The sequence below is a fragment of the Parabacteroides faecalis genome, from assembly GCF_022809355.1.
Classification (GTDB): domain Bacteria; phylum Bacteroidota; class Bacteroidia; order Bacteroidales; family Tannerellaceae; genus Parabacteroides; species Parabacteroides faecalis.
This window is the reverse complement of sequence record NZ_JAKZMM010000021.1, coordinates 1-57,671: the sequence shown is the minus strand read 5'-3', so window position 1 is coordinate 57,671 and position 57,671 is coordinate 1. Positions and strand designations below refer to the sequence as shown.

Annotated in this window: 47 protein-coding genes and 3 pseudogenes (1 of these 50 running past the window's edge); 31 read left to right on the top strand and 19 right to left on the bottom strand. The window is 43.8% G+C overall.

The window, feature by feature from the left end; genetic code table 11:
• On the bottom strand, positions 1-247 hold the beginning of the coding sequence (locus MUN53_RS09590; RefSeq protein ID WP_243325109.1) for a site-specific integrase. 1,115 nt of this gene lie to the left of the window's left edge; the window shows 247 of its 1,362 coding nt (coding positions 1-247); the start codon lies at positions 245-247; its stop codon lies off the left edge, out of view.
• Positions 248-250: 3 nt separating this feature from the next.
• The gene (locus tag MUN53_RS09585; protein WP_243325131.1) at positions 251-1,582 is read right to left on the bottom strand and encodes a site-specific integrase; all 1,332 of its coding nucleotides are present in this window, start codon (positions 1,580-1,582) and stop codon (positions 251-253) included.
• 333 nt (positions 1,583-1,915) lie between these two features.
• On the opposite strand from MUN53_RS09585, the pseudogene MUN53_RS09580 reads away from it, so the two are divergent.
• The 4 genes and pseudogenes from MUN53_RS09580 to MUN53_RS09565 all read left to right on the top strand — a co-directional run.
• Positions 1,916-2,395: pseudogene (locus MUN53_RS09580) on the top strand (site-specific integrase); the annotation flags it as partial.
• A complete protein-coding gene (locus MUN53_RS09575) occupies positions 2,385-2,867 on the top strand; it encodes a hypothetical protein (RefSeq protein WP_117816615.1) in 483 nt (160 codons plus the stop codon). The pseudogene MUN53_RS09580 and the gene MUN53_RS09575, both read left to right, overlap by 11 nt.
• 33 nt (positions 2,868-2,900) lie before the next feature.
• Complete coding sequence (locus MUN53_RS09570; protein WP_007853006.1) at positions 2,901-3,068, top strand: hypothetical protein; 168 nt, start codon at positions 2,901-2,903, stop codon at positions 3,066-3,068.
• A 5-nt stretch (positions 3,069-3,073) separates the two neighbouring features.
• On the top strand, positions 3,074-3,673 hold the full coding sequence (locus tag MUN53_RS09565; protein ID WP_038605937.1) for a GNAT family N-acetyltransferase: 600 nt from the start codon (positions 3,074-3,076) through the stop codon (positions 3,671-3,673).
• Positions 3,674-4,113: 440 nt separating this feature from the next.
• Here the strand turns inward: MUN53_RS09565 and MUN53_RS09560 are convergent, their stop codons facing one another.
• Positions 4,114-4,302, bottom strand: a complete 189-nt coding sequence (locus tag MUN53_RS09560) for a hypothetical protein (protein ID WP_243325107.1) — start codon at positions 4,300-4,302, stop codon at positions 4,114-4,116.
• A gap of 320 nt (positions 4,303-4,622) precedes the next feature.
• On the opposite strand from MUN53_RS09560, the gene MUN53_RS09555 reads away from it, so the two are divergent.
• From MUN53_RS09555 to MUN53_RS09545, 3 genes are read left to right on the top strand one after another with little or no spacing between them, the layout of a single operon-like run.
• Positions 4,623-5,183 carry a sigma-70 RNA polymerase sigma factor region 4 domain-containing protein gene (locus MUN53_RS09555; RefSeq protein ID WP_117816635.1) on the top strand — a complete coding sequence of 187 codons (561 nt, stop codon included), beginning with the start codon at positions 4,623-4,625 and terminating at the stop codon, positions 5,181-5,183.
• 40 nt (positions 5,184-5,223) lie between these two features.
• A complete protein-coding gene (locus MUN53_RS09550) occupies positions 5,224-5,616 on the top strand; it encodes a hypothetical protein (RefSeq protein WP_004295310.1) in 393 nt (130 codons plus the stop codon).
• Positions 5,617-5,620: 4 nt separating this feature from the next.
• A complete protein-coding gene (locus tag MUN53_RS09545; RefSeq protein WP_005641974.1) occupies positions 5,621-5,800 on the top strand; it encodes a hypothetical protein in 180 nt (59 codons plus the stop codon).
• Between the two features lie 338 nt (positions 5,801-6,138).
• Here the strand turns inward: MUN53_RS09545 and MUN53_RS09540 are convergent, their stop codons facing one another.
• The 3 genes from MUN53_RS09540 to MUN53_RS09530 are packed head-to-tail and all read right to left on the bottom strand — an operon-like array spanning position 6,139 to position 7,104.
• Complete coding sequence (locus MUN53_RS09540) at positions 6,139-6,462, bottom strand: helix-turn-helix domain-containing protein (protein ID WP_004295308.1); 324 nt, start codon at positions 6,460-6,462, stop codon at positions 6,139-6,141.
• 36 nt (positions 6,463-6,498) lie between these two features.
• Positions 6,499-6,786 (bottom strand): hypothetical protein, encoded by a 288-nt coding sequence (locus tag MUN53_RS09535; RefSeq protein WP_009275867.1) that lies wholly within the window; start codon positions 6,784-6,786, stop codon positions 6,499-6,501.
• A 6-nt stretch (positions 6,787-6,792) separates the two neighbouring features.
• The gene (locus MUN53_RS09530) at positions 6,793-7,104 is read right to left on the bottom strand and encodes a helix-turn-helix domain-containing protein (protein ID WP_075965486.1); all 312 of its coding nucleotides are present in this window, start codon (positions 7,102-7,104) and stop codon (positions 6,793-6,795) included.
• A 560-nt stretch (positions 7,105-7,664) separates the two neighbouring features.
• On the opposite strand from MUN53_RS09530, the gene MUN53_RS09525 reads away from it, so the two are divergent.
• The 6 genes and pseudogenes from MUN53_RS09525 to MUN53_RS09500 all read left to right on the top strand — a co-directional run bounded on the left by MUN53_RS09525 (position 7,665) and on the right by MUN53_RS09500 (position 13,242).
• A complete protein-coding gene (locus tag MUN53_RS09525; RefSeq protein WP_075965485.1) occupies positions 7,665-8,159 on the top strand; it encodes a DUF3408 domain-containing protein in 495 nt (164 codons plus the stop codon).
• 226 nt (positions 8,160-8,385) lie between these two features.
• Positions 8,386-8,760 (top strand): plasmid mobilization protein, encoded by a 375-nt coding sequence (locus MUN53_RS09520; protein WP_243325104.1) that lies wholly within the window; start codon positions 8,386-8,388, stop codon positions 8,758-8,760.
• 4 nt (positions 8,761-8,764) lie between these two features.
• Entirely contained in the window at positions 8,765-9,685 is a 921-nt protein-coding gene (locus MUN53_RS09515) for a relaxase/mobilization nuclease domain-containing protein (RefSeq protein WP_243325130.1), read from the top strand.
• A gap of 30 nt (positions 9,686-9,715) precedes the next feature.
• A complete protein-coding gene (locus MUN53_RS09510) occupies positions 9,716-10,483 on the top strand; it encodes a hypothetical protein (protein ID WP_170078800.1) in 768 nt (255 codons plus the stop codon).
• 329 nt (positions 10,484-10,812) lie between these two features.
• Positions 10,813-11,517, top strand: coding sequence for an IS1595 family transposase (locus MUN53_RS09505; RefSeq protein ID WP_240957613.1), 705 nt, complete (start codon positions 10,813-10,815; stop codon positions 11,515-11,517).
• 161 nt (positions 11,518-11,678) lie between these two features.
• Positions 11,679-13,242, top strand: a pseudogene (locus MUN53_RS09500) (ATP-binding protein).
• A gap of 175 nt (positions 13,243-13,417) precedes the next feature.
• Here the strand turns inward: MUN53_RS09500 and MUN53_RS09495 are convergent.
• From MUN53_RS09495 to MUN53_RS09485, 3 genes are read right to left on the bottom strand one after another with little or no spacing between them, the layout of a single operon-like run.
• Entirely contained in the window at positions 13,418-15,064 is a 1,647-nt protein-coding gene (locus tag MUN53_RS09495) for a hypothetical protein (RefSeq protein ID WP_122114888.1), read from the bottom strand.
• Positions 15,065-15,103: 39 nt separating this feature from the next.
• Positions 15,104-16,753, bottom strand: a complete 1,650-nt coding sequence (locus MUN53_RS09490; RefSeq protein WP_122114889.1) for a hypothetical protein — start codon at positions 16,751-16,753, stop codon at positions 15,104-15,106.
• A gap of 44 nt (positions 16,754-16,797) precedes the next feature.
• Complete coding sequence (locus tag MUN53_RS09485) at positions 16,798-18,882, bottom strand: MAC/perforin domain-containing protein (protein ID WP_243325102.1); 2,085 nt, start codon at positions 18,880-18,882, stop codon at positions 16,798-16,800.
• 261 nt (positions 18,883-19,143) lie between these two features.
• Here MUN53_RS09485 and MUN53_RS09480 point away from each other — a divergent pair.
• Positions 19,144-20,359, top strand: a pseudogene (locus MUN53_RS09480) (transposase).
• A gap of 242 nt (positions 20,360-20,601) precedes the next feature.
• Here MUN53_RS09480 and MUN53_RS09475 read toward each other — a convergent pair.
• Positions 20,602-21,738, bottom strand: a complete 1,137-nt coding sequence (locus MUN53_RS09475) for a hypothetical protein (protein ID WP_147378476.1) — start codon at positions 21,736-21,738, stop codon at positions 20,602-20,604.
• 734 nt (positions 21,739-22,472) lie between these two features.
• Between MUN53_RS09475 and MUN53_RS09470 the strand changes: the two genes are divergently transcribed.
• From MUN53_RS09470 to MUN53_RS09445, 6 genes are all read left to right on the top strand, one after another.
• The gene (locus tag MUN53_RS09470; RefSeq protein ID WP_243325090.1) at positions 22,473-23,690 is read left to right on the top strand and encodes a transposase; all 1,218 of its coding nucleotides are present in this window, start codon (positions 22,473-22,475) and stop codon (positions 23,688-23,690) included.
• A 27-nt stretch (positions 23,691-23,717) separates the two neighbouring features.
• Positions 23,718-25,343: an Hsp70 family protein gene (locus MUN53_RS09465; protein ID WP_122115120.1), complete on the top strand. Its 1,626-nt coding sequence runs from the start codon at positions 23,718-23,720 to the stop codon at positions 25,341-25,343.
• A 1-nt stretch (position 25,344) separates the two neighbouring features.
• Complete coding sequence (locus MUN53_RS09460; RefSeq protein ID WP_240957619.1) at positions 25,345-28,080, top strand: ATP-binding protein; 2,736 nt, start codon at positions 25,345-25,347, stop codon at positions 28,078-28,080.
• Between the two features lie 3 nt (positions 28,081-28,083).
• A complete protein-coding gene (locus MUN53_RS09455; RefSeq protein ID WP_243325084.1) occupies positions 28,084-29,247 on the top strand; it encodes an HNH endonuclease in 1,164 nt (387 codons plus the stop codon).
• A 757-nt stretch (positions 29,248-30,004) separates the two neighbouring features.
• On the top strand, positions 30,005-32,212 hold the full coding sequence (locus MUN53_RS09450; protein ID WP_243325083.1) for an alpha-galactosidase: 2,208 nt from the start codon (positions 30,005-30,007) through the stop codon (positions 32,210-32,212).
• Positions 32,213-32,459: 247 nt separating this feature from the next.
• Positions 32,460-34,718: an inorganic phosphate transporter gene (locus MUN53_RS09445; protein WP_243325082.1), complete on the top strand. Its 2,259-nt coding sequence runs from the start codon at positions 32,460-32,462 to the stop codon at positions 34,716-34,718.
• Between the two features lie 140 nt (positions 34,719-34,858).
• Here MUN53_RS09445 and MUN53_RS09440 read toward each other — a convergent pair whose 3' ends face one another.
• The 5 genes from MUN53_RS09440 to dapB form a co-directional block, all read right to left on the bottom strand.
• Positions 34,859-36,250 carry a Gfo/Idh/MocA family oxidoreductase gene (locus MUN53_RS09440; protein ID WP_394803066.1) on the bottom strand — a complete coding sequence of 464 codons (1,392 nt, stop codon included), beginning with the start codon at positions 36,248-36,250 and terminating at the stop codon, positions 34,859-34,861.
• Positions 36,251-36,614: 364 nt separating this feature from the next.
• On the bottom strand, positions 36,615-37,244 hold the full coding sequence (locus MUN53_RS09435; RefSeq protein ID WP_243325079.1) for a WbqC family protein: 630 nt from the start codon (positions 37,242-37,244) through the stop codon (positions 36,615-36,617).
• Between the two features lie 38 nt (positions 37,245-37,282).
• Positions 37,283-38,146 carry a signal peptidase I gene (lepB, locus tag MUN53_RS09430; RefSeq protein ID WP_243325077.1) on the bottom strand — a complete coding sequence of 288 codons (864 nt, stop codon included), beginning with the start codon at positions 38,144-38,146 and terminating at the stop codon, positions 37,283-37,285.
• A gap of 22 nt (positions 38,147-38,168) precedes the next feature.
• On the bottom strand, positions 38,169-39,575 hold the full coding sequence (gene lepB, locus MUN53_RS09425; RefSeq protein WP_243325075.1) for a signal peptidase I: 1,407 nt from the start codon (positions 39,573-39,575) through the stop codon (positions 38,169-38,171).
• Positions 39,576-39,604: 29 nt separating this feature from the next.
• Entirely contained in the window at positions 39,605-40,321 is a 717-nt protein-coding gene (gene dapB / locus MUN53_RS09420) for a 4-hydroxy-tetrahydrodipicolinate reductase (RefSeq protein ID WP_243325074.1), read from the bottom strand.
• A gap of 227 nt (positions 40,322-40,548) precedes the next feature.
• Here dapB and MUN53_RS09415 point away from each other — a divergent pair, with 227 nt between their 5' ends.
• The 11 genes from MUN53_RS09415 to MUN53_RS09365 all read left to right on the top strand — a co-directional run bounded on the left by MUN53_RS09415 (position 40,549) and on the right by MUN53_RS09365 (position 52,337).
• On the top strand, positions 40,549-41,862 hold the full coding sequence (locus MUN53_RS09415; RefSeq protein WP_243325072.1) for a UDP-glucose dehydrogenase family protein: 1,314 nt from the start codon (positions 40,549-40,551) through the stop codon (positions 41,860-41,862).
• Positions 41,863-41,882: 20 nt separating this feature from the next.
• Entirely contained in the window at positions 41,883-43,325 is a 1,443-nt protein-coding gene (locus MUN53_RS09410) for a lipopolysaccharide biosynthesis protein (RefSeq protein WP_243325070.1), read from the top strand.
• A 24-nt stretch (positions 43,326-43,349) separates the two neighbouring features.
• On the top strand, positions 43,350-44,159 hold the full coding sequence (locus MUN53_RS09405) for a LicD family protein (RefSeq protein WP_243325067.1): 810 nt from the start codon (positions 43,350-43,352) through the stop codon (positions 44,157-44,159).
• Positions 44,160-44,170: 11 nt separating this feature from the next.
• Entirely contained in the window at positions 44,171-45,187 is a 1,017-nt protein-coding gene (locus MUN53_RS09400; RefSeq protein ID WP_243325066.1) for a hemolysin activation protein, read from the top strand.
• A gap of 309 nt (positions 45,188-45,496) precedes the next feature.
• On the top strand, positions 45,497-45,967 hold the full coding sequence (locus MUN53_RS09395) for a helix-turn-helix domain-containing protein (protein ID WP_243325065.1): 471 nt from the start codon (positions 45,497-45,499) through the stop codon (positions 45,965-45,967).
• Between the two features lie 50 nt (positions 45,968-46,017).
• Positions 46,018-47,082 carry a glycosyltransferase family 4 protein gene (locus tag MUN53_RS09390; RefSeq protein ID WP_243325063.1) on the top strand — a complete coding sequence of 355 codons (1,065 nt, stop codon included), beginning with the start codon at positions 46,018-46,020 and terminating at the stop codon, positions 47,080-47,082.
• 7 nt (positions 47,083-47,089) lie between these two features.
• The gene (locus tag MUN53_RS09385; RefSeq protein WP_243325061.1) at positions 47,090-48,349 is read left to right on the top strand and encodes a glycosyltransferase family 4 protein; all 1,260 of its coding nucleotides are present in this window, start codon (positions 47,090-47,092) and stop codon (positions 48,347-48,349) included.
• A gap of 18 nt (positions 48,350-48,367) precedes the next feature.
• Positions 48,368-48,643, top strand: a complete 276-nt coding sequence (locus MUN53_RS09380; protein WP_243325059.1) for a hypothetical protein — start codon at positions 48,368-48,370, stop codon at positions 48,641-48,643.
• Positions 48,634-48,954, top strand: a complete 321-nt coding sequence (locus MUN53_RS09375) for a type II toxin-antitoxin system RelE/ParE family toxin (RefSeq protein WP_243325057.1) — start codon at positions 48,634-48,636, stop codon at positions 48,952-48,954. Before MUN53_RS09380 ends, MUN53_RS09375 begins: the two co-directional genes overlap by 10 nt.
• 3 nt (positions 48,955-48,957) lie before the next feature.
• Positions 48,958-49,719, top strand: a complete 762-nt coding sequence (locus MUN53_RS09370; protein ID WP_243325055.1) for a glycosyltransferase family 2 protein — start codon at positions 48,958-48,960, stop codon at positions 49,717-49,719.
• A 101-nt stretch (positions 49,720-49,820) separates the two neighbouring features.
• Entirely contained in the window at positions 49,821-52,337 is a 2,517-nt protein-coding gene (locus MUN53_RS09365; RefSeq protein WP_243325052.1) for a YfhO family protein, read from the top strand.
• A 114-nt stretch (positions 52,338-52,451) separates the two neighbouring features.
• On the opposite strand, the gene ahcY is transcribed toward MUN53_RS09365, so the two are convergent.
• The 4 genes from ahcY to MUN53_RS09345 form a co-directional block, all read right to left on the bottom strand.
• Positions 52,452-53,870, bottom strand: a complete 1,419-nt coding sequence (gene ahcY, locus MUN53_RS09360) for an adenosylhomocysteinase (RefSeq protein WP_243325051.1) — start codon at positions 53,868-53,870, stop codon at positions 52,452-52,454.
• Positions 53,871-53,933: 63 nt separating this feature from the next.
• On the bottom strand, positions 53,934-56,228 hold the full coding sequence (locus MUN53_RS09355) for a beta-galactosidase (protein WP_243325129.1): 2,295 nt from the start codon (positions 56,226-56,228) through the stop codon (positions 53,934-53,936).
• Positions 56,229-56,389: 161 nt separating this feature from the next.
• A complete protein-coding gene (locus tag MUN53_RS09350) occupies positions 56,390-57,091 on the bottom strand; it encodes an LrgB family protein (protein ID WP_243325049.1) in 702 nt (233 codons plus the stop codon).
• 6 nt (positions 57,092-57,097) lie between these two features.
• Positions 57,098-57,439: a CidA/LrgA family protein gene (locus MUN53_RS09345; protein ID WP_243325047.1), complete on the bottom strand. Its 342-nt coding sequence runs from the start codon at positions 57,437-57,439 to the stop codon at positions 57,098-57,100.
• Positions 57,440-57,671 lie beyond the last annotated feature (232 nt).

Sequence of the window (57,671 nt, the reverse complement as noted above, 5' to 3'; positions counted from 1 at the left end):
CCAGTGCGGACAGGGCATCGTTCAGCCTGACCAGCTCCTTTTTCTTCTCGCTGTCAAAGCTATCCTTGCGCCCGTCAGTGGAAGCCCTGCCCGTATCAGCATCCCAATACGCAGGCTCGACTTCCAACCCTGTGGAATACTGGCTGACTTTGCCGTCAAGGGTTACGCGCCCCATGACTGGGCATTTGCCGTTCTTCTTCACCTTCTGTCGGTTGATGTAAAATAATAGCTTGAACGTGCTGCGCATGACTTATCCCTCCATCATTTGTTTGACAATAGCCCCTTGTTTCCAACTCGGATTTACCCTGCGCCGGGTGTTGTCCTTGCGTATCGTGGAAGGGGATGCATCAATCCCGAACAGGGAGAACTTACCGCCGATGGCTTCATTCAGCCTGTCCACGTCACGGTCAATCTTGTCCTGCGTGACTTTCGCGTACCGCTGTGTGGTCTTTATATGCTTGTGCCCCATGATTTTGCTTACCGTTTCGATGGGTATTCCTTGCGATAAACAAATTATGCTGCCGAAGGTATGTCTTGCCTGATGGAATGAAATCGGGCGGTTGATGCCGCACATCACGGCTATTTTCTTCAGGTGGCGGTTCATACTTTCCTTTGTGAGCATAGGCAACAGTTTCCCGTTGGCATCTATGCCCCTGTATTTCTCCAAGATGGCTAGCGGTATCTCCATCAGCCTTACACATTCGGGAGTGCCCGTTTTCAGCCTTTCCGTATGAATCCACAGGCTTCCGTCCTCCGCTCTCACGAGGTTCTTCTCCGTCAATGCCCTCATGTCGCAGTAACAGATGCCAGTCCAACACGAGAACAGGAACATGTCCCTCGTGAAGTTGCGGTTGGGCGTGTCGTAGGTCATGTTGGCAAACTTGGCCAGTTCCTCTTCCGTAAGGTACATCTGCTTGAACTCCGGCTTTTGCGAACTGTAACCCTTGAACGGGCTGAAAGGGATAATGCCGCGGAACACGGCGAGCATCATCACGCATTTCAGGCGGTTGATATGCCCGACTATGGTCCTTGGCTTGAAACGCTTGACGGTGCGCATGTACATGTCGAAATCCTCTATGAAGTTACCGTCAATCTGCTTGACGGGCATATCCGAAAGACGGTACTTGTCTTTCAGGAACACGGCAAGGTGGCGGTAAGTGTTCGTGTACTGGTAATAGGTGTTCACGGCACGGTTCACGCCCACGCGCAAGGCGTAGTCGCTGTTGTGTTCCTCGAACAGCTTCATGATGGTGTCCTGAGATTCAGCCAACCCTTGGTAGGCGTTCTTCACTTCCTCTGCCGAAACAACCTCCTTGATGTCTTTAAGTTCGTTGAAACGCTGGCGCAACAACAATAGCGTGCGTTCAATCTCCCGGTTTGCCATGACCGCCATCCTACTCTTGCCCGTACACCGTTGGGCAGTGGCGTTCCACTGCTTCACGTCCACCTTGAACTTGCAGGAGAATTGCGCGATGGAGTTGTTCTTTCCCCTGACGGCTATCCTGCCCATGAGGGGCGACTGTCCGTCCTTGTCCTGTCCGCTGCGCTTGATGTAGAGCAGCACTTTCATTTCTGTCTTCATTGCCATAACTTTTTTGGTTGCAATATTAGTGATACATTGCCGACTGACAGAATTGGAAACGGGGCAGAACGGCGCAAACGGAACGTATGCTGTTAAATCTGCGGATTTGAAGCCCTTGCTGCACGTATAATGCTTGTTTACAAGCATTAGGAATGCTGTTTTTCAGGCTTCAGGCAGGTAGCGGAACAGGTAATGACTTGGTAGCGGAAACCTTGCATTATCCTGCTTTCCCTTGCTGTTTGGCTGTAATGGCAAACAACTGCAAAACCGCTGCTTTACAACGTATTGCGTTTGATTCTCTTTGTTCCTATCTCCCTTGCTTTGATGCTTCTTTCTTGCTATACCGGACTGGCATACGCGGACGTGAAGGCGCTGACGACCGACCGGCTCCAGACCTTTTTCGACGGCAACCTCTGGATCATCACCCGCCGGCGCAAGACAAACACCGAGTCCAACATCCGCCTGCTGGACGTTCCCAGGCGCATCATAGAGAAGTACAAGGGGCTGTCCAAGGACGATCATGTATTTCCGGTACCGAGCAACGGCAGATGCAACACCATATTGAAGGAACTTGGCAGGCAGTGCGGTTTCAAGATACGGCTGACCTATCATGTTGCCCGGCATACGAACGCCACCACCGTGCTGCTCTCGCACGGTGTACCCATCGAGACCGTAAGCCGTCTTTTGGGGCATACGGATTTGAAAACCACCCAGATATATGCCCGGATAACCAACCAGAAGATCAGCAGCGACATGGAAATCCTGTCCCATAAGCTGGAAAAGATGGAGAAGGAGATATGCGATGCCATCTGAGGAAATGGTTTTTATGAAACGGACGATTTTCTCCTTCCTCATCAAAGTTCGTCCGTCCCTGCGGGACTCCGCGTTTTCCCTCCGGTTTCCGGCAGAAAATTTCCGCATGGTGAAATTTTCTACCGGAAAAACGCTCCGAAAGCGCAGGGACGGACGTAAGAGGGATTCAGAAGGCGAAAACTGCGACCGACGTAGTGCATGTGCGACAAGGAAAAGAACTGTCCGGGAGCCCCTTTTCATGCCGTACCCCGGCATGAGACCGCTTTCCTCTCCGGCTGTGGTGAAGGCTCTCCTGCTCCCTCTGCATTGCATATGCGGGTTGTTCCGCCTGTATCCACGTCAGCCGGTATTGCCTGCCCTTTCCTTGGTAGAAACGGCTTGTCGCAACGGGCGGCGTGGCACAGACTTTTCCGGATATGGAGGAACATTCCGGAAAAAAGAGTGGAAGACGGGCTATTATTTGGCTGTATAACAACAAAGTTGTATTTTTGCAAAAAATAATATCATGGCTATAACCATCAAGAACATTCCGGTTTTGGAGGGCGCTACGGCGGAAGATTTCGTACGCAGTGCAGACAAGAACGCCGCAAAGGTAACACCCCGGTTATCAGTGGAGGCAAAGAAACGGTTGAGAAAAGTATTGGAGAAATCCCGTTCATTCCGGTTCAATTAACAGCAATGGACGGTATTTCTTTATATGATGATTGTGTCATGCTTGCCTATAACAAGGAAGTACGGAGGAATTGCCTTCCTTTCACTTGTGGCGAGAATGACCTTGATGATTTTTTTCTCAATGATGCCGATCTGTATGCGGATGAACTCCTTGGAAAAACATATTGTTGGGTGACGGCTGAAATCCCGCATCGTATTGTGGCCTTGTTTACCTTGTCCAATGACAGTATCAAGACCAGACTAATATCCCCCAATGATAAAAACAGGCTGCAACGCAATATTGTAAATCCTAAACGTGGACGCAGCTATCCGGCCGTGCTGATAGGAAGACTGGGTGTCAACCGGGAATATCAGGGTACATCAAGCCACGTAGGACGGCAACTGATGGCTTTCATAAAAGACTGGTTCCGTCATGAGGACAACAAGACAGGATGCCGTTTTATCGTGGTGGATGCATACAATGAGGAAAAGATTCTCAGGTATTATGAAAGAAACGGTTTCGTCCCACTCTATAAAACAGACGTGATAGAAAAGCAATATTATGATATTCCGCAAGATGAACCTTTGAAAACCCGCTTGCTGTATTTTGATTTGAAAAAGGACTGACATAATAATATATCAGTAAAATCCTTTGGGGTGACAACGGGTTCCCAAGACGGGCTGCCGCTACGATTGCCTGCCATATGGCACCGGCCGTTTTCTTGATGGAGGGCGGTGGATTTATCGTTACATTTCACGGGCAGCCAATCCGGAATGACAAGTAATGCCGCACCTGTGGCATAATAGAGCATTATTTTGAAGGCGGAGGCTTTGTCCGGTCCTTCTTTTTCCAAGGTTTTCCGTCGGATGTCTTCAAGTTTTCCACACTTGTTTTAGAATAGTCCGCATTATCAGCCGGTTGCAAGTTTCAGTCCGCCGTTCCGATTCTCTTTATCGCATCGTAGCATGTCATTGATATATTCCAAATACTTATCCATGAATGGGCGACTTATAATTTTGTCTCAGGCAAATATCGAGACGCACTCCTGAATAAAGTCTTCCATGATTTAAAGGACTCCGTATTCCGGAAGGGGCAACGCGTACGCAATTTTTCCGACAGCCAACCTTCCTGTCACCTCCCTGTAATCCTCCCAAAAATCAACACTGCCGTATAAACCGCATGAAAGCCCGGGCACGCTTCCTGTTTCCAATCCCATATCCGTTCCTTCCGCAATATCACATATTGCCGTTCCCATTCCATATCCTTGAATATTTCTCCAAACATACCGAAGACAGAAAAGCTGCATGGTATTTTAGATTCTCACCGGACAGGCAATAGACAGAAGGAATCCGTCATCCTCATTTCTTGCGGCAAAAATAGTTGTTTTTCAGGCCGGTCCCGCAAGGCGGCCCTTCGGGCTGGTTGCTCGTGAAAAAATCTTCCTCACGCTTCGCGTGAGCGTATTTTTTCACGGCAAGCCTTGCCGGAGACCGCCGAAAAACAAACTGGAGGAAGCACAAGAAATAAGAATGCCTACCCGTGTAGGCCATGTATAATTCAAAAAAATATAAGGCTATGGCAGACAAGAGCGCAGAAAAGGAAAGATTGTTCAACGAGTGGTTCACAAAATCCTATGACAGGTTGAGAGGGACGTTACGCCGGTACGGAATACTGGACGAGGACAATTTCCATGACACCTACCTTTTCGTAAGAAGGCAGGTGCTGGTTCCCGGAAAGGACATAACGGACTATGACGCGTATTTCATCGGATGCTACAAAAAGGCGGCCCTGGTAAAGATTAAAAGAGAGAACCGGTATGCACACCCTGAAGATGATTTCTTCCTCCGATGTGGCGAGGAGGCAAAATTCCTTTCCGAGGACGACCTGAACGGGTGCGAGAGGCTGGTTAAGGACATACTGCGTTTCGTAAGGCAGAAGTTCTCCTACGAGGAGTACCGGATGTTCATGCTCCGGTTCTATGAGGCGCAATTCTCGTTCAAGGCACTGGCGGAATGCATGGGTATCTCGGCATCGGCCATATCGCAGAAAGTATGCAGGATAGTGGACGCGGTACGTACCCACAGCGGTTTCGCATGGAGAAGCCAGATGCTGGCGGTGGAAAGCTTCATGTATTGAAAAAAACGAAAACAGTTCAACCGATAAAAGAAAGACAATTATGGCACTGATAGTATACAACAGGGAAAACTCCCGTCCGCAGGAAGTCACATACAAGGGAAAGCGGACCATCAACCTTGACAGCAGGGGAACCGTCTATCTGTCAAAGACGATGTCAATCGAATTGGGAATCCTCGGCGGCGGACGGGTGAACTTCGCCCACGACGACGAGACGGATGACTGGTACATCTGCCGGGCCGACGACAGCGAGGGGTTCATCGTCTGGAAGGACAAAAGATGCGCAAGGTTCTCGGCGGGGTTTATCGTGCAGAGGCTCATGCGGCAGGCGAAGGTGGAGAGGAAGAGCGTGCAGTTCATGATGGCGAGGATGCCGGTAGAGATTGGCGGAGTGGCCTATTACAAGATACTGCTCTCGAATCCGATACTCAGATAGAGACATGGGCCGGAGGAGTCCGGCTGTATATGACATGACGGAGACAGGCGCATCCGACGGGACAAAAGCCCGGAGGATGTGCCTGTTTTTATGTGCCGTCATGTTTACACACGGACATGCGGTTGTCACCGGCCGGCATAAGGTCACTCCGAAAAGACCGGGAAACGGCATTGCCGGAGGATAATGATACCGGTACGGAATGTGCCGCCATTACGGGAATGGATCGTTCCACCGGTACACGAACGACCCGCCCCAATTTCAGAATAACATAATGACATAATAAAATAAGGGTCTTTTTTTATAATGGAATCCCCGTATCTTATTGCCATACCGGAAAAATGTTTCCATGTCCCGCCATGTTATGCCAATGTTGTCACCGGATCATAATTCATAAAGAGAAATACTCTGTGTATAAATACTTTATGAGCAAATTAAAGTCGTTCATCCGATGGAAAGAAAACGAAGGGGCAATCGGTATGACAACCGACCGCCCCTTCATTCACGATCCCGTACGGAACATTTCTAAAGTTCCTCCGGCCTGGTTCTCGCCTCCCGGTAGCAGCCGTCAAGCAATTTCTCGATATCGGAAGAACGGTACAGTATCTTACCGCCCAGCCGGGTGAAGGCAAGCAGGCCGCTGTCACGGTACTGTTGCAGGCTGCGGCGGCTCACTTTCAGCTTTTCAGCCAGTTCGCGGTCCGTATAGAAGTTCTCGCCCGCCATCGCCGGTGACCTGCCGGCAAAGAGACGCTCCATGGAAACGGAGAGACGTTCGACGGTGGAGAAGAACTCTCTTATATGCTCGCTGCTCTCACGGGTGAGCAGACGGTTATCGGTGTTCATCATAAATCTCATCTGTTTGTTGGTTTGACATTTACTTTTTCAGTTTCTCATATATCGGCCCCACCCCATGACATGGAGGGTGTGGGGGCATCCCTCCGACATGAACCGGCACTCTTTCGTACCGATACGGATATGGCATCCCTCCCCGTCCCCGTCTATCCTGTAGAGCGAGAAGCTTCCCCGCCCGTACTCCGCGTCAAGGCTGTAGGCCAGCAGGCGGTAGTCCCCGCTGGAATCCCTGAAGATGTAGAAATCGGGACTGCCGTCCAGACTTTCCCAGCCGCCTGCCAGACTGTCGGGAGAAAGTATCATCCTTTCGTTTCCCATGGCTTCTCAAATTGATTTTCCCATGCTTTCAGCCCGCTTGCGGCGCTCTTCCACTATCCGGACGATACTTTCCACATCCCCGGGCTTGTAATAAGTCTTGTGGCAGATCTGTGTATATGCCAGCGTGCCGTTGTCACGCAGGGTCTGCAGGGTTCTCGGGCTGACCTTCAGCAGCAGGCACACCTCCTGGTTGTCCAGCCATTTCTTCTCCTCCATGTCGCCGTACAGCCGGCAGAGGTTGTCCAGCCGGTCCGCGAACGTCCGGAAGGCTGAGAGCATCGCCTCGAAGGTCCTTGCCTCAATGTTCACTATTTCCATAATCAATGTAATTTCAGGTTTGACATCTGTTTCATTCTCTTTTCGGATCCGGATTCCGTGCCGCAATTTAGTGAATCCCGGCGGAACATCCTGAATTTCAAGACAGGATGACTACCTTTGACACCATATGCGTACTTGTTTCATCCGCAAAGTAAATGATTGTTCCCGGATATGGTTCCGGCCCTTCATCAGATGTCATTATATGTCATCAGATGTCATTGGAATCTGATTTTAACATTCATTTGCTTTCAGTAAGCAAGCGTTCAGATGTAATAGGCAAATTTAAAAACAGCATTTTTGGTAAAGTTGATTAATCACTTTTCAGTAAGCTAAGAAGTACTACGTTCAGATCCGTTCCCGGGGAATTTGGGAATTTCCGGTGCGTATATTTGTGAAGTCATCACCGTCAGACCGATCCAACAATATGAATAACACGGCAAACCCCGCCAATCGGACCCGTCCGTTTCACAGCACTTGTTATTATCGTTTTATTTGCTTCCGACAACCGGGCAAACGGGTAGACCGTGCCCACAGTATCAACCATCTAAAATCCATGTACAATGAAAAGTGAACCGACTGAAAAACCAAGAGGAAAGAAAACGGCGGCATCCGAAACCGCAGACAGAAAGAACGGTCGTAGTCCTAGCCCCGGCCACGACGGGTGGTGGGAAAGACTCATGATGGAACCCGGTCCGGGGGAATCCACCGGTACGGATGCGGAACCGGTGATTCCATCCGGGACTGATGCGGAGGAGGTGTCCGGGGAGGCGGGAAGAAAGGACACCCCGCCGGAACCGGAAGACCCCGTGAGAAGAAGGACGAGCGGCAGGCAGCGCAGGGCCTCGCTGGAGGAGTACCGGGAAACATACCTCACCGTCCCGAAGATCAGGAACCGCAAGACGGTGTTCGTCAGTGAGGATGTGAGGGACGAACTGGACGCCGTCGTCCGCAGGCTCGGCGGGCGTGGCATGAGCGTTTCCGGACTGCTGGAGAACCTTGCCAGGGAGCATCTTGCCGCCTACCGTGGGGACATCGAGCAGTGGAGAAAAATCTGACAGCCTGTAACCGGGCGTGGAGTGTACCCGATGTATGCACCGTCCCCTGTGTACCCGCTTCAATGTGGAAAATGCGGGGGGATTTTTCTGTGGGGGGAGCAAGGGTATGTTTCCGGATTCCCGAAAACCCTTGCTCCCCGCGCCCGGTGGTTGCAGGGAGGACGGATCTACTCCCGCCGGTCGCAGATTTTGGAATGAAAGAAGTACGGACGAAAAAGAAAAACATATGACAAAGGATGTGAATGGGATGAAGAAAAAACGCGGCCGTCCGGCACTGGGCAGGACGCGGAAGCTGACCAGGGGAGTGACAGTGAAGTTCTCCCCCGTCAGCTACGAGGCTCTCAGGTTCAGGGCAGGGAAGTCCGGCCGGAGTCTGGCGGTCTATATCAGGGAGGCGGCACTGGCGGCCACCGTGACGGCAAGGCATACGCCAGAGGAGAACGCACTGCTGCGCAGCCTGGCGGGAATGGCGAACAACCTGAACCAGCTGACAAAGCTCTCGCACCAGACAGGCTTTTACAGGACAAGGCTGCTGATAGAGGGGTTGCTGGGAAAGCTGAAGCGGATCATGGATGATTACAGACCTGAAGGAGGAGGATAGCCTCATGATAGGAAAGATCAAAAAAGGCCGCTCGTTCGGCGGCTGCATACGCTACGTGACACAGAAGGACGATGCGAAAATCATTGCCTCGGAAGGCGTGCTGCTGGGAACGGCGGAGGAGATGGCACGCAGCTTCCGGTGGCAATGCCTGCTGAATCCGGACGTGACGAAACCGGTGGGGCACATCGCGCTCAGCTTCAAGCCGGAGGATGCACCGAGACTGACCGATGCCTTTATGGCAAGACTGGCGGGAGAATACCTGGAACTGATGGGGATACGAAACACGCAGTTCATCGTGGTGAGGCATCACGGGACGGACAACCCGCACTGCCACATCGTCTTCAACCGGGTGGACTTCGACGGGAAAGTGATTTCCGACAGCAACGATTTCAGGCGCAACGAGAGGGTGACGAAAATGCTCAAGGAGAAGTATTCGCTCACTTATTCCGAAGGCAAACAGGCCGTTAAAACGGAAAAGCTGCACGCTTCCGACAAGGTGAAATACGAGATATACCGTGCGGTCAAGGAAGCTTTGAGGAGTGCAGATACATGGAAGGAATTTCAAAATAAGCTCTTAAAAATGGGCGTGGAAATGGAATTCAAGTACAAGGGAAACACTAATGAAGTGCAGGGCATCCGCTTTATCAAGGATAACCAGTCATTCAAGGGGAGTGAGATTGACCGCAGTTTCAGCTGGTCAAGGCTGGATGCGGCATTGGAACGTAACCATGCCGTGGCTCAGGAGAATGATGTTTCCCGAATGCAACCGTGGCATGAACAAAACCATGGTTTTGCTATTGGTAACCTGATTGAGGTCACCGGTACCGGAAGCCTGTTTATGCCGCCGGCTGCGCCAAGTGAGGACGAGCGGGAGGCGGAACGCCTGAGAAGGAAGAAGAAACGCAAAAGAGGAAGGAATCTATGAACCATATGTATAACGTTAATTTTTATGTCAATGAAAGAGAACAAGGAAAACTATCTGGAAGGTATCTACGGATGCCTTGAAAGGGTTGAGAAGAAAGTGGGGGCATTGTCCATGGAAGGTGCAAACCCCACGGTTGGGAGCTGTACCTCATCTGCGGAATGGATTGCGGAACTGAAGGCCCGTCTGGAACGTCTGCAATCCGCGGTGGAGAAAAACGGCTCGGAGATGGCCGCAGTGCGGGAACGTACCGCCCGTTTGTCGGAAGGCAGGCCGTTGTCTGCCGAAACGTTTGCCGGGGAAATGGAAAAGACAAGGGACTGCCTGCGGCAGGACAGCCAGGCGGTAAAGGAAACGGTAAGACGGCTGGATGAGAGAATGGTCCTGTTGAAAAAGGAACCGGTACACAAACTGGTGACCTACCGTCTGGAAAGCGCATCCAAGGCGGTGGTAACGACAGCTTCAGCACTGATCCTGGCACTGGTCGTTTCCGTCTGGGCCAACTGTAACCAGTACCGCACGAACCGGCTCTTGAAGGATGCCGATTTGAAATACCGCGCCATCAGGATCTGCCTGCCGGGGGATGATCCCGACATCGCCTTCCTAGAGAAGCATTTCACCATCGAGCGAGACGAGGAAAAGATCCGGCGTGTGGAAAGGCTGGTGACCGCTTTTGAGGACTCGGTCAGGAACCGCATCCGTAACCATGAAATGGCGGCCTACAAGGACAGTCTGGCGCACCGGCTGTTCAGGGAGGCACAGGAAATCAGGAAGCAACTGGACAATCCTAATTCTAAATGACTGCACTATGGCAACAATCTAGGCATTGCAGCTTCTTTTATTTGCAGGAAATAAGAAACTTACATCCTCGTCATGCCCAGAGTGTAAAGCAATCACTCATAAGTGGTTGAGTGGTCGTAAAGTCTTTCAATGTCCCCAATGCGGTTGCTTGATACCTCTAACAAAAGGGACTGTAATGAAACAAGCAAATTATCACTTAGTTCTTGGTTCTATACCATGCACCTTATGACTTCTGTCAAGTAAGTACTTTCGGCCAAAGAGGTACAACACCAATTAGGGCCTCCCAGTATCCACCGATATGGCTAATGATGATGAAACTTCGCAACATTATGGGCAAGCGTGACGCTATCTATGAATTGTCCGGTGGAGTTGAGCCGAACGAGGCATTCTTCCCGATACGGGTTCCGGAAGAAGCTCAAGGTGAGACTATCAGAAGAGGTGCAGGCAGCCAGCGGCAAGCCAAGGTCTTGGTTGTAGTAGAAAGCAAATCTGCTGACGAAGTACTTCTCAGCTACTTGAAAAGCCAAGATAAAGGTGACAAAGCAGGAAAGTTCGCAAGCAAGATGAAAGGCAAATCCACAAAAAAGGTTGTGCATTACATTAAAATGTTTGTATTGGACAATCTAAATGCCAGTACAATAGATACAATCGTAAGGGAACATGTTGCCAAGAACGCTGTTGTCATCACTGATAATTCCTCTTCCCACGTTAATCTCTCTGAGTATTTCTTCAGGCATGAGTCATTTACAGAGAAAGGCAATGTTGACGAGGTTGTAAAGAGTGTTCTCCCATGGGTACACATCGTGATTGGGCGTTGCAGGGATGGCGTAGCAGCTATTCACGGAGATGTTGATGCACAATTCCTGCAGTTGTACTTGAATGAGTATTGCTGGAAATTCAACAGACGTTTTTTTCGGGATTCTTCAGATCCCAAATATGACTTATTTGACAGGTTAGTCAAAATTGCCGCACTATACATATCTGACATTAAATGGAGAAATTACGAGCAAATCGATGATGAAGATGTCATTTAAGGTTTGTTAGTACTTTTATCACCACACAAAGAAAAACAAAAGTTTCCTCAGTATGAAACTTTTGTTACCTCTAAGAGAAACCCACTTTTGCTTTTAATCCCTACGCTACGCTCTGCATTTTTTTGTATCTTTGCCTATAAGTCTCATTAAACACAGGAGCTATGAACAAGACTATTTATCCCATCGGCATACAGAACTTCGAGAGCCTTCGCAAGAACGGTTATCTTTACATCGATAAGACAGCCTTGATCTACCAATTAGCGACAACCGGACGCCATTATTTCCTCAGCCGCCCCCGACGCTTCGGGAAAAGCCTGTTGCTCTCTACGTTAGAGGCTTACTTTCAAGGGAAAAAGGAACTGTTCGAGGGATTGGCTATCGAGAAACTAGAGAAAGAATGGACGGAGCATCCCATCCTTCACCTCGACTTGAACATCGCGCGATATGCCTCCACGAGCGATCTGGAGGATATCTTGAACCGTAACCTCGTCGCATGGGAAAAACTCTATGGAGCGGACCCGGCGGAAAGAAGCCTGCCGCTCCGCTTCGCCGGGATCATCGACCGGGCCTATCACAAGACCGGACAACGAGCCGTGATCTTGATAGACGAGTATGATAAGCCCTTATTGCAGAACCTGCACGATGAGGAGACACAAAACCAATTGAGGAACATGCTCAAACCCTTCTATGGCGTATTGAAGACCATGGACCGGGCCATCCGTTTCGCCCTGCTGACCGGAGTGACCAAGTTCGGGAAGGTGAGCGTGTTCAGCGACTTGAACAACCTCATGGACATTTCCATGGACAATCGCTATGTAAAGATATGTGGTATCACGGGGGAAGAGATTCTTATATATCTGAGGGATGAACTACAGACTTTGGCTGACATACAAGGTATGAGCAATGAGGAAACCCTCAAAAAACTCAAGGAATGGTATGACGGATATCACTTCACTGCCAAGTCCGAGGGTATATACAATCCATTCAGCCTATTGAATACCTTCGCTAAGATGGAATTCGGAGACTACTGGTTCGAGACCGGGACACCCTCCTACCTCGTGGAGCTGCTCAAGCACACCCATTACGACCTCTACGAGATGGCCAACACGGAGACTGACACCAATGTGCTCAACAGCATCGACTCCGCCTCGAACAATCCCATACCCGTCATCTACCAAAGTGGATATCTTACGATCAAGGATTATGCCCCCCGTTTCGGCATCTATAAATAAGGTTTCCCGAACCTAGAGGTGGAAGAAGGCTTTGTCAAATATCTCTTCCCTTTCTACACGAACATAAGCGCCGCAAAGCCCCCCTTCGAGATAGGACGTTTTGTCCAAGAAGTGGAAAGCGGCGATTACGGCGCATTCTTCCGCCGCCTACAAAGCTTCTTCGCCGATACCCCTTACGAGGTGATCGCCGGGCAAAAGCCGGAACGGGACACGGAACTGCATTACCAAAATGTACTTTTCATCGTCTTCCGACTGGTCGGGCTGTACACTAAGGTGGAATATCACACCTCGAATGGCCGTATCGACCTCGTTTTGCAGACCGATCGTTACATTTACATCATGGAGTTCAAATTAAACGGCACAGCCGAGGAAGCCTTACGGCAGATCGACGAGAAACAATACGCCCTTCGCCAACGATGAACGCAAGCTATTCAAGATTGGCGTAAACTTCTCATCTGAGACACGGAACATTGAGCGGTGGATGGTGGAATAATATATGTATATTCGCACCCGGTAATCATGTAAAACAATTCACTGAAACCTTCGATAAGAAATACGTCCGAAGATTACTTACTGGTATAGCAATCTTCGGACATACATGCTTGTTTTTTATATTACTCCACAGTTAGCTTGTCAATTATGTATGAGTCTCTAATGTGAAAGAACAGTTATTCCGCCGGAGGACTGCTGACGGCTTTGAACACGACTTTGCAGTCGGCCCATTTCTTGTCTATTCCTATCACCGAGAAGGGAACACTGGTGGAACTGCCTAAATCTCCATAATCTTTTATACAGTAGGTGTATTCAAGAGTGTTCCCATTTTTAACGAGATACAGTGGCTCGATGTATACCAGTCTGTTCGTTTTCGAATGCCTTACCGTGAGTGCTATCTGCTTGTTAAAGTCAATGGTTCTTCCGTCTTTGACATCATATATCTGGAAGTTTTCATAAAAGCTCGCCTCATCTGTAAAGACAACTTCGAGCGTCTCATCACCCTTCACTATGGGATAATAGGATTCCGCATTATTGAATGGCACGCGCGACAGGAACTCATCCGTCGTCACCTTTATTCCATGCGGGCCATAGTCCATGAGAGCCAGGTGAGCCACCTGCCATTGTGGCGCTGTGATGTGCTGGTAGGGTTCTCCAGTCTCGTCCTTGTAATTGGTTGGCCACAGCTTTGCAATAGAATGTCGCCAGTTCTTATTGGCCAAAATGTTGCGATACATCACAGCAATCACGTTGCCGATGGGATTGCCGTCCACATCCAGTTTCTCACGGTCCCACACGAAGAGATTATAGTGCTCGCCGGTAGCATTCTTTTCATCCACATACTGCTGCACTTCGGCCAGCCGCGGATTTTGCTTGAGCGCCACCACGAAGTGGGTCAGTTCCCCACCGGACGCCACATTGGCGTTCTTGTCGCACAGCGAGAGATACGAGCGTGTGTTGGCCGCCGAGCCTAAGCACACCGACCAATAGCGAGCCGGGGCATCCGCATTTTCCTCCACACGCTGCGGCACAGGAGCCGGTATGAACGAAAAATAGAGCACCTGGTCATCCTGTATGCGTGTGCGGCCATAGAGATACTTGGTGGAGTTGTTGGGATAGTAGCGACCGACGGGCGACAGATAGAAAGGCATGTCGGCGAAATCGTCGGACACCTGTGTAAACACTTGCGACTTCAGGTTGTATACATTGCTGCGGACATGTTCCGGACAATCGACTTTCTCGCCTGTCGTGAGGCTGACAGCACTTATCGCCGGAAGATCCACTCCGCCGAACTCATGCTCGTTGCCACCGGCATCTTCGCCCAGATAGTGGCGGAACACTACGCATGCCTTCTTCACATCGGCAGGCACTCTGATGAGGTTCTCACATCCCAGCGCAGCCGTTTGTACCTCGGAGGCCGTCTCGGGTACGATATACACCGTAAAGCGGCCCCTTTCGGCGGTTGTAACCACAAACGGATTCTGCGCGCCGTTGTCGGGCACCATTTCATAGTCGTTGATGCCACCGATGGCCTCGCCTGTATTGTCGTTGTAGAGCGAGAAACTACAATAGCGGGTATAGGGGAACTCTCCCTCCATCTTCAGTGCCACATCCTGTGCCTCGTCTATATTCCACGTATATTCCCAATAATTGCTGTATCGGTCGGGATACTGACCCAGCACTTCGTCGCGACCTGCCATGGTTTCGCTCCAAGTACTTTCTGTCAGCTCCTTATCATTTACATTAGGGCTATCATCATCGTCTGAGCACCCTACAAACAGTAGCATGGCAATAGCTACAAATAACAAATTCTTGATGTTCATGTTCTAAAAAAGATTTAGTAATTATTGTATTATCGATTTCTACAATTTTACACGATATGGGCCACTGCATGAATTGAAGAGCAAATCGCCATTGTTGAAATACTGGATAATGGCATAGGTGCCGTTGCCACGACTGGTGTTACCGAAGATGACACGGTGACGTGTAGCACCTGTGTTCCAGTCCAAACCTGTCACCTCCCAACCGTCACTCTGGCTGTATCCGTTTACGAACACCATTCCGGCAGAAGTGCTGATGGCAGGAATCATACTTGGAGAGCTGACATCGCCTCTCATCCAAACTGTCTCCCACTTGTTATCTTTGGTATTCCATTCCAGACGTTCCACGCCATATGGTGAGGGAATAAGCGGACCGATAGAAAGTACATCCACAACTTTGTCACCGGTTGATGTTCCACCGCTGAGGATGTTGTTCACCACAAAGGCTCCATATCCAGCACAAGCCACCGACTGCTCGCTCTGAATCCATTCGGTAGACGAAGGCAGTCCGCAGGTCACTTCCTTGTATCCGGCAATACGCTGTCGTCCGCCGGCCACTTCTTTGGCATCAGCAGGAATGTTATCGCGCCAGAAGGCCACAATCTTCATGCGCTTGGCTCCATCGGTGATAACTACAAGGTGGTCTTCGTCGTCGCCAAAGCCCATAAGCGTCGGTGTTGATCCCGTGCCATTGCCCATCTTGATAGAAGGAGCCGTGGGACCACCGTCATAGGCACACTGCCAAGCACCGTCGGCTTCGGCCGTGCTCAAATGTCCACCCCGCCATACAATTTTCTGCATCAGGCCATCTCCACTAGGTTCTTTGCTGTTACTGGCCACATAAATACCTCCGTCTTCTTCAACAGCAATGGAGTTTGTCAGAACCTGTCCGTTGGGTAGCGAATAAGTATCAACCACACCAGAAAGGTTTCGATCAACCACCACGATACCAGAATTGTAGGCAGCCACCAGATAACCATCGTATGTCATCACAACTCCCACCAGTGCCCATGCGCTACCCACCTGATCCTTTATATTAAGATAGGAGTCCAACTCTATACCTGCTTCTGGTTTTGAAGCTTCCTTCAACCGATAGCGAGCTATAGTAGTGCCGATATTGGTGTAGGCATAATTATCTTTGTCACACAATACATAGTTGCCGCTGGATATGGCATGCATAGGATGTTCACCGGTAAAAGGTGTGATGGCATCATAAAGTTCTTTCGGAGAATTGTAATTAGCCGAAAGCGTGCGCAGCTGTTCCTCTGTTTTCATCGTACCATCCGGCAATCCAGCTTCACCCAGCTTGGTAAAGCGCCCGTCAGTACAGCGATAGTAAGAAACCCGGTCGCTGCTCATTCCCCACATATAGCCGTCAACGGCAGCAGACAAGGTCATGAGGTTGACCGGACCGCTCCAGCCGCCTTCGCAAGCGTAAGGATCAGCGTGCCATGTACCGTCAGGCACGAAATACGGGATAGCATCGGTTTGGGCTGAGTTGAAGTGAGTGATGCTATAGTGTTCCTTGGCAAGGAATGGATTGGGCTTGGGCACGTTAGCGACGGCAATCAGATTATTCCCTTTGTTGTTACCGCTCATATTGTCATCATCGGAACATGCTGAAACCAACATGACAGAGCATAATACTACACACATGAAAAAACGGTGCAAGTATGTATATTCCTTCTTCATTCTCAAATTGTTTTTATGGCTATATAGCTATTTATTCATTATCCTTAGTCCCACGTTTTAGGATGTTGTATTTCCCGTAAATTCTTTCGAATCGGTTCGCACGAATATACCGGATGGAATTCATTGGAGGTCTTGAAACCATTGCTGCCATGATACCAATTCTCGCTGGAACCCTGAACATTTTTGCTCCAATAATCATCAAAAAAAGTGTCGGTTTCAAAAGGTGTGCGCATTTCCGAACCACCGGAACTTGCAAAGACTTTCCCGGATTTTAGTCCTACGGCTTTTATCAGTTTATCGTCGGAAGTACCTTCAGTGGCAAATTTAACCAGAACCTTATTACTCGGAATTTTCCAAGGCCAGAATTCGCCCATATCCTTGTCGCTAGCATCTCCACGCGCCGTATAGCCATCTTTTTTCTCTGCAAAGATGATATCAGTTATGCCATAAAAACGATCTTTACGGTGTCCCAAAGCGTAATACCAATACTGCTCACAATGGTCATCGCACACGATAAAGTCGTCTCCCGAGGTCTCTGCGCCATGTTCATGGTACTTTGAATTGGGAAAATGCTTGTTGGCCATCATTGGATAGTAGATGCGTTTGATGCCAAACTGGTCCTCAGCCACAAATGATTTAGGTTCTCCTGCGTGCTGTCCGTTTTCTGCCGTTTTCATCATAAAGTCGGCAAGAAGCACAGGTGAGTCATCGGTGGGCAGTTGAGACTGGCGGTCAACAAACGGACCAATGTATTCCATTACGGCCTTATAGCGAGCGGAATCGCCTATCAGGTAATAAATAGGAATCAGACCCGGGTCGGATGCCGACGTGCCAGTTGTGGTGAAGCTAACCGCCACCCACTTGTCTTTATTTTCAGTAGAGACCTTCCCGTCCCATGCCTCCATGTCGATTTCTCCATCTCCACCCTTCGACATCGTGAACAGCCAGGCATTCGATGCTTCTTCGTAATCGGAAGTATAATAACTACCGTCGAACGACATATTTACCTGATTGCTTCCGGTTTTAGCGGCATAGTATTCGGCAAAGTTGCTCGGCAATTGTCCTTGTTTCTGCTTTACTGAGAATGATGCGCTCAAGTCATTGGAGATTGTTGTAGAATAAGCGTTGTCCTCACGGCTGTAGAGTGTGAAATAAGCGCCTCCAAAAGTGCCTTGCATAATGACATGCGTGCCATATCGCTCCAAAAGGGTAAAGATATTGTTTTCGGAGATGGTGTCGTTGGCATATTTCTGATAAAGTTCAGAGCCCGGATTGTTCAAAATATCGTTCACTTCTTCTGACAAGAGGGCAGCCCAACCTATACCGGTTGAATCACCTACGGTCTTCTGTACCCAATCCCAGTTGAGGGATGCCTGTGCCATTTCTTTGCGGTAATAGCTTAGATAATATTCGTGATATTTTTCCGACTGGTGAGATTCGTTTCGTGAGTAGCTGACGCTTCCCGACATTTTATATTTGCCCTTGGTTTTAGGTACAGGCATAACTGCACTCAAACCTACACTTACCCCCCACTCTTCGATGCATTTCTCATAATCGTGCCCATAGATCTCAAAAAACACGCCTTTTTGCTGTGAGAGAAAATTGTTTTGCAGGTTTTCGTAGATTGCGTTAAAGTCAAAAAGCGGATAATTTTTGGTTATTGTCGGGTCCTGGGTTATGTCATATCCATGACCAATGATACGGGCGTAACTCATGTCTTCATCGGTAGGTTTGCTGGATGAGTTACGGAAACTTACCATAACATCTTTCTCAATCACGTCATCACCAATTTTTCCTTCACTCGAAATTCGAATCCGCAATCGCGTAGAAAATGGTTTCAAATCATGAATGGACTGTTTCAACACGGGATATAGGTATTCACGTCCTTCAATATTGCGCTGCTCGAAGTCAACAAGAGCGCTGTTGCTATTGGAAAAACTCACAGGTAGCTTGGTATGTAAAGGGACTCCCTTATACTCATCTGCCATATCAATGATGATCGAGTTATACCCGTTAGTTACGTCCAAAGCCATTCCATTCTCCACTAATGGAAGGTCTTCAATGATTACGGATTCATGGTCATCAGAACAAGAAGCCATTAACACACATAACAGAATGCAAAAATTCAAAAAGTTCCTCATTTTCATATAGTTGTATGTTATAACAATACTTCGGTAAATTTTTACCGAAAAATTAAAAGTTAAACAATAGAACCAGCAAATGCAGGTTCGAAAACACTAAAGAGGTCATTGAAATGTTGTCAAAAACGAATGGTTAAGCATGAAGAAATGTGCTGAAAAAAATTGGCTAACCTGCTGATAATAAAGGTAGAAATCATTTTGCAATTCGTTGTTTTTTAGCAAATTAGAAGTCTCTCAACTCTTCTGATTATGACTAAAGAAACACTCCTTATGCAATCAATCTGAGTGCCTGTCGGCTCTCAAATCAGTTGCGAATATACATAAACCTTTCGAAAAGACCTTTATGGATGCAATGATATTATTCATGGCCATCCCAGATCGTATAAATTTCCTCCAATTAGGCAGATATGGCTGTTTTTCGGAACAGACATACCGTCACCTTTTTGAGAATGAAACTTTCGACTGGTTTGCGTTCAACGGCTCTATCATCAGCAAGCATCTCATAGGTAAAAGATAAGTCATCGCCATCGATCCTTCCTATATCCCCAAGTCCGGTCATAAGACACCTTGGATTGGTTACTTCTGGTCAGGCTGTGCCGGGGATTATAAGCGTGGATTGGAAATCATGGGCATCGGTGTCATTGACATCGACAACCATGAATGCATGACTTTAGGTTCCATTCAGACGCCGGATTGTAAGACCTTGGATAATATGGGCAAGGACCTCGTTGACTGGTATGGCAACTATCTTATCAGTAGAAAAGACAAGCTACAGGGCATATCCAGAACGGTGGTTGCAGACGCATTCTTTTCCAAGGGAACTTTCATAAGCCCTATGTGCGAGAACAATTTCCACGTCATCAGCCGCTTTAGGAACGATGTAATCCTGTACTATCCGACATTGGAAAAGAAAACAGGGAAACGTGGTCCTCCCAAGTGGTTTGACGGCAGGATTGACTTTGCCAATCTGGATCTGACCCGATGCAAGGAATACGAGGTGAACAAAGGAAAGCTATACGGATTGAGGGTATACGCAAAAGCTCTCAAAAGGTATGTTTCCTTAGCCATCTGGTATCCGATGGACGGGAGGACAGACAAGTGGCAGCTTTATTTCTCTACAGACGATTCCATGGATGGACGCGAGGTTCTGGATTATTACAGAACCAGGTTCCAGCAGGAATTTTGCTTTAGGGATGGAAAGCAGCATGCCGGAATTACCAACTGTCAGTCAACCGACTTCAGAAAGTTGGGTTTTCACTTCAATGCGTCGCTCGCGGCTGTCAACTTGGCCAAAGCGGCATGTAAGAGGCTCGGAATAACCTATTCCATATCCTCTTGCAAGTCTTTCATACACAATGCTTATATGCTTGAACGATTTATTTGCGTGTTCGGGATTAACCCAGACCCGCAAGTTATTGACAAACTTTTCAAAGAACTCATTTTATTTACTACCAGAGCCGCTTAGGCTTGGAAATTTTTTAACAAACTATTGTTATAATTAACAGCTATAAAGTTCTTACATTTAAATAACTCCTTTTGAACTGAGCATATAATGAAAAAACGGATAGGCAAAGTAAAGAAGAATAAGCGAAGCAACATTGTTTTTTGATGTGACTTATGTGCGGTTAAGAACGATAACACATAAAAAAGTGTGCGGTTAACGATTTTTACGCCAACCGCACACTTTTTCATGATAGATTTTAAACCTTAAATGCTTACTTCTCGTACAAAATCAGGAATGATTACATCCACTTGTTTCTTGGCTCGATAGAATGCATAACGACTGACAAAACCCGACGAGACGGCTACGGCATTTTGTGTTGCATCGGGGTATGCCTCTAAATAAAGCCGGGCATATTGCAACCTGAACATGTTTATCAGATTATAGAAACCTATCGCCGAGATAAACTTATTGGCATCATGTTTCATCCCTTTCGGAATCTCATTCATTATTCCCGACTTCTGCAGATATGGATTTTTATATTTTTGCAGAACAACTTCCAACACTTTATCACGTACTGCCGCATCACATAGGATCCAATCATTTTCACCGATCTCTTCTCTCATCATAGTTTCTTGCGCATGATCCGTATTAACACTATTTTCTTCTGGATTCGGCAATGTCTCATCTTGATTGCTTGTATCCTCCTTTAATTGTGGATGAAGAATCAATGACAAAAAGACGACCATCCATAAGGCGCAAAGGATATCTATTATAAACTTTGCCCAGCCATTTGCCGTAAAAAAGACAACAAACATCATGGCAATCCAAATGATAGGAAAAAATAAAATCTTCTTGGCAAATTTGAATGGGAAATCTTCTTCATTGGAATAATTATCATAATGAAAATAGTTTATTCTCTTTTTTAGCCACTTAATCATATGCAAAACATTACAGGTCAACAACACTCCTATTCCTCCCGTCACCCATAACAAAGGTGTCTTATATTGAACCAACATATCTCCATGGCCGAACAAAACCAAAGAGAGGGAGATAAACAAAATACCGGTAACTACTATTGCTCCAGAGACATTCAAAATTGAATGTTGTATTTGTTGCTTATAAAAATATCTGCGTAGTACCAATGAAAACCCCAAGGAGTAATAGAGTACTCCAAATATGCGAATATACACCCATGTACCTTCATCAGAAGGTTGTAGCAAATAAGGGAATTGAAGGACTACAGCTGAAAAGAAAAAAGTGATTTGTTTGCGAGCCGGATAATAGCAGTGAGCACATTCATCGAACGGGCGACACATATGTGTCCAACGTATATAACCACAAAAAAGACCTGATATTATATAAACCAAGCAAGCGGCGGCATAAAACATTTCTAAATTCATAAAATTCTTCATTAAATACAAATTTATAAATACTTTTTATTAGATAATATGTTTGATTTTTTGATATGTAATAATTAACAATACACTATTAGATATCTATTTGATTCGTTATCATCGTTTCTAGATTCAAAAACAACTCTAATATTAAATCAATTAATAATGCAATTATAATCAATTATAACAAAAATATTATAACCAAAAGAGTTAAATAACGAATATTTACATTGATATTACAAATAATTAACTACAAAAAACAACTCAAACCTTTGACACGCAGGTAGCGTTTTGTTACTTTCAGAACCTAGGCAGTACGTTCACTAAAGTAATACTAGTATAGATAAAAGCTGGAAATCAACGTTATATTCCTATTCATGATTGTTCCCATAGTCAAAACCGTGATCGATGTCCTCGTTTGGAGCGTATTAATTCCACTTATACGGATCGCCAAGGGCAGGGTTTTCCCGATATCTATTGTAAGAGTAAATATGCATCCTATTTTTCTTTTAGACAATACTTCGGTAAATTTTTACCGAAAAATTAAAAGTTAAACAATAGAACCGGCAAAAGTCGGTTCGAAAACATTAAAGAGGTCATTGAAATGTTGTCAAAAACGAATGGTTAAGCATGAAGAAATGTGCTGAAAAAAGAGAGCCAACCTGCTGATAATATAAGGTAAAAGATATTGCATAATTTATTGTTTTTCAGTAAATTAAAAGTATTAAACTCCTCTAATTATGACTAAAGAAACACTCCTTATGCAATACCAATCCGAGTGCCTGTCGGCTCTCCAATCAGTTGCGAATATACACAAACCTTTTGAAAAAGCGTTCATGGACACCATGAAATTATTCATGGCCATACCTGATCGTATAAACTTCCTCCAATTGGGCAGATATGGCTGTTTTTCGGAACAGACATACCGTAACCTTTTTGAGAATGAAACTTTCGACTGGTTTGCGTTTAACAATTCTATCATCAGCAAGCATCTCACGGGTAAAAGAAAAGCCATCGCCATCGATCCTTCCTATATCCCCAAATCAGGCAAGAAGACACCTTGGATAGGTTACTTCTGGTCAGGTTGTGCAGGAGAGTACAAGCTAGGATTGGAAATCATGGGCATCGGTGTTATTGACATCGACAACCGTGAATGCATGACTTTAGGTTCCATTCAGACACCGGATTGTAAGACCCTGGATAACATGGGCAAGAATCCGGTTGACTGGTATAGCGGTTATCTTATCAGTAAAAAAGACAAGATACAGAGCCTATCCAAAACGGTGGTTGCAGACGCATTCTTTTCCAAGGAAACGTTCATAACGCCTATGGGCGAGAACGATTTCCATGTCATCAGCCGCTTTAGGAATGGCGTAGTCCTGTACTATCCGACATTGGAAAGGAAAACAGGGAAACGTGGTCATCCCAAGTGGTTTGACGGCAGGATTGACTTTGCCAATCTGGATCTGACCCGGTGCAAGGAATACGGGGTGAACAAGGGAAAGCTATACGGATTGAGGGTGTATGCTAAGGCTCTCAAAAGGTATGTTTCCTTAGTCGTCTGGTGTCCGATGGACCGGAGGACAGACAAGTGGCAGCTTTACTTCTCTACAGACGATTCCATGAATGGACGTGAAGTCCTGGATTATTACAGGACCAGGTTTCAGCTGGAATTTTGCTTTAGAGATGGAAAGCAGCATGCGGGAATCACCAACTGCCAGTCAATTGACTTCAGAAAGTTGGATTTTCACTTCAATGCGTCGCTCGCGGCTGTCAACTTGGCCAAAGCGGCATGTAAGAGGCTCGGAATAACCTATTCCATATCCTCCTGCAAGTCTTTCATACACAATGCTTATATGCTTGAACGATTTATTTGTGTGTTTGGGATTAACCCAGACATGCAAGTTATTGACAGACTTTTCAAAGAACTCATTTTATTTACTACCAGAGCCGCTTAGGCTTGGTGAATTTTTAACGAACTATTGATGCATGAAGTATATGCTCTTATCCGAGAAAAATCAGGAGCCTTATTTAGTGACGATAATCATTTGCTTTATATTGCAACTCCATCTGGTTGGGATGAAAAAGCAAAAAATCTGTATGGTCAAATGGCTGCTAAGGCAGGCTTACCTATTGCTGGTATTACTTCGGAATCTAGAGCTGCTTTTATAAAGGCTCAGTTGGATACCTCTTCTGGACTGCCACAATATATATCACAAGGAGCTATTGTGTTTGATATGGGATCGAGTACTTTAGATTTTACATATTTACAAGGCGGAAATGCTCCGGTTGACTATGGCTATGATTGTGGAGCATCGCAAGTTGAGAAAATAATGTATGCGGAAATTCGTGAAAAAAATAAAGATATTATTGCTTTTGAAACACAGTATCCAAAGTTAGTCGCTAAATTATTGTATGAAACTCGTTGTGCTAAAGAGGGTGTCTATTTTGATCCGGATATTCGTTATAAAAAGACCGTGAATTTTGAGGATATTGTGGATGATGAGGAGTTTGAAGATTCAAAAATGAAATTTGTTTTTCAACTAGGAGAGTTGAATCACATGTTAGAGGAAAAAGGATATATCTCTGAAATCCGTCAAGCGATGTTTGATTTTAAAAATTATCATATTGGAGGGTATCCAATCAAAGCAGCATTTTTAACGGGTGGTGCATCTCGGATGGGTTTTATTCAAGCATTGATTGAAGATTGCTGGGGACTTCCGCAGGACTTGATATATAGAGATCAAGATCCCTCTTTGACAATCTCAAGAGGTGTAGCTGAAGTGGCAAGAAGCGATTTTCGATCGGGTGGAGCAGGTAATACCAAACAATTATTGAATGATATTGTCACGGAGTCTGATGTCTATACTCCATTTGTGAATTCATTGTGTGATAAGTTGTCAGAGGAAATTATTGGAACAGTAGGAGCTTGTGTGACAAATTTCAGGGATAATGAAACAGATGTCTCAATTAATGATTTGCAGGCTTATATTGAAGAAAATATAAGTGAAGATCTTAATCAAGTAGGGGATTGGGCTATGGAATGTTATAAGGAGGCTTTTGAAAACCAAACGAAAGAAATACGTGATCGATTGGATAAAATTGTTAGCAATTATTCACGCCAAGGGGTTCGTATGGGAAATGCTCAAGTATCCATATCTTCTTTACCGAATATAGATATGAGTGTGATTGCGGAGCAAATGCGACAATTAAGTTCTAACTTTACGGATGGAGGAATAGTAAATGGGCTTGTTACAGGTATTGCAGGTGCGGCTGTTGGTGGTGCGATCGCTATGTTATTAGGTGGTCCTTTAGCTTGGCTGATAGGTGGTGGTGCAATTTTGGCCAATTGGTTCTTCGGTGAAGAAAAAACGGAAGAACAGAAACGTCAAGAAGCATTGGCTAAAGATTTGGATCATGATCAGCGACAACAAGTTTTTGATGAGTTCAATAATAGCTGGGAAGATATTTGCAATAAAATACAAAAGGCTGTAGAACAATCTATTCGTAGTAATTATACATTGCAACGGACAATTCAATCTCAAAGTAAAGCAACAATTGAGTCTTATATGAAAGAGTGCATAGAACAAACTCGTTTAATGGTAGAATAAAATGGAAAATATACATATTCCGGTAGTTTCAGAAAGTGCGGCTAAGGTTTTAGCTGCCACTTCTATTTCCCAGTCTTTATCATTCTGTATGGAGCGTAAGTACTTGGAAAAAATTGCAGATACGAATCTCAATCCTTATTTTGAATTGAAAGAGGTGGGATTGACTAGTAAGAATGATGTATCTTGGATTGAAATAACTCAAGTTGGTAAGCCTTTGGATCAAATCTCGGAGGATTGTTTTACAGCCATGCAAAAAATTCTCTATTCTTGTTTCATGCCTCAAGAAACTCAATTGCTTTTTTTGATTACGGAAAATGGCAAACGGAGTCGGTTGTATTTGGGAGTACGCCCAATGGGGACAAGTATCAAAAGGAACATAACCAAATATTTAACCGAGTTCATGAAAGGTACTTGGCCGGGTCTGCAATGTCATATAGTAAAAAGTGAATTAGAGGATGAAGGACTTCAATCCTTTTCATCACAGCTAAGAGATGATACCTTGGAATATGTATATGCTTTGACTGGAATTCCTTCTATGGAAAGCCAATACAAATCAATTTATCCGGCAACCATAGATAAATTGATGGCGGGGATGAATCAAAGTAAGAATTATGCCTATTTGGTTGTCGCAGATCAAATTGAAGCCAATGAAGTAGATGCCATGCTTTTTCAATGTAGGGAAATGAATAGCCAAGCGGAGTCTATGAAATCATTTAATGTAACAGAGGGACGTTCGCAAGGAAGTTCACGTTCTCATACTACAACAGATGGAACATCTACATCAGAAGGTGTATCGACTACAAAAAGAGATTATTCCAAATTAGGAAAATTAGCTATGCAGGAAACAGGATTGGCTTTGGCTGCTTCTTTTTTTCCGGCTGCCCAGTCTGTTTTGGAAGGTGCTACAGAAGTGGGGGGACAATTGGTGGCAGGAGCGGTTTCTATGTTAGGAATAGGAGTTGCTAACTCACTTGTAGGTTCATTAACACCGAGTAAATCTGTATCTACTACTACAGGTACCAATCATTCCGAATCAGATTCTACATCTACAAATGAAGGTCAATCCCAGAGTTTAAGTCGGAATATTGTGAATAAGCACATAGAATCTGTATCAGAACATCTTTTTTACCATAGCAAACGGTTAGAAACAGGCAAGGCTACAGGAATGTGGAAAGTTGGTACTTATTTGCTGGCGAGTAAAGAATCGGATATAAAAGGTAGTGCTATGCAATTGCGTTCTATTCTCAGTGGACAAGAATCTATCTTTGAGCCAATTCGTATAACGGATGTCAGTAATGTGATTGAAGCGGATCAATCAATAGGTCGTTTTCAGTCTCCGATTATTCGTATAGACAGTTCTTCAAATAGCAAGCCATTTAATCATCCTTTAGGAGATCATTACAAAGAACTTAAAACCGTTCTAACCACCAAGGAACTCTCTTACTTGATCAATTTTCCATTGCGTTCCGTCCCAGGGATCAGTGTAATCGACAGCTCTCCAGAGTTTAGTTTGAATTTGCCCGAAAAGAAAGAGGATAAAACTGTCGAAATTGGAAAATTGCTTTATGGAGGTTCCCCTACGAATATGGATTACCATATTCCGGTAAGTTCTCTTTCCCGTCACACTTTATTGTCCGGTATTAATGGAAGTGGGAAAACGAATACGGTACAATCGATTCTGAATGGCATAAAAGGTGAAATCCCTTTTCTGGTAATTGAACCAGCAAAGACGGAATATGTAGATTGGGCATTAAAATACAATGAGGAACATCCGGAAAATCCGATTGATATTTACATTCCCGGTTGTAGGAGGTACAAAACAGGATTTGTTCCTAAAAGATTGAAATTAAATCCATTTGAGTTGGTTTGGTTGAATGAGGAACAAGAACCGAATGTATTGACACATATTGATCGTTTGAAATCTACTTTTGCGGCAGCGTTTCCTATGTATGATATTCTTCCGGTTTTGATGGAGGATTTGATCTATACTGTATATCAGAATAAATCGACAGACTGGTTAGGTGAAGAACCTAAATTCGGAAAAACTTTACCTCCTACATTAAATAGTATGAGTATAAGTGTGGACAAAGTGATTTCCAACCGACAGTATGAAGAGCGGATTGAACGGAATATGAAAGCGTGCCTCAATACACGCATAGATAGCTTGAAACGAGGATGGAAAGGGGAGATGCTAAACACGGTGCATTCTACACCGTGGGTTGAGTTGTTTGAGAAACCATGTATCATTAATTTATCATACGTGGGTGATGATGTGGATAAATCATTCTTTATGGCATTGATCCATCTGTTCTTATATGAATATCGTGCAGCTTTAGCCGAAACCGGACAGGTTGATTTCAATGATAATAGTTGCAGGCATCTTACTGTTATAGAAGAAGCTCATCGGGTTATGGCCAAATGTGACAATCAAGAATTGCCTCAATATAAATCAGCTATGATATTTAGCAATATGCTGTCAGAGATTCGTGCATACGGTGAGGGTATGTTCTTGGTAGATCAAGTGTCTACAAGGCTTATTCCTGATGCGATCAAAAATACGAATCTAAAGATTACGCATCGATTGGTAGCGGAGGATGATTGTAAAGCAATATCTGAGTCTATGGGCTTGAATGAAGAACAACGGAAGGTCATTGCTAAGTTGATGACCGGACAGTGTATTGTATCAAGTTCTTTGGCGACAGATACGTATTGGGTGAAGGTTCATAAGATGAAGTGATATATGAAAAGCTCAAATTGTAATATAGAAAAGGGAAACGCCTCTAATGAAGGATTAGGGCGTTCTTCTTTAACGCAGCCAGAGATTTCTTATCTGAAAGAATTAGATATGAAATCATTGGAATGGGAGCGATTGAATTTGGAGAATAAGATCGCTATATCAAGGGATATAGATAATAGGGTTGGAGAAATATCCGAATCGACTGGAATTGCTAAAACTTTGCTGTATCAAGAGTATTTCCCTGATATACGTACAATAAGGATACAACAACATTCATGGGATGGGAAGAGCGTAAATGATGTAACATATTCGATGCAGACGTTTGTTTCTTCTACAGGTGAGATGTTTAGAGGAGTATTCCCGGAGTTTCCTGCGAAACGTGAGATCATTCTTCCAGATTACTGTATGTCTGATGAGTTTTGGAGTGAATATGGTAACAGATCTGACCGAATACAAATGAAATATGCAACTGTCGGATTAAAAGAAGAATTGATGAAAGATCCTCCATTAAAGGATACCTTGAACTTGAGTGATCGGCAATTTGCGGATATCATGGCTGAGAAAGATAAAATAGAAGGTTTGACGTGGCATCATGATATTAATTTTGGAAGGATGAAATTGATTGATGAAAAAGTTCATTCTTTTAAAGAACATCAACATTCTGGAGGAATGGCTACTTGGAATGACCGTTGGATTCAAAGCCATCTGATTGACGTCTCTAAGTTGGAGAATGTCAAAGACTATATGGAAACAAACAGGTATGTTTGTGGAAAATTTGCAATGCCTGAACTTAAATATGTTGGAGAGATTCTTCCATTAGGAAATACGGATTTGCTAATAGCTCGAATTGATGAATTGAATGGTAGAAAACCTCCTAAGGCCATTGATTCGGATCGGGCTGTAGCGGAGTTGCTTGAACCTATAAAGGATAAAATAGATCCACTTTATTTGGAAGCTCCATCAGACAATGCTCAAGTAGAGGCGATTTCCGATGTAATGCTCCGAGTGGAGGGATTGGAATATGATAAATGGAAGGCTCTTTCTTTTGATAAACGGATGGGTGTATTACAGCAATTAGAAAATGAAGTTGCCAAAATCGCTCATCGACCATCATGTGTTGTTGTATCTCAAAGTTTGGGATTTTATAAACTGCTTCGTAATACTTAATGTGGTCGGACAGTTTCTGTAACTTCAATGTATGATACATCAGTAAGAGAGGAAGTAGACAACTGGAATAGAAATCTGTTAATTCGAAGTCATGAACACACGGCTCTTTCATTTAACTGTGATATAACTATTCAAATATTTGATTGTGTGATAGTTATATTATTACTAACATCAGATTTCAATATCTGTGTTGTTTCGGATGAAGGAACAAATAACTGCTAACTGGCTATTAATCATGCCATTTGAGATTTCTGCGCATTTTTAAATGAAAGAGCCTTCGCTGATTTCCCGTATGAGTTGAACGATAAGAATTTGAGATTTCTGCGCATTTTTAAATGAAAGAGCCGTGTCATGAACAATATTTTTTCTTGCAAAGTTGTTTTACTTTGCAAAAAAAATCATAACTTTGCAATGAAAGAGTTGTTCTTACGTATGAGACTATAAAATACTGAAATTAGCACAATCTCCAAATCGTTACCCGAAACTTTTCAAAACTTCCATAAGTGTTTGTCTTTCAAATCAATCCATCAATAAGATAAGATTTTAAAGTAAATTTAGGCATAGTCAGTTCCTATATTAGGAAATATTAGTTACCTGTTTTTATTTGAAAAAGACAGATATTTTTGAGTTAAAAACTCATACTTAGCTTGCATTTCATTTCTCCTTGTTTAGGGTTAATCTTAGGTAGAAAGAAGAAAGGCTGGTATGAGTTTTTTTGTATAACTTTGTAAATGTAAATATTAATCTGTACAATATCATGAAAAAGTATTTGTTTTTATGGATCATCCTATTGATAGGAAGTTGGCATGTAGTTGCTCAAGCAAATAATGACGGCGCACTAATCCGTATATCAACCGACGAAACGGATTTGATTTATCGTCAGGCTCCGAATGGGCGCTTGTATCAGGTCTATTTGGGACCTAAGTTAATGCATCAGACAGATTTGGAACATTTTTCTCCTTTTGCCAAAGGTGGATCGGACGGAAGTGCCGGACAACGGGGATGGGAGATTTATATGACTTCAGGTGCAGAAGATTTCTTTGAACCGGCCCTAGGTATCACGCATGCGGATGGGAACATGAGTACAATCCTCACGTATGTCTCTTCTGAACAGAAAGCAATTGACAGTAATGCGACGGAAACGATCATCCGTTTGAAAGATAATCAGTATCCCTTGCAGGTAATAATGCATTATGTTGCTTACAAGAAAGAAAATGTGATTAAGACCTGGACGGAAATCAGTCATCAGGAAAAGAAACCGATCCGGTTGAATCGCTACGCATCGTCAATTATTTATTTTGAGCGTCCGTCTTATTATCTGACGGAGTTCAATGGCGATTGGGCTAAGGAAATGAATATGACAACCCAGCAGTTGCAGTATGGCAAGAAGATTCTGGATACCAAATTAGGTACACGGGCAGCCATGCATGTGTATCCGTTTTTTGAACTGGGTTTCGGACAGCCGGCAGAAGAACATCGGGGAGAAGTGGTACTGGGAACAATCGGGTGGACCGGTAATTTCCGCTTTACTTTCGAAGTGGATAATGTCGGTAATCTGCGGGTTATTTCAGGAATCAATCCATACGCTTCGCATTATGAACTGAAGGCGGGAGAGACATTTACCACTCCTGAGTTTATCTTTACACGTAGTGATGAAGGAAAAGGAGATGCCAGCCGTAGTTTTCATCAGTGGGCCAGAAATTATCAGTTATATGATGGTAAAGGCGATCGGTTGACACTGTTGAATAACTGGGAGAATACGTATTTTAATTTTGATCAAGATAAACTCAGTACGCTGATGGTTGAGGCAAAATCATTGGGCGTCAATCTATTCCTTTTGGATGACGGTTGGTTTGGAAATGAATTCCCTCGTAACGATGATCATGCCGGTTTGGGAGATTGGCAGGTAATGAAGAGCAAACTGCCGGATGGAATTCCTTTCCTGGTAAAAGAAGCTAAAAAAGCGGGGGTTAAGTTTGGTATCTGGATTGAACCGGAGATGGTAAATCCGAAGAGTAACTTGGCGCAGAAACATCCGGACTGGATAATCCGTCTGCCGAATCGAGAGACTTATTATTATCGGAATCAGCTGGTACTCGACCTTACGAATCCGGAGGTTCAGGATTTTGTATTCGACGTAGTGGACAATCTGTTGACAGAGAATCCGGAAATTGCCTTCTTCAAATGGGACTGCAACAGTCCGATTACCAATATTTATTCTCCGTATTTGAAAGATAAGCAGGAACAACTGTATGTAGATTATGTACGGGGATTATATAAGGTGTTGGACCGTATCCGTGCCAAATATCCGGCTGTGCCGATGATGCTCTGCTCGGGTGGTGGAGCTCGCTGTGATTATGGAGCTCTGAAATATTTTACTGAATTCTGGGCAAGTGATAATACCGATCCGGTTGAGCGTTTGTTTATTCAGTGGGGCTTCTCGCAATTCTTCCCATCGAAGGCTATTTGTGCACATGTAACCAGCTGGAATAAGAATACTTCTGTGAAGTTTCGTGTCGATGTAGCCATGATGTGTAAAATGGGCTTTGATATCGGTCTGAAAGATCTGAACGCAGATGAATTGACTTTCTGCCAGGAAGCCGTTGCTAATTATCACCGGTTGAAACCGATTATCCTCAATGGAGATTTCTATCGTCTGGTATCTCCGTATGATACAGAGCACATGGCTGTAATGCACGTAGGTGATAACCAGAAGAAAGCCATTCTGTATGCGTATGATATTCATCCCCGATATGCTGAAAGTACCTATCCGGTTCTGTTGCAAGGATTAGATCCTGCCAAGATGTATAAGGTGGAGGAAATCAATCTGATGCCGGATACGGAATCGGGTGCTGCCATTAACGGACAGACTTACTCGGGTGATTACCTGATGAAAGTAGGAGTGCGGGTATTCTCTGCCCGACAGACAACCAGCCATATCTTTGAAATTACAGCTGTTAATTGATAAAACTCTTGCTGCTCATTGAGGCGTGCCAACTCAGGTACGCCTCAATGAGCTGTTCAGGTATGCCATCCGTACCCGATCGGGTACGTCATAGGTACCAGTACTGCTTCCTTTACATATTCTTCTATGTTATAGCCAAAAACTCTTTTGTATATTTTGTTTGTAATCATTTTGTAATATCTGTGACATCTTATTGAAACAGGCAATTAGGAATTTTGCAACCAGAATAATATACATTTAACACTTTATGGAAACATTCTATTTGTTTTTGGTCCTTTTCCTGGCAGTACTGGCGATTTTTGACTTGTCGGTCGGTGTCAGTAATGATGCGGTGAACTTCCTAAACGCTTCGATTGGTTCTAAGGCTGCATCTTTTCGTGTGATAATGATTGTAGCGGCTGTCGGTATTCTGGTCGGAGCAGCTCTGTCGAATGGTATGATGGATATTGCGCGGCATGGTATTTATCAGCCCCAGTATTTCTATTTCTCAGAGATTATGTGTATCCTGGTAGCGGTGATGTTGACGGATGTGGTGATTTTGGATATATTCAACTCTTTGGGAATGCCTACTTCTACAACTGTTTCATTGGTATTTGAATTGTTGGGAGGTACGGTTGCGTATTCTCTGATTAAAATCGCTAATGATACGGAAGGTATCCTTCAGATTGGTAATTTGATGAATACCGATAAAGCTTTGACCGTCATTTTGGGTATTTTTACTTCAGTAGCTATCGCTTTTATTTTCGGAGCACTGGTTCAATATATCTCTCGTCTGATTTTTACATTTAACTATCGTAAGACTGCTAAATATTTCATTGGATTGTTTGGTGGCTTGGCTGCTACTTCCATTGTCTATTTCATGTTGTTCAAAGGCTTGAAATCAAGTCCGTTTTTGGCTGGTCCGGTAGCTGATTATATCTTTAGCCATACGGCTGATTTGGTATTGTATTGCTTTATCGGTTTTACTATCCTGATGCAGGTATTGCATTGGCTGAAGGTAAATGTGTTCAAAGTAATTGTACTGATGGGTACTTTTGCGTTGGCATTGGCTTTTGCCGGTAATGACTTGGTAAACTTTATCGGTGTGCCATTGGCCGGTTATTCTGCTTATACTGATTTTCTGGCACAGAACGGAACAACCACTCCGGATACCTTCCTGATGACATCTTTGCAAGGTTCAGCCAAGACTCCCTGGTATTTCTTGGTAGGTTCTGGAATCATCATGGTGATTGCTTTGTTGACATCCAAGAAAGCTCATAATGTGGTTAAGACTTCTGTGGATTTGGCTCGTCAGTCGGATGGTGATGAGAATTTTGGAACCTCGCCGGTAGCCCGTGTCTTGGTGCGTGTCTGCAGTAATGCTTCGGCAACAATCATGAATGTGGTTCCAGTCCCGGTTAAGAATTGGATTGACCGTCGTTTTAATAATCAGGAGATAATTTTGGAAGATCAGGCAAGTTTTGATTTGGTCAGAGCTTCCGTTAATGTGGTTCTTTCCGGTTTGTTGATAGCTGTTGGTACTTCCTTGAAATTACCTTTGTCAACAACCTATGTTGCTTTCATGGTGGCAATGGGTTCATCTTTGGCCGACCGTGCCTGGGGACGTGAAAGTGCAGTATTCCGTATCACCGGTGTGTTGTCTGTAATTGGTGGTTGGTTCATCACGGCAGGAGCTGCTTTCTCTATCTGTTTCATTGTTACGATGATTATTTATTTCGGTGGTGTACCTGCAATCTTGGCCATGATTGCTTTGGCTGTTTACTCTTTGGTAAGAAGTCAGATCATTTATAAGAAGAAAAAGCACAAGGAAGCTATGCAGAGCGAGGTGAATACAACAGTAGCCAAATTGCGTACGGCTACTAATCCTATCGAAGCTTTGAATTTGTTCCGTCAGCATAGCCGTGAAGAATTGAAGGGTGATCTGCAATTTGCTGCAGAAGCATTGAATGCTGCTGTAGAGGGATTCACGCACGAAAACTTGAAGGAACTGCGGCATGTGATGGCGGCCATCGAGGAGAAGAAAGAACACTTGAAGCAGGTTAAGCGTGTGGGTACATTGGGTGTGACTCAGCTGGATCGCGATATCGCTATTGATAAAGGATTGTATTACTATCAGAGTAACGACTTTGCCAGTGAGATCGTATATAGTATCCGTCGTTTGGTTGAACCATGCAAACAGCATATTGACAACAACTTCAATCCGTTGAATGATATTCAGAAAAATGACTTTACCGGTATGGATAATCGGGTAATCAGTTATCTGAACCGTTGTGCGGAAATGATCGACAAGAACAACTACGATATCATGCCTTCACTGGTAGATGAATCTAATCAGCTGGTAGTAGGCCTGACACAATTGAAGAAAGAAGAATTGAAACGTATTCAAGGGCAGTCAGGTAGTACAAAGGTCAGCATGGTTTATCTGAATATGTTGCATGAAACGATTAACGTTGTCAACTTCTCTTGTAATTTGATAAAGGTAAGCAAGAAGTTCCAGATGGAATAAGAGGAAACATCTTGTATCGTATTTTGGAATAAAAGGCAAGAGTCACGAAAGAGAACAGATTAAATGTTCATTTCGTGACTCTTTTGTTTATCTTGTAAAAAGTCTCTACAAGCTTTCTGCTTTTCTTTTTCAGTTATATTTTAGCCGTGAAGAACCTTTTCCATATCGATTACGGGCCATGGCTGATAATCTTTCCAGGCACCACGGGTAAAATCCGGAATCGCAACCGAACGGCTTTTGTTTAATACCGAACGTTCACTTAATTCCACAATCGACGACCAGGCAGCAGCATCATATACGGATTGATCTAATGGATAGCCATTACGTAAGCAGTAAATCAATCGCCAGTCCATGATAAAGTCCATTCCTCCGTGTCCACCGATTTTCTTGGCTTTTTCGCCAATGTATTTGCTCAACGGATGTTCGAACTTTTTCAGGTATTCTTTCTGTTGTTCTTCTGTCATGAATTCATGCGATTGAATTGCAATCTTTTCTTCCGGATATTTCACGGCTACTCCCTTTGTCCCCTGTACCAAGTGGATACGAGAGTATGGTTGTGGAGTTGTTGTGTCGTGTTGGATAAGGATCGTCTTACCATTGGCTGTATGGATGAGGGTAGTGTTCATATCTCCCAGCATATAGCGTTCGGACAGTGTGATGCGTTCATCATCTTTCAGATTTTCTTTGGCCCACAAAGCCAATCCATACTGATTGGTGGACATGGAAGTCAGGTATTCCATTCGGTCACCTTGATTAATACCCATGATTTGGGCAATCGGGCCTAATCCGTGGGTTGGATAAGGATTTCCAGTATGATATTTGCTGTATTCCAATCGCCAGTGTTTATAATATCCATTGTATTTTTCGCCTGTCAGGGTATGGATATAAGCCCCTTCAGTATGGATTATTTCGCCCAATTCTCCTTGACGGGCCATATTTAACGTTGCTAATTCGAAGAAGTCATAGCAACAGTTTTCCAGCATCATACAGTGCAATTGTTTTTCTTCAGCTTTATCTACCAAGGCCCAGCAGTCTTTTACGGTTAAAGCGGCAGGAACCTCGATAACGACATGTTTTCCATGGTCCATGGCATATAAAGCAATCGGTACGTGCAATGTCCAGGGAGTAGCATTATAGATGAGATCTATATCGTCCCGTTCACACATTTTTTTCCAGTCTTCTTCACCGGTATAAATAGCCGGATCTTTTCTTCCGTTTTTCTTTAAGATCTGTCGGCAATTTTCAATTCTGTCTTTATTCAGGTCACATAAAGCAACAATTTCTGTGCCTTCAATATGACTCATACGTTCTACGGCTCCGGCTCCACGACCCAATCCTACAATACCTAACCGGACTGTGGGGATAGGCTGACAGCGTAAGCCCAAAACAGATTTACCTTTTCGTTCAGGTACGGCATCAGTCATTAAATCAGGCGCGGGACTTGTGGTTGGAGTTGCTTGTACTGGGATCTGATTCAAGGCGGTTACCGCTCCTCCAGCCAAGGATGCTTTTAGGAAATTTCTTCTGTTCATCATGTGAAATATAGATTATAAGTTAATAAAATGATTGACTAGATCTGCTTTTTCAAAGGTAAGTAAAAACGGAGTATGTATGGCAAAAAGATTTTAAAACCATCATATATTAACCTTTTTTATAGTCAAAACTATTGACAACTCTATTGACAATCTCTACTTTTGCACTGTGGTTTTTTCATAATAGTATTAGATTTAAGGTTAACAAAGTTGATTAGGGGTTGTCGTGAGACAGCCTTTAATTTTTTATATCAGTCCCATTCTTCAGACTCCCCTTATATTCTTCCTATAATTCTCGTTGGTTTTGATGTTGATTCCCGTTTCTTTTGTTTTCGAATCTCGTCTCTTTTGTTGGCTTAGATGTTCAAATATCTTTTTGTATGGATTTTTGTAGAACAAGAAGGCTTTCCGGCCCCATGTTGAAAAGTAAATCTACGATACTGAGATTCGGAAGGAAACCCTGTTTTTCCTGGAATACCTGGTAATAGGGAACAGGCTGGAATGAGGGATCATTTCCTTCGTGTTTAGGGCGTATAATTTCTCTGAAGTCTGCTGTCACATCTGCTTGGTAGTCGGTTGTATAACGGATTTGGGGCTGGATGTCGATCAATTGGCAGACAACTTCACGCAGAGCCTCGTTGAAATCAAGCAGAAACTCATATTTCTTTTCGTAGAAAGGAGCAAAATCTTCTTCGTAATATTCGAAAAAAGGACTCATCCGATAGGCTGAGATCAAGGCATTCCAATGTAGATGACGCCAGTTTCCGTGATCGGATATGCGGATATCTTTGGTCAGGCATTTCAGTGTATCCGGCTTGACAATCGGAACCGTAAGTGCTTGTGGCCCGTTTGCTGCTGCAATGATACATCGGTTGCGATAGGTCTGTTTTAGGTAATTCTCTTGCGTTTCCAGACAGATCTGGTCATAGGCAAGTAATTTAGTATATAGTTGGATAGGACCTAAATAGGCCGTTGAAATATAGGCTGTATTCATATTTATTTATTTTATCAAGTTTGTACCGGATTATCTGATTATTTGACACGGGTAAACCGGTTATTTTTATCGGAACTGTACCAGCAAAAGAAAATATGTCCCAGAATATGGTCTTCCGGAATGATTCCCAAATGGCGGGAATCGATGGCAACATCTCTATAGTCTGATAAGAACCAATAATAATTCTGTCGGAAAAAGAAGAAATTGGTCTGCTTGCCATCCAGGAATAATTTCCCGTCTTTGAAGACAGCTTTTCCCTCCGTTTCATTTAATATGGCTTCCCTACAAGCCAAAAGCGAGAGGCTATCTAACGCATACGCCCTGTCTTTTTGGGGGACAATAAACTGATAGTCTGGTGAGGAATACATCCGAAAATAAGACCGGAGATAAGCCGGAAGTTCCTCTTTGATCTGATAGGCCTCAAACGATGTTAGGACGCAGGTAATACCTCCATCGACCGCTTTCCACTCTCTTGATCGCTCTGGCAATTTCTTTAACAGACGGATGAATGCCTCTTTCCCGTGATTGGCCATGAAATAAGAGGCCTGGGCGTGTGGAGAATGCGGATATTCTTTTCCGTTGATACGATAACCTGTATGAGTTACCCGTATCGTATCACCCGGTAAGGCAATACAACGGCTGACAAACACAGGTGGATGAACGGTGTCTTTTCGCAGCGGACTATAGAACATCATCGTCGCATTCCGTTTGGGTTGTTTTCCGAAAGGCGTTTTGTCGAGCAATACAAAATCTCCCTGATGTAATGATGTCTCCATGGAGTCGGTCGACAGATGGAGCGACTCAACCAGGAACAGACGGATTCCCATAACAAGAGCGGCCAGCAGTAACACTCCTGCCAGCCACTTCAGATAGTATGTCCTGTTTTTCTTTTTGCGTTGCATACCGACATTCTATGATCCTGTCTTATTTCATGCTGTCAACCCAGCGGAACAGACGGTTCCAACGAATACCTCCGTCGAACAGGCTGCGGTCTTTATCCAGTGACAACCAGATCATGATTGGTTTTCCAACGATATGATCTTCTGGGACAAATCCCCACGAACGGCTGTCGGCACTGTTATGGCGATTGTCACCCATCATCCAGTAATAATCGTATTGGAAGGTATACGTAGTAGCCTTTTCTCCGTTAATATAAACTGCACCATCTTTTTCTTCCAGTTCATTATGCTCGTAGTTCTTGATGCAACGGCGATAGAGAGCCAGATTTTCCGGTGTCAATTCGATGGTAGCTCCCCGTTTTGGAATCCAAATCGGACCGTAATTATCGCGTGTCCATCCGTTATCGTAGTCAACCGGATAATACATGGTTCCTCCAATAATTTCAGGCTCGACGATCACCTTCTTGACCGATGGTAACTTCTTTACCTGTGCCACCATGGCTTCTGTCATCGGGAAACGGTAAACCAGGTTATAAGCTCCATTCGCATTCGGTTGGAATCCGAGGAAAGAAAGGGTTTCCGGATCTGTTACCGTACAAGGTTGCCCGTAAGGCATATAATCGTCACGACTGACTCCCCAGTTGCGGAACATGGTTTCGGTAAGCGGTGTTTCCGTTTCCACGAAATAGTTCAGCTGCATATTCTTCGGGTTTTGAGCAGCCTTGCCGTTGATATAAACCTGATTATTACGGATACTTAGACTGTCACCCGGAAGACCTACGCAACGCTTTACGTAATTTTCCCGTTTGTCAACCGGCCGGTAAATGATCTCACCGAACGATTGTTTGTTCATGCGTACAGCTTCACGCCCGTACATCTGAACCAATGTATAGTAATCCGGATTCTGTTGAAGAGTAGCTACCGTATCCCCAGCCGGGAAGTTAAATACGACAATATCGTTTCGCTGTATCTGTCCTAAACCAGCCACACGTTTGTAATCCCACGAAGGCCAGTCGAGATACGATTTGCAGTTAAATATCGGCAAGGTGTTCTGCACCAGCGGAAAAGATAATGGTGTATTCGGAACGCGAGGTCCGTAACTGACTTTGCTGACAAACAGATAATCACCTACCAACAAAGACTTTTCCAAGGATGAACTGGGAATCTGATAATTCTGGAAAATGAACAGATTGATGAAATAGACAGCCACTAGCGCGAAGATAATGTCGTCAATCCAGTCATAAATACTTTTAAGAGTCGGATTGTTTGTCTTCTTCCAGGCACCCCACGGAATGTATTTTGTCAGATAAATATCTGCCAGCAAAATATATCCCAATGCCAGCCATCCGTTTTGCATCCATAGGATAAACAATCCGTACAGGACGGCAGCAATGGCAAATTTGATATATTGTTTTTTCTCTATTTTCTTCATACTTCTGATGATATTATGCTTTTAAAATCTCAGAAATGGAACAAGTCATTCATTCCTAAAAAGCCTTTCTTTCCGGCTGTAAACTCAGCGGCTACAACAGCTCCCAAAGCGAAACCTGCACGGCTCTTCGCATCATGTTTGATGCTGATTGTATCTACGTCTGATTCATAAATGATTTCATGAATACCCGGTACTTCTCCTTCGCGGATAGCGTGAATTGGCAGATCGGTCGGTTTCTCGGCTGTTTCCAAGGTCCAACGATCTTTCCGGTCCAGATTCTCAATGATTCCTTCTGCTAAGGTAATAGCAGTACCACTGGGCGCATCCAGTTTGTGAATGTGATGAACCTCTGTCATCCGGGCATCATAGTTCGGAAAATTATTCATGACCTTGGCCAGATATTTGTTTAAAGCAAAGAAAATATTCACGCCAATACTGAAATTAGAAGCATAGAAGAATGTTTTTCCTTCGTTTTCACACATCTGCTTTATTTCACCCAAGCGATCTAACCAGCCTGTTGTACCAGAAACAACTGGAACACCGGCTTCAAAACATTTCATATAATTGTTGAACGCTGTTGCAGGGGTAGTAAATTCGATGGCTACATCGGCACTTTTGAATGCATCCGACTGGAAATCTTCCGGGTTATTTATATCAATGATGGATACAATTTCATGACCTCTGCTCAAGGCAATTTGTTCGATGGTCTTCCCCATCTTTCCATAACCGACAAGTGCTATTTTCATATTTTTACTGTTTTTATGTTGCAAATCTTCATTTAATCTGTTGGAATCTTGGTACAAAAATACAAAAATAGCTGGAATATGCGAATAAAAAAGATGGTGTCAGATTATTTCCTATCTTTGCAAGGAGTTAGGTTGGTCTCATCATGGGACTGACGAACCTTGGTGTACCCTGCACTTTCGTTGAAAGGGATTATCCAAGGTGAAGAAAATCAGAAAATAAAAGGAATATGAAGATAGCAATTGTCGGAACTGGATATGTAGGTTTGGTCAGTGGTACCTGTTTCGCCGAAATGGGTACGGAAGTCTTTTGTGTGGATGTAAATGAGAAGAAAATAGCTGATTTGAATCAGGGTATTCTTCCTATTTACGAGCCTGGACTGGAAGAAATGGTAAACCGTAACCAGAAAGCCGGACGATTACATTTTGTGACAGATCTGGCTTCCTGCCTGAATGAGGTAGAAGTGGTGTTCAGTGCTGTAGGGACTCCACCCGATGAGGATGGAAGTGCCGACTTGAAATATGTATTGGAGGTAGCCCATACGGTAGGCCGTTACATGAATAAATACCTGACAGTTGTAACGAAAAGTACTGTACCCGTTGGAACAGCTAAGAAAGTTCGTCAGGCTATTCAGGAAGAACTGGACAAACGGGGTTCTGACCTGACCTTTGATGTGGCTTCTAATCCGGAATTTTTGAAGGAAGGAGCTGCCGTGAAAGATTTTTTGAGTCCGGACCGAATTGTGGTAGGTGTGGAATCCGAACGCTCAAAAGAACTGATGACCCGTTTATACCGTCCGTTCTTACTCAATAATTTCCGGGTTATTTTCATGGATGTCCCTTCGGCCGAAATGACTAAATATGCAGCCAATGCCATGTTGGCTACCCGTATCAGTTTTATGAATGATATAGCCAATCTGTGCGAGATTGTTGGAGCAGATGTGAATATGGTACGTAAAGGTATCGGAACGGATGTTAGGATTGGTCACCGTTTTCTGTATCCCGGTTGTGGTTACGGTGGTTCCTGTTTCCCGAAAGATGTGAAAGCTTTGGTGAAGACGGCAGCTGATCATGGCTATCCGATGCGAATCCTGCAAGCCGTTGAGGAAGTCAATGAACAACAGAAATCTATTCTCTTCCGGAAGGTAGATAAATACTTCAAAGGTGATTTGAAAGGGAAGCGAGTAGCTATCTGGGGACTGGCTTTTAAACCGGAGACGGATGATATGCGTGAAGCTCCTTCTTTAGTCGTTATCCAGAAATTATTGGAAGCCGGCTGTGAAGTTTCGGCATACGATCCGGTAGCCATGGACGAGTCTCGTCGTCGGATAGGTAATACAATCCGTTACGCTAAAGATATTTATGATGCAGTGATGGATGCCGACGTGCTTCTGTTGATTACCGAATGGAAGGAATTTCGTATGCCGTCCTGGCAGGTAGTCAAGAAACTGATGGCAAATCCGTTGGTTATTGACGGACGAAACATCTATGATCCGGCAGAAATGGCTGAATATGGGTTCGATTACCATTGTATCGGACGATAATGAGGTACTAAGGAAAATACATGGCAGAAGAAACATTAAAGCAGAAAACGGCAAAAGGTCTTTTTTGGGGATTCATTAATAACGGAACCCAGCAATTGCTGAATCTCTTTTTCGGTATATTTCTGGCCCGATTATTGACTCCGGCCGACTATGGAATGGTCGGTATGCTGACCATCTTTTCTCTGATAGCCGGTTCTCTGCAAGAAAGTGGTTTTATTGCAGCTCTGGCCAACAAAAAAGAAATCACCCACGACGATTATAATGCCGTATTCTGGTTTTCAATCACGGTCAGTTTCTGTCTGTATTGGATGCTGTTCTTCTGTGCCCCTCTGATCGCCGACTTTTATAACCAGCCCGAATTGATCCCACTGGCACGTTATTCCTTTTTGGGTTTCTTTATTGCCAGTCTGGGAGTAATTCCCGGAGCCTATGTCTTCCGAAACCTGATGGTCAAACAAAAGGCCTTGGCAACTGTTTTAGCCTTGATCTTTTCCGGCACGACTGGTGTCCTGCTAGCCTATAACGGATTTTCGTATTGGGGCATAGCTACGCAGAGCATTGTCTATATCAGTGTTTTAAATATCTATCTTTGGTATAAATGTCCGTGGCGCCCAACCAGGAGATGGAACTTCGCTCCGGTACGTGAGATGTTGGGATTCAGCAGTAAGCTGTTATTTACGAACATATTCAATCATGTCAATAACAATATCTTCTCCATCATTTTAGGACGCTATTATTCCGAAAAAGAAGTCGGACAATACAACCAGGCCAATAAATGGAATTACATGGGTTTCTCGTTGATTTCCGGGATGGTAGGAAGCGTGGCACAACCCATTTTCGCTCAAATGACTGATGATTCCGGACGACAAGTAAGAGCCTTTCGCAAGATGCTCCGGTTTACTGCCTTCATCTCTTTTCCCTGCATGTTGGGATTGTCGTTAGTAGCTCCCGAATTAATTACAATCGCTATTACTGACAAATGGATAGACAGTGCTCGGATCTTACAGTTGTTAGCTATTTGGGGGGCTTTCTTCCCGATAGCCAATCTGTATTCCAACCTGTTGATTAGTCGCGGAAAATCCGACATATATCTTCGCAATACGGTTACTTTGGGAATTCTACAACTGATAGTCATCTATCTTTTGCGTTCTCACGGTATATTTTTCATGGTTTCGGTTTACGTCGGCATTAATATCTGTTGGTTGCTGGTCTGGCATTATTTTGTACAGAAAGAGATCGGGTTGACTTTATCCTCAGCCCTAAAAGATGTTCTCCCCTATTTGGGGATAGCAGGCGGGGTGATGTGTTTCACTTACTATGTGACTGCCATTATCACTACGAATCTATATGGGGCGTTCGCCTTAAAAATAGTCATTGCTGCAGTCTCCTTTGTATTTATCATGTGGCTTAGCGGCTCCGTTACATTTAAGGAAAGTATAGGGTATATATTTAGGAAGAGATGAAAGATGGTAGTAAAATAAAAAAATATGGACAATAAAATATTGTACGAATTAAGAAAACGCTTTAATCCTGATGGATCTCTTCTTCGTCGCCAACAACTTCGAATGTTGGAACTGTTGGAGGCTGTTGATTTGGTATGCAAGAAATATGATATTCCATATTGGTTAAGTTCTGGAACATTAATTGGGGCAGTACGGCATCAGGGTTTTATTCCTTGGGATGATGATTTGGATATTGAAATGCTACGAGAGGATTACCTCCGTCTTATGAAAGTGTTGCCGGAAGAACTTCCTGATAAGTTTGTTTTGCAAACTCACGAAACTGATCCGAATTATATTTCTAATTATGCTAAGGTACGTGATATGAATTCCTATTTGGAAGAAACCAATGCCTATGATCGCATTTGGAAGTATCAGGGGGTTTATATTGATATCTTTTCTCTGGAAAGGATTCCTTTTTCGTTAGCCTGGATTGCCGGACATATGCAAGGTCAAATATATAATCAGTTGAATAACCAATCTCTTAAACAGGAAACGATGTTGCGTAGGATTCGGTTGATATATCGATTTAATTCAAAGATCGGTTTCCCTATTTTAAGATTCTTGGCAAAATTTATCCCAGGAAAGAAATTACGGCATTCTTTTGGAACGGCTTATTTTAAACCACGTTACTTGGAAGATATATTTCCTTTGTCGGAAATGGAATTTGAAGGGAAAAAGTTTCCTGTTCCACATAATACGGATGCTTTGTTACGAAAAATTTATGGTGATTATATGAAATTACCAGACTTGGATGCTATTCATCCACATTATTCTAAATTAGAAATCTATAAATAGAAGGATATACAATGAAACCTGCATTAGTAGATGTTGCCGTACTGATTTTGTTCTTCAACCGGCCAGAGCCGTTGAAGGCCGTATTCAGTCAGGTGAAAAAAGCGCGTCCGTCAAAGTTGTTTTTATATCAGGACGGACCAAGAAACGAGAAAGATATGCCTGGTATTTTAGCTTGCCGGGAAGTTGTGAAGGATATAGACTGGGAATGTGAAGTTCAACAACTTTATCAGGAAAAGAATTACGGTTGTGATCCCTCGGAATATATGTCCCAAAAATGGGCCTTTTCTCATGTTGATAAATGTATTGTTCTGGAAGATGATGATATTCCCTCTTTGTCATTTTTCCCATTTTGTAAAGAGCTGTTGGACAAGTATGAAAACGATACGCGTATCAGTATGATTACAGGTGTTAATTATGATGAAGTCACTGAGAATATGCCCTATGATTACTTCTTTGCAACAACGTTCTCTATTTCTGGTTGGGCTAGCTGGAAGCGAGTGTTGGATCAGTGGGATGAACATTATACATTTTTGGATGATCCGTTCAACTTACATCAATTGGATGCTTATATAAAAGAACGTAAATATCAGGATAGATTTATCGATTTTTGTCGTTATCATCGTTCGACAGGAAAGGCTTATTATGAAACGATTTTCCATGCGGCTATTTTCTTTAATTCCGGATTGAGTATTGTTCCTGCCAAAAATATGATTAATAATTTGGGTGCTACAGAAGGTTCAACGCATTTTGGAAATTCGAATGACGTTTTACCTAAAGCAATCCGCCGTATTTTCACCATGCAACGCCATGAATTAGAATTTCCGTTGAGGCATCCTCGTTATATGATCGAAAATGTTGAATATAAAGATCGTATGTTCCGGATTATGGCCTGGGGGCATCCTTGGATCAAGATAGGACGTTCGTTTGAAGAGCTTTATTTGAATCTGTGTCATGGGAACTTCCGGTTTATTTTTAAGTCAATTCGTAACAGGATTGATAAATGGTTAGGAAGGGAGAAATATAATTGATTTTTCGCTTGTTTTTCCAAAGTCAGAGCTTCTTCTTCTTGATGATGTTAGATAATCTGTTCAAATTATAGATCTATTTATGATCGCGTTGTACAATTTAATCAAATAGAATATGTATTTTATGATCATCGTGATTAATTTCATCAAATAAAATATCTGTATTATGATCGCGTTGATCAATTTGATCAAATTGTACGCCATTTTCTTGATTATTTTGACTAAATTCATCAAATAATCAGTCAATATTGTGAAGTTTTTGCATGTTATATTCAAGAATAAAACTTATCTTTGTCAGAAAATCAGCGAGACATGGAAGAAATCTTACGGAAAATAACGATCGACGAGGTGTATATCTCTCCGCTCAAGCGCAGGCGTGTGCGGCGGGAAGACGGGAGCGAGATTATGGAAGAAGTGCCTCACGCCATCCGTCCGTCAGGCTCTATGATTATGGATGCCGTCGTGCAGATCCTCTTTTTCAGGCGTGTTTTCCAAATCAACCAGATCGCCCGCATCTTGGGGGTCGATCCGGTGAAACTGGCCGGAGCGATGCAAATCCTGACGGGGATGCCGATGCAGGATTTCCTGAACATCTTCCGCCTGTATCTGGTGCAGGAGTACTTGGCGTGTACGGACCTGAGTTTGTCGCAGATCGCCGCGTGTTGCGATTTCTCCAGCCAGTCGTCGTTGTCTCATGTATTCACGAAGGAGATCGGGTGTTCGCCTGCGGCCTATCGCCGCAGCCATCGGCATAGGGATTTCCGGTTTTGGTATGAGTGGTAATATCATAAAGATATAGGTTGTAAAAAATCAGAATCAATCTAAACTAAATTATGCATATCATGAGGATCTATTTTTATCATACAAGAGAATCTAAACAAAGTTTGGAAGAGTGGAAACAGTTACGTTTCCCAGGACATTTACTATATGGTTTGCCTTTGTTAGAAAAATATGGGATAGATGCAATCTTACACCGTCATCGCTATATAGAAAATCGATGGAAATTGATGTTATACGTTACATATGAAATTTTTGCATGTAGAAAAAAATATGATGTATTGTATGGTACTTCTTTTAGAGGTTTAGAAATAATTATATTTCTTCATGCCCTGGGATTATACAAAAGACCTATTGTTGTTTGGCATCATACAGCTCTTCGGCGTTCAAGAAACAAAATAAGAGAGTTTTTATCTTGTGTTTTTTATAAAGGAATAGATCATATGTTTTTTTTCAGCCAAAAACATATAGATGAGTCTATTCAGTTAAATAAAGTACCATCAGAAAAACTGGAATTAGTTCATTGGGGACCTGATTTGGCATTTTATGATAACATTATGTCTGCTGCCTCAAAAGAAAATCATATGGGATTTATTTCAACAGGAAAAGAAAATAGAGATGTTGATACGTTGATAAAAGCTTTTATTGAGACAAAGGCCTCTTTGGAAATTTATATATCTAAAACATGTGGTGCAATCAATTATAAAGAGAAATTAGATAAATATAGCCCTTGTGATAGAATCAAAATTCATTATACAAATGGTGTTATTCCTTATATTTTGGCTCAAATTGTCGCAACGAAACAATTTGTAGTTATCCCCTGTTTAGAATATTCCTATACAGTAGGTTTGACTACGTTAGTAGAGGCATTGGCTTTAGGTATACCTGTAATATGTTCTAAAAATCCGTATTATGAGATGGATATAGATAAGGAACAAATAGGAATAACTATTGCTTATGGGGATGTTCAGGGTTGGAAAAATGCCATAAATTTCCTAATGGAAAATCCTGTTATAGCAAAAAAAATGGGAGAAAATGCAAGGAGGTTAGCAGAGAAATCTTTTAATTTGGAAGTATTTAGTAAAGAGGTAGCAATAAGTTTACTGAATTCTAATAAATAACACAAACATGCGCATTCTTCTTATAAATACATCTGACCGAACGGGTGGTGCTGCTGTAGCTGCCAATCGTCTGCTGAAGGCATTGCAGAAGAAAGGGGTTAGTGTAAGTATGTTGGTTCGGGATAAGGTGACACAAGATACAAGCGTTGTTTCTATAAATACTTCTGCAGCAAAAAAGTTGATAAACCAAATTCGTTTTGTCTGGGAACGATTGGTTATATTCCTTTGTAATCATTTATCTAAAGAAAATCTGTTTCAGGTATCTATTGCGAATACCGGGACTGATATACGTCATTATGCATTAGTAAGGGAGGCGGATGTTATCCATATTCATTGGATTAACCAGGGAATGTTATCTCTCTCTGATATTAAACGGCTGATTGATTCAGGAAAACCTGTAGTTTGGACTTTACATGATATGTGGCCGGCAACAGGAGTCTGTCATTATGCAGGTTTGTGTGATCAATATAGATCGGAATGTACGCAATGTCCTATGATGCAGCATCCCTTTTTCTGGAATTTGGTGCGAACTGTATATCAGCATAAGAGTACAATAGGTTTAGAAAAGATTGCCTTTGTAGGTTGCAGCCATTGGATTACGGAAAAGTGTAAACAAAGCCGATTGCTTAGAAATGCCTCTTTTTATTCAATTCCTAATCCAATAAATACTACCTTGTTTAAACCTCACAATAAACAGTTTGTTAGAGGTAAATACAATTTGCCTATTCAAAAGAAATTGGTTTTATTCGCAGCTGCTAAAGTCTCTGATAGTCGAAAAGGACTGACTTATTTAATAGAAGCATGTCATTTATTGGCTGAACAACATGCTGGCATTGAAGTATTACTGATGGGTAATAAAGCTGATGAAATACAATGTCAGTTGCCTGTTCCTTCTCATCAGTTGGGATATGTTTCTTCTTTGGAACAAATCGCAGAAATTTATTCTTTATCGGATGTCTTTGTCATTTCTTCGTTAGAAGATAATCTCCCCAACACCATCATGGAGGCAATGGCTTGTGGAACACCTTGCGTCGGGTTTCAGACAGGAGGAATACCGGAGATGATTGATCATCTGAAGAACGGGTATGTGGCCCGTTATCAAGATGCGGAAGATTTGGCACAAGGGATTACGTGGGTTTTGGATCATCCTTATCCGCAACAGTTGGCTGAGGCCTGTGTGGAGAAAGTAAAAACTCATTATTCGGAAGAGGTTATTGCCGGAAAATATATAGCTTTGTATCAGAAGCTGATGGAGAAAAGCAAATAACTAGGATTCATATAATTTATGGAAAAGAATTTGATTATGAATAAGGAGAATGTTTCCACTGAAACGCTTAAGCTTAGCCTTATGCAAATGATCTTACAGATGGATAATAGAGTGACGTTAGGGCAAATATATGATTATTTAAATGTTCTTACACATGAAGCATCTTCCTACGAATTACCGGAAGAACTTGTTGAAAAATGTGTAGAATATCATAAAGAGTGTCTTCACGCAGGAAATAACTATACAACTGAAGAAACTTTTGATATTATAAGAGACCGTTTAGGATGGAAGTAGTTTGGAGTGAATTAGCTCTCAAAAGCTTGGAGTTTATTCTTGCCAATATTGAAATGATTTGGGGAGAAAAGGTCGCTCAAAAGGTCTTTAAGCAAATACAACAGGAAATAGAAAGATTAAATGTTTTTCCTCATTTAGGTTATCCCTATTCAGATAATTTGATTGCAGGAGAAACTGTCAGGGTTTTAACGGTTAATACGCATAATAGGATTTTTTATTTTATAACTCAGAATACAATACAAATCGTTGTTGTTTGGGATAATCGTCAGAATCCATCCATGTTGTATAAAATTTTAAGTTCATTTCATTAATTCATGAATCAGTCTGTCAAATTCACGATTATAACAATCACTTATAATGCGGCGCAATGGCTGGAACGAACCATCTTGAGTATCTTGAGCCAGTCGTATGGAAATATTGAATATGTGATTATAGACGGGGCTTCGACCGACGGAACTGTGGATATAATCCGTCAATATGCTCCCGGTGTTTCTTTTTGGCTCAGTGAACCAGACAAGGGTTTGTATGATGCCATGAATAAGGGGCTGCAGCATGCTACCGGCGATTATGTCTGGTTTATCAATGCCGGCGATACGCTGCCCCATGCTGATATCATACAGCGGATTGTTCAGAAAATAGAGAAGCGGAAACATTTGCCGGATGTTATCTACGGAGAGACGGCTATTGTTGATGCGCAAGGGAAGATGTTGGGTATGCGTCGCCTGCGTCCACCCAAAAAGCTTTCGTGGAAGAGTTTTCGTATGGGAATGCTGGTTTGCCACCAGTCTTTTATTGTCCGGCGGGAAATTGCTCCTTTGTATGATTTGAATTATCGGTTGAGTGCAGATTACGACTGGTGTATCCGTTGTTTGAAGGAGGCGAAGTATGTATGTAATACGAATCAAATTCTCTCTAACTTTTTGGAAGCCGGGATGAGTACGCAACAAAGAAAAGCTTCTTTGAAGGAACGTTATGCCATCATGTGCAAATATTATGGTAAATTTGCCACCACGGTTTTACATGGATGGTTTGCTGTCCGTTTTTATACGGCCAAGCTGTTCAAAGGAAGGGTATAGAAGTTTGATGTTCTGAATTAATGAGAATTGAAAAGAATCCTCGTTGGAATCGAAAACGAAACTCTCGGGTTTTGAAATAGGAATTAATAACGAATGACGATATGCAGAAACTATTAAAAAATTGGGTTAAGCACATCGTGGCTATTCTGATCTTGCTGGTGGCTACGGTGGTTTATTTTTCTCCGTCGGTAATCGATGGGAAAGTACTTCGGCAAGGAGATAATATCAAGGCTACAGGTATGGGAGCGAGCCAGATGAAACAATATGAAGAAACAGCACAGCCGGGAGAATTCAGTGCCTGGTCGGATGCCATGTTCGGTGGTATGCCTTATGTGGCTACGTATGGAAATCCGGCTCCCGATCTGCCTCAATACAGATTTGTCGATAAACTTTTTAAATCCTTGAGCTATGAAGATGCCTCCATGGTTTTTGTGGGACTGGTTTGTTTCTATCTGCTGATGTGTGTGATGGGCGCCAGTTGGTGGTTGGCTTTGGCAGGTGCGTTTGCCTTTGCTTTGGCTTCCTATAATCTGATTATTATTGAAGCCGGACATATCGTTAAGGGGTATGTAATTGGTTACATGCCGGTAACGTTGGCTGGTATGGCGCTTCTCTTCAAACGGAAACATTTGTGGGGAGCGATTCTCTTCCTCTTGGGTGTTGCCTTATCAATCAGTAACAACCATATTCAGATTACGTATTATTTATTTATCCTCTGTCTGTTTATCTACATCGGATATCTGGTTTGGAAAATCAAGGAAAAAGACTGGACTGAGTTAGGAAAGGTAACCGGAATTATGGTAGTATGTGCGATATTGGCAGTACTTCCGGGTGCAAAGGGTTTGTATAGTAACTGGGAACTCGGACAACAGTCTATTCGTGGAGCTTCAGAACTGACTCCTAAGCCTAATGCAGATGGAACAGTCGAGAAGAAATCTACCGGATTGGATAAGGATTATGCGTTTGCCTGGAGCTATGGTAAGATGGAATTGCTGACAACCCTGATTCCGAATGCCTACGGTGGTGGTTCAGGTGGTATGTTAGGACAGGATTCTGAATTTTACAAGATGGCGAAAGCCGGAGGCATGAAGGTCGGAAAAGAGATACAGGCACCTACGTATTGGGGAGACAAAAGTTTTACTTCGGGTCCGGTTTACTTCGGAGCCGTGGTCTGCTTCCTCTTTGTCCTGGGTATGTTTGTGATTCGGAATCCGATGAAATGGTGGTTGTTTGCCGGAGGAGCCTTTATGACGTTATTGGCTCTCGGACGGAATCTGGACTGGTTTAACGACTTCATGTTCCATTATCTGCCTATGTATAATAAGTTCCGTACGGTGGAAATGGCCTTGGTTATTCCGGGATTGGTTGCTCCAATTATCGGAATTTGGGGACTGAAAGAAATTCTGCAGGAAAAGGTCGCTTATGAACAGGTGAAGAAAGGACTGATCGGAGCCCTGGTTATTACCGGCGGTCTTTCTCTAATTGTCTGGTTGATGCCGTCGTTGTTGCTTGATTTCCGTTCGGCTTACGATGCCCAGTATCAATTACCAGAACAATTCTACAATGCCCTCTTGATGGACCGTGCGACGTTGGCTTCTGATGATGCGTTGCGTTCTTTGCTGTTTGTTCTGCTGAGTGCCGCTCTGGTAGCCTGGTTTATGGTGGCCAAGAACAAGAAAACAGTTGCTACGTGGGTGGGTATCGGTATGACCGTCTTGATCTTTGTAGATTTATGGACGGTGGACAAGCGGTATTTGAATGACAAGAATTTCTTCCCGAAGAAAGATATTCAGGCTACTTATCAGGAATCGGTATCCGATCAGGAAATCTTGAAAGATAAAGATAATTTCCGGGTATTGAATCTGAACAATACTTTCCTCGAGACCAATACCTCGTATTACCATCATTCGATTGGTGGATATCATGCTGCCAAGTTGAGAAGATACCAGGAATTGATCGACTATCGTTTACAGAAGGAAATCAACTCCATCATCGCTTCGTTCCAGACAGCCAAAAGTGCGTCTGACTTCTGGACTGTTTTCCAGGCTTGTCCGACTTTGAATATGCTGAATACGCGCTATGTCGTTTACAATCCGGGACAACCACCTTTGGTGAATCCTTCGGCAGATGGAAACGCCTGGTTTGTAAAGGATATCAAAGTCGTAGCCAATGCGGATGAGGAAATGGCTGCTTTGGATGAGATTGATCCGAAGCAGACGGCTGTGGTAGATCAGCGTTTCGCCGCTCAGGTGGATGGATTTACGCCGCAAGCCGATTCGACAGCAACCATTCAGTTACAATCCTACCGGCCGAATAAGCTGGTTTATCAGTCGAAAGCCGCTACTGATCAGTTGGCTGTCTTCTCAGAAATCTATTACCAGCCGGGATGGAAGGCTACGGTCGACGGAAAACCGGTTGAGCATTTACGTGCCGATTGGATCTTACGTGCTATGCGTGTACCTGCCGGAGAGCATGAAATCGTATTCGAATTCAAACCCGAAGGCTATATAATCGCAGCCAATGTAGAAGCCTACAGCAGCTTCCTGATTTTAGTATTGCTGATTGTCGCTGTGGGTTATTCGGTATATACTTCTTATAAGAAGACGAAGGAAGAATAAATTTGGGGTACTTGTAAAAAAGTCGAGCTCACAAAGCGTTGGAATTTTCCTGGCTTTGTGAGCTCGTCTGTTTTTGTATAGTTAATATTGCAGTATTAGTCTGAAAAGTCAGATTTAATACCGATAATGATCTGCCTTGTACGGTCCTTCAACCGGTACACCGATGTAATCGGCTTGTTTCTGGGTCAGTTTAGACAGTTTCACGCCGATACGTTCCAGATGCAGGCGGGCTACTTCTTCATCCAGGTATTTCGGCAAGCGATATACGCCGATTTCGTAAGGCTTCTGCCAGAGATCCATCTGAGCCAGTACCTGGTTGGTGAATGAATTACTCATCACGAAAGAAGCATGTCCGGTAGCACATCCCAAGTTAACCAGACGGCCTTCTGCCAGCAGGAAGATGGAATGTCCGTCGGGGAATGTATATTTGTCAACCTGCGGCTTGATGTTGAGGCGTTTGATGCCGGGGAAATTCACCAGCTTATCTACCTGTATTTCGTTGTCGAAGTGACCGATGTTGCAGACAATCGCCTGGTCTTTCATCTGCTGCATGTGCTCGATGGTGATGATGTCGCAGTTACCGGTGGTTGTCACAAAGATGTTTCCTTCTTTCACGGCTTCTTCCATCGTAGTGACTTCAAAACCTTCCATAGCTGCCTGCAGGGCACAGATCGGGTCGATTTCCGTTACCAGTACGCGGGCTCCGTATGAACGCATGGAGTGTGAACAGCCTTTTCCTACATCACCGTAACCGGCTACTACTACTACTTTCCCGGCAATCATTACATCGGTAGCCCGTTTGATACCGTCGGCCAACGATTCCCGACAACCGTACAGGTTATCGAATTTAGACTTCGTTACCGAATCGTTTACGTTGATGGCTGGAACCAACAGTTCGCCCCGTTCCATCATCTGATACAACCGGTGAACACCTGTTGTCGTTTCTTCCGATACTCCTTTCATTTCAGCTACGGTACGATGCCAGCGCTGTGGATCTTCTGCCAGGATACGGTTCAATGTATCCAGAATGCATTGTTCTTCGTGATTACTTCCCTCACGCTGGATGGTCGTCGGGTCGTTTTCTGCACGATAACCCATGTGTACCAACAGAGAAGCATCACCGCCGTCGTCTACAATCAGATGCGGACCTTTACCGCCGGGGAAACGCAATGCCATTTCCGTACACCACCAGTATTCTTCCAATGATTCACCTTTCCAGGCAAAAACCGGTACACCGTCGGCAGCGATAGCGGCAGCGGCATGATCCTGAGTCGAGAAGATGTTACAGCTGGCCCAACGGACATCGGCACCCAAGGCTACCAGTGTCTCAATCAGAACGGCTGTCTGGATTGTCATGTGTAAAGAACCTGTGATCCGTGCTCCTTTCAATGGCTTCGAATCACCATATTTTTTACGGAGAGCCATCAGACCGGGCATTTCGTGTTCGGAAATCTCGATTTCCTTCCGTCCGAATTCCGCCAGGCTCATATCTGCTACCTTGTAAGGCAGATCTGTAGGAAATAATTGTGACATAATTGATACGTATAAATATTTTTCGCAAAGGTACGATAAAAATAAGACTACTAAAAATCTTATTTAATAGCTGAAGGCTTTTTCCTTCACATAGGCTTTATAGTCTTTGATCATACCCGGGAAACCTTCTTCTGCACGGGGCAAATACCGGAATCCTGAAATCTGTTGTTCTTCTTTCAGATCTATGACAAACTGATGCGGGAACTTGTCTCCCTGACGGGTTTTCCAATAGGTCGATTCCTGCAGGTCGTAGATCTTGTCTGCCGTGAAGTTGCCGTACTGCGTACTTTCGCTGCTGGCATAGGCTATGTTCCAGTCTTGTCGCGGCAGCGGTTTCCCGTTCTCATCCAACAGGTAGAATTCGGCGATTGCGGCTTCGTCCTGACCATTTTGGGCGTTCAATGCTTCCAGACAGAAATAGCGACCTTTGACAGGTTGGTTGAAACGGACTTCCTGCCAGCCGTTTCCGGGAGTCAGCGAACCCGTAGCGACAGGTCTTTCCTGCTGGAGATTCAGATTTTCTCCTTCTTTCCGGTGAGTCATGGGCGCTTCTGCTCGTAACATATCCAGTATAGGTTGCTTTAATCCTCTGACTGTGTTTTGTTTCGGACCTAACAGGTCCAGAATGATGATTTCGTTTTTCCCTTTTTTGAGCCAGCAACCCGGCATGAATAAGGTTTGCTGAGGACCGATTTCCCAAAAGCGACCGATCGACTTTCCATTTACCCAAACCATACCTTTTCCCCATGTCTGCATGTCGAGGAATACATCTCCTGTCTGTTTCAGATCAAAGGTTGCCCGATAATAAGCCGGACCGTCGTATTTGTTTCCTTTCGCATACGATTTGTCTTGTACAAATGCATAATCTACGGGGAAGCTATAAACTTTCCAGTTTTTCAGTTCCTGCGATCCGCTTTCGTTAACCAACTCAACCTTGTTGGTGATTCCTTTCCGGTCGTGGATGGCCACATCGAAATTGACACGTCCCATGGCTTCGACCAGAATATCCAATTGTGTACCTTGAGCAAGGGCAGGGAGCAAGAGGGTATTTTCTCCTCTTCGTCTGTCTAACCGGCCGATCAGTTTTCCGTCTGCGAATACTTGTGCCCAGTCGTGTACTTCGTCAATCAGCAGGGTTGTTCCTTCGGCTACTGCCGGCAGCTGAGTCCGGTACAGGATCGTTCCCCAGCCCTGGTCAAACTGTTCCATCGGCTGGATGTTCTCTGATTCTTGGAATTTGGGGAGGTTATCGAATAACGGAGTAACTTCGTTGACTCCAAATTCCGGAATTTCTATGACCGGATAAGCTTCGGGTACTTCCGGAATGACTTGTCCTGAATCGGCATATTGCAATAACAGATTGCGTAGTTTGTGATATTTGGGTGTTGCCCAGCCAGCCTCACTGATAGGCGCATCGTAATCGTAGGAACTGCACATGGCTGAATAGGCCGGACTGTTCGCTCCTCCCCAATGTCCGAAGGTCGTTCCTCCATGAGCCATGTAGAGGGAGAAGGAGATATGTCGGTCTAACATATCCTTTATCCCGTTAACCATTACGGTCGCGTCGCGCGTTTCGTGCTTACGTCCCCAGTGGTCAAACCAGCCACTCCAGAACTCGCTGCACATCAGCGGGGCATCCGGACGGGCTTCTTTCAGCTTCTTGAATTGTTCGTCGATATTGGCTCCTGTTCCGAAGTTGATGGTCCAGACCAGATCATCCAGGCCATTCAGCTGGAAGGTCGAACTCCAGTCGCATTGGAACAAAGGAACGTCGGTAAAGCCAGCCTTTTTAACGATATCGCGGATGTTGGCAATATAGGCTTTGTCGGTTGCATAGGCTCCGTATTCATTTTCTACTTGTACCATGATGATGTTTCCCCCTCGTGATACTTGCAGATCCGCCAATTGCTTACCAATTTCATGCATGAATAATTGGGTCCGTTCCAAGAAGTAAGGATCGTTGGTACGGAGTTTGATATCTTTTTTCTTGAGCAACCACCAGGGTAATCCGCCCATTTCCCATTCCGAGCAGACATAAGGTCCGGGGCGTAGCATGATGTACATGCCGTGTTTTTGGGCCAACCGGCAAAAACGGGCAATATCATTCTGTCCTTCAAAATTGAATTCTCCGGGTTTCTGTTCGTGGATATTCCAGAAGGCATAAATACAGATGGTGTTCATGCCAAGAGCCTTGCACATTTGGATACGATGTTCCCAATAATCGGCAGGGATTCGGGTATAGTGTATTTCTGCCGCTTTGATGACAAAAGGCTTTCCGTCGAGCAGGAAAGTGCCTTTCCCGATTGAAAAGTTGTGTTTCTCTCCGTCCTTTGAGATTGAACAGCCTGTTAGCAGCATGCAGACTGTCAGCCAGAAGGTCAAAATCAAGTTTACGTGTTTCATAAGGTAAGAATTAATAATACATAGATTTACAGGGAACAAAGGTACAACAAAAAAGTAAAATCGCCACCACACGTTAATTCCCGTATGATGGCGATTGAATATATAGGGTTTTTAAATTATGCGAACAACGAAAGCAGATACGAAATGACCGGTACCAGAATGGCGGTCATGATACCCATCAGACCGATGGCCAGTCCGCTTAATGCGCCTTCTACGGCTCCCAGCTGGATGGCTGCTGCCGTACCGACTCCGTGTGACGAAGCGCCCAGGGCCAGTCCTTTGGCTATGCGGCTTTCGATACCTAATACTTTCATAACGGCCGGACCGACAATGCTTCCAAAGATTCCAACGGCTACGACAATGACGGCTGTCAGCGAGGGAATACCACCGTTCTTCTCAGAAATACCCATGGCGATCGGTGTCGTGACCGACTTGGGTTGCAGGGTAGCAATCAGCGACTGGTCGGCACCCATCAGTTTTCCGATGACAATCACGCTGATAATTCCGACAATCGCTCCGACAAAGACCGAAGTCAGGATTGATACGACGTTCCCCTTCAGGTATTTCATCTGTTCGAACAAGACGTAACCCAGGGCAACGACCGAAGGGCCCAGCATAAAATGGATCAGATGACTGCCTTGCTGGAACGAAGCATATTCAATATCCAGAAACTCGAGAATGACGATGATCACGAAAATCGACGTGAGTAACGGATGAAGTATACTCAGATGCGTTTTCTTATACAAGATGGTGGCGGCGATGTATGTACCGACCACCAACGCTAAATCGAATATCTCAGAATGAACCAACGAATGCATACCGGCTTACTTTTTTCGTTTTTCGAAATTCTGCTGCACAAGGGCAACCGAGGCAATGACCAGTATCGTACTGATCACACACGAGATCAGGATAACCGCCCAATAATGCGAAATCACACCGATAGAAGTCATCAAGCCCACACCGGCGGGCAGGAAGAACAAACCCATATTGTCTGTCAGTAACTTAGATATCTTATTGACATGACAAGGCTTTACAACTTTAAATGCCAGGGCTAAAAATAACAGAACCATCCCGATTACGCTGCCCGGAATAAAACCGTGGATGCACTGACTGATACACTCTCCTACAAAGTAGAAGAACAAAATGTAAAATACTTGCAATAACATAATCTTTTTGCCTAAACTAAACGCCTATTTACACACATTTTGATAACCGCTGCAAAGGTACGATGTTTTCTAGTAAATATGTTCTACAACATGTTTTATTAACAGAATATTTAACATTGAAATCTGTCATGCTACAGATTTACTTTACACCCATTTAACAAAAAAAGAGAAAGCAATGGGAAAGAAAGGAATCAGTCATCGCAAATTCAGTATTGAGTTCAAATTGTCCGTT

Coding starts and splice junctions, on each gene's coding strand:
- MUN53_RS09585 (WP_243325131.1), bottom strand. CDS start 1,582: ATGAAGACAGAAATGAAAGTGCTGCTCTACATCAAGCGCAGCGGACAG.
- MUN53_RS09575 (WP_117816615.1), top strand. CDS start 2,385: ATGCCATCTGAGGAAATGGTTTTTATGAAACGGACGATTTTCTCCTTC.
- MUN53_RS09570 (WP_007853006.1), top strand. CDS start 2,901: ATGGCTATAACCATCAAGAACATTCCGGTTTTGGAGGGCGCTACGGCG.
- MUN53_RS09565 (WP_038605937.1), top strand. CDS start 3,074: ATGGACGGTATTTCTTTATATGATGATTGTGTCATGCTTGCCTATAAC.
- MUN53_RS09560 (WP_243325107.1), bottom strand. CDS start 4,302: ATGGGAACGGCAATATGTGATATTGCGGAAGGAACGGATATGGGATTG.
- MUN53_RS09555 (WP_117816635.1), top strand. CDS start 4,623: ATGGCAGACAAGAGCGCAGAAAAGGAAAGATTGTTCAACGAGTGGTTC.
- MUN53_RS09550 (WP_004295310.1), top strand. CDS start 5,224: ATGGCACTGATAGTATACAACAGGGAAAACTCCCGTCCGCAGGAAGTC.
- MUN53_RS09545 (WP_005641974.1), top strand. CDS start 5,621: ATGGGCCGGAGGAGTCCGGCTGTATATGACATGACGGAGACAGGCGCA.
- MUN53_RS09540 (WP_004295308.1), bottom strand. CDS start 6,462: ATGATGAACACCGATAACCGTCTGCTCACCCGTGAGAGCAGCGAGCAT.
- MUN53_RS09535 (WP_009275867.1), bottom strand. CDS start 6,786: ATGGGAAACGAAAGGATGATACTTTCTCCCGACAGTCTGGCAGGCGGC.
- MUN53_RS09530 (WP_075965486.1), bottom strand. CDS start 7,104: ATGGAAATAGTGAACATTGAGGCAAGGACCTTCGAGGCGATGCTCTCA.
- MUN53_RS09525 (WP_075965485.1), top strand. CDS start 7,665: ATGAAAAGTGAACCGACTGAAAAACCAAGAGGAAAGAAAACGGCGGCA.
- MUN53_RS09520 (WP_243325104.1), top strand. CDS start 8,386: ATGACAAAGGATGTGAATGGGATGAAGAAAAAACGCGGCCGTCCGGCA.
- MUN53_RS09515 (WP_243325130.1), top strand. CDS start 8,765: ATGATAGGAAAGATCAAAAAAGGCCGCTCGTTCGGCGGCTGCATACGC.
- MUN53_RS09510 (WP_170078800.1), top strand. CDS start 9,716: ATGAAAGAGAACAAGGAAAACTATCTGGAAGGTATCTACGGATGCCTT.
- MUN53_RS09505 (WP_240957613.1), top strand. CDS start 10,813: ATGGGCAAGCGTGACGCTATCTATGAATTGTCCGGTGGAGTTGAGCCG.
- MUN53_RS09495 (WP_122114888.1), bottom strand. CDS start 15,064: ATGAACATCAAGAATTTGTTATTTGTAGCTATTGCCATGCTACTGTTT.
- MUN53_RS09490 (WP_122114889.1), bottom strand. CDS start 16,753: ATGAAGAAGGAATATACATACTTGCACCGTTTTTTCATGTGTGTAGTA.
- MUN53_RS09475 (WP_147378476.1), bottom strand. CDS start 21,738: ATGAATTTAGAAATGTTTTATGCCGCCGCTTGCTTGGTTTATATAATA.
- MUN53_RS09470 (WP_243325090.1), top strand. CDS start 22,473: ATGACTAAAGAAACACTCCTTATGCAATACCAATCCGAGTGCCTGTCG.
- MUN53_RS09465 (WP_122115120.1), top strand. CDS start 23,718: ATGCATGAAGTATATGCTCTTATCCGAGAAAAATCAGGAGCCTTATTT.
- MUN53_RS09460 (WP_240957619.1), top strand. CDS start 25,345: ATGGAAAATATACATATTCCGGTAGTTTCAGAAAGTGCGGCTAAGGTT.
- MUN53_RS09455 (WP_243325084.1), top strand. CDS start 28,084: ATGAAAAGCTCAAATTGTAATATAGAAAAGGGAAACGCCTCTAATGAA.
- MUN53_RS09450 (WP_243325083.1), top strand. CDS start 30,005: ATGAAAAAGTATTTGTTTTTATGGATCATCCTATTGATAGGAAGTTGG.
- MUN53_RS09445 (WP_243325082.1), top strand. CDS start 32,460: ATGGAAACATTCTATTTGTTTTTGGTCCTTTTCCTGGCAGTACTGGCG.
- MUN53_RS09440 (WP_394803066.1), bottom strand. CDS start 36,250: ATGAACAGAAGAAATTTCCTAAAAGCATCCTTGGCTGGAGGAGCGGTA.
- MUN53_RS09435 (WP_243325079.1), bottom strand. CDS start 37,244: ATGAATACAGCCTATATTTCAACGGCCTATTTAGGTCCTATCCAACTA.
- lepB (WP_243325077.1), bottom strand. CDS start 38,146: ATGCAACGCAAAAAGAAAAACAGGACATACTATCTGAAGTGGCTGGCA.
- lepB (WP_243325075.1), bottom strand. CDS start 39,575: ATGAAGAAAATAGAGAAAAAACAATATATCAAATTTGCCATTGCTGCC.
- dapB (WP_243325074.1), bottom strand. CDS start 40,321: ATGAAAATAGCACTTGTCGGTTATGGAAAGATGGGGAAGACCATCGAA.
- MUN53_RS09415 (WP_243325072.1), top strand. CDS start 40,549: ATGAAGATAGCAATTGTCGGAACTGGATATGTAGGTTTGGTCAGTGGT.
- MUN53_RS09410 (WP_243325070.1), top strand. CDS start 41,883: ATGGCAGAAGAAACATTAAAGCAGAAAACGGCAAAAGGTCTTTTTTGG.
- MUN53_RS09405 (WP_243325067.1), top strand. CDS start 43,350: ATGGACAATAAAATATTGTACGAATTAAGAAAACGCTTTAATCCTGAT.
- MUN53_RS09400 (WP_243325066.1), top strand. CDS start 44,171: ATGAAACCTGCATTAGTAGATGTTGCCGTACTGATTTTGTTCTTCAAC.
- MUN53_RS09395 (WP_243325065.1), top strand. CDS start 45,497: ATGGAAGAAATCTTACGGAAAATAACGATCGACGAGGTGTATATCTCT.
- MUN53_RS09390 (WP_243325063.1), top strand. CDS start 46,018: ATGCATATCATGAGGATCTATTTTTATCATACAAGAGAATCTAAACAA.
- MUN53_RS09385 (WP_243325061.1), top strand. CDS start 47,090: ATGCGCATTCTTCTTATAAATACATCTGACCGAACGGGTGGTGCTGCT.
- MUN53_RS09380 (WP_243325059.1), top strand. CDS start 48,368: ATGGAAAAGAATTTGATTATGAATAAGGAGAATGTTTCCACTGAAACG.
- MUN53_RS09375 (WP_243325057.1), top strand. CDS start 48,634: ATGGAAGTAGTTTGGAGTGAATTAGCTCTCAAAAGCTTGGAGTTTATT.
- MUN53_RS09370 (WP_243325055.1), top strand. CDS start 48,958: ATGAATCAGTCTGTCAAATTCACGATTATAACAATCACTTATAATGCG.
- MUN53_RS09365 (WP_243325052.1), top strand. CDS start 49,821: ATGCAGAAACTATTAAAAAATTGGGTTAAGCACATCGTGGCTATTCTG.
- ahcY (WP_243325051.1), bottom strand. CDS start 53,870: ATGTCACAATTATTTCCTACAGATCTGCCTTACAAGGTAGCAGATATG.
- MUN53_RS09355 (WP_243325129.1), bottom strand. CDS start 56,228: ATGCTGCTAACAGGCTGTTCAATCTCAAAGGACGGAGAGAAACACAAC.
- MUN53_RS09350 (WP_243325049.1), bottom strand. CDS start 57,091: ATGCATTCGTTGGTTCATTCTGAGATATTCGATTTAGCGTTGGTGGTC.
- MUN53_RS09345 (WP_243325047.1), bottom strand. CDS start 57,439: ATGTTATTGCAAGTATTTTACATTTTGTTCTTCTACTTTGTAGGAGAG.